Annotated in this window: 47 protein-coding genes and 4 tRNA genes (2 of these 51 cut by a window edge); 28 read left to right on the forward strand and 23 right to left on the reverse strand. The window is 63.3% G+C overall.

What is annotated here, in order from left to right:
* The 4 genes from ASH00_RS10115 to bcp form a co-directional block, all read right to left on the reverse strand.
* Window positions 1-700: the 5' end (the start) of an ABC transporter substrate-binding protein gene (locus ASH00_RS10115; protein WP_200954789.1), read on the reverse strand. The gene continues 1,025 nt to the left of window position 1, outside the view; the window shows 700 of its 1,725 coding nt (coding positions 1-700); it begins with the start codon at window positions 698-700; the stop codon falls past the left edge of the window.
* Between the two features lie 243 nt (window positions 701-943).
* On the reverse strand, window positions 944-1,636 hold the full coding sequence (locus ASH00_RS10120) for a fasciclin domain-containing protein (protein WP_056548173.1): 693 nt from the start codon (window positions 1,634-1,636) through the stop codon (window positions 944-946).
* A 248-nt stretch (window positions 1,637-1,884) separates the two neighbouring features.
* Window positions 1,885-1,966 (reverse strand) — tRNA-Leu (locus ASH00_RS10125).
* Window positions 1,967-2,065: 99 nt separating this feature from the next.
* Window positions 2,066-2,536 carry a thioredoxin-dependent thiol peroxidase gene (bcp, locus tag ASH00_RS10130; protein ID WP_056548174.1) on the reverse strand — a complete coding sequence of 157 codons (471 nt, stop codon included), beginning with the start codon at window positions 2,534-2,536 and terminating at the stop codon, window positions 2,066-2,068.
* 148 nt (window positions 2,537-2,684) lie between these two features.
* Here bcp and ASH00_RS10135 point away from each other — a divergent pair, with 148 nt between their 5' ends.
* The gene (locus ASH00_RS10135; RefSeq protein ID WP_082566045.1) at window positions 2,685-3,179 is read left to right on the forward strand and encodes a MarR family winged helix-turn-helix transcriptional regulator; all 495 of its coding nucleotides are present in this window, start codon (window positions 2,685-2,687) and stop codon (window positions 3,177-3,179) included.
* 74 nt (window positions 3,180-3,253) lie between these two features.
* Here ASH00_RS10135 and ASH00_RS10140 read toward each other — a convergent pair.
* Together ASH00_RS10140 and ASH00_RS10145 are read right to left on the reverse strand one after the other, a co-directional pair.
* Window positions 3,254-3,326: transfer RNA gene (locus ASH00_RS10140), tRNA-Lys, on the reverse strand.
* Window positions 3,327-3,416: 90 nt separating this feature from the next.
* A complete protein-coding gene (locus ASH00_RS10145; protein ID WP_056548175.1) occupies window positions 3,417-4,553 on the reverse strand; it encodes a PQQ-dependent sugar dehydrogenase in 1,137 nt (378 codons plus the stop codon).
* 69 nt (window positions 4,554-4,622) lie between these two features.
* Here ASH00_RS10145 and ASH00_RS10150 point away from each other — a divergent pair, with 69 nt between their 5' ends.
* On the forward strand, window positions 4,623-5,591 hold the full coding sequence (locus ASH00_RS10150) for a 2-hydroxyacid dehydrogenase (RefSeq protein ID WP_056548176.1): 969 nt from the start codon (window positions 4,623-4,625) through the stop codon (window positions 5,589-5,591).
* Window positions 5,592-5,614: 23 nt separating this feature from the next.
* Here the strand turns inward: ASH00_RS10150 and ASH00_RS10155 are convergent, their stop codons facing one another.
* Window positions 5,615-6,091, reverse strand: coding sequence for a hypothetical protein (locus ASH00_RS10155; RefSeq protein WP_056548373.1), 477 nt, complete (start codon window positions 6,089-6,091; stop codon window positions 5,615-5,617).
* A 229-nt stretch (window positions 6,092-6,320) separates the two neighbouring features.
* Here ASH00_RS10155 and ilvD point away from each other — a divergent pair, with 229 nt between their 5' ends.
* From ilvD to serA, 5 genes are all read left to right on the forward strand, one after another.
* Window positions 6,321-8,036 (forward strand): dihydroxy-acid dehydratase, encoded by a 1,716-nt coding sequence (gene ilvD, locus ASH00_RS10160; RefSeq protein WP_056548177.1) that lies wholly within the window; start codon window positions 6,321-6,323, stop codon window positions 8,034-8,036.
* A gap of 346 nt (window positions 8,037-8,382) precedes the next feature.
* Entirely contained in the window at window positions 8,383-10,278 is a 1,896-nt protein-coding gene (locus tag ASH00_RS10165) for an acetolactate synthase large subunit (protein WP_056548178.1), read from the forward strand.
* Between the two features lie 2 nt (window positions 10,279-10,280).
* Entirely contained in the window at window positions 10,281-10,793 is a 513-nt protein-coding gene (gene ilvN, locus ASH00_RS10170; RefSeq protein ID WP_056548179.1) for an acetolactate synthase small subunit, read from the forward strand.
* 87 nt (window positions 10,794-10,880) lie between these two features.
* Entirely contained in the window at window positions 10,881-11,906 is a 1,026-nt protein-coding gene (ilvC, locus tag ASH00_RS10175; protein ID WP_056548180.1) for a ketol-acid reductoisomerase, read from the forward strand.
* A gap of 206 nt (window positions 11,907-12,112) precedes the next feature.
* Window positions 12,113-13,702, forward strand: coding sequence for a phosphoglycerate dehydrogenase (gene serA / locus ASH00_RS10180; RefSeq protein WP_056548181.1), 1,590 nt, complete (start codon window positions 12,113-12,115; stop codon window positions 13,700-13,702).
* On the opposite strand, the gene lepB is transcribed toward serA, so the two are convergent.
* Window positions 13,699-14,136 carry a signal peptidase I gene (gene lepB, locus ASH00_RS10185; protein WP_056548183.1) on the reverse strand — a complete coding sequence of 146 codons (438 nt, stop codon included), beginning with the start codon at window positions 14,134-14,136 and terminating at the stop codon, window positions 13,699-13,701. The two genes, serA and lepB, sit on opposite strands and share 4 nt — an antisense overlap.
* 222 nt (window positions 14,137-14,358) lie before the next feature.
* On the opposite strand from lepB, the gene ASH00_RS10190 reads away from it, so the two are divergent.
* Entirely contained in the window at window positions 14,359-20,067 is a 5,709-nt protein-coding gene (locus ASH00_RS10190; protein ID WP_082566046.1) for a peroxidase family protein, read from the forward strand.
* A 246-nt stretch (window positions 20,068-20,313) separates the two neighbouring features.
* On the opposite strand, the gene ASH00_RS10195 is transcribed toward ASH00_RS10190, so the two are convergent.
* Both ASH00_RS10195 and ASH00_RS10200 read right to left on the reverse strand, forming a co-directional pair.
* The gene (locus tag ASH00_RS10195) at window positions 20,314-21,297 is read right to left on the reverse strand and encodes an AfsR/SARP family transcriptional regulator (RefSeq protein WP_082566055.1); all 984 of its coding nucleotides are present in this window, start codon (window positions 21,295-21,297) and stop codon (window positions 20,314-20,316) included.
* Window positions 21,298-21,485: 188 nt separating this feature from the next.
* Window positions 21,486-22,028, reverse strand: coding sequence for a hypothetical protein (locus ASH00_RS10200; protein WP_056548184.1), 543 nt, complete (start codon window positions 22,026-22,028; stop codon window positions 21,486-21,488).
* 99 nt (window positions 22,029-22,127) lie between these two features.
* Between ASH00_RS10200 and metG the strand changes: the two genes are divergently transcribed.
* A complete protein-coding gene (gene metG / locus ASH00_RS10205) occupies window positions 22,128-23,696 on the forward strand; it encodes a methionine--tRNA ligase (protein ID WP_056548187.1) in 1,569 nt (522 codons plus the stop codon).
* An 11-nt stretch (window positions 23,697-23,707) separates the two neighbouring features.
* Here metG and ASH00_RS10210 read toward each other — a convergent pair whose 3' ends face one another.
* The 6 genes from ASH00_RS10210 to ASH00_RS10235 all read right to left on the reverse strand — a co-directional run bounded on the left by ASH00_RS10210 (window position 23,708) and on the right by ASH00_RS10235 (window position 30,691).
* Window positions 23,708-24,217, reverse strand: coding sequence for a hypothetical protein (locus tag ASH00_RS10210; RefSeq protein WP_056548189.1), 510 nt, complete (start codon window positions 24,215-24,217; stop codon window positions 23,708-23,710).
* Window positions 24,218-24,275: 58 nt separating this feature from the next.
* Window positions 24,276-26,753: an ABC transporter permease gene (locus tag ASH00_RS10215; RefSeq protein ID WP_056548191.1), complete on the reverse strand. Its 2,478-nt coding sequence runs from the start codon at window positions 26,751-26,753 to the stop codon at window positions 24,276-24,278.
* A 2-nt stretch (window positions 26,754-26,755) separates the two neighbouring features.
* Window positions 26,756-27,523, reverse strand: a complete 768-nt coding sequence (locus tag ASH00_RS10220) for an ABC transporter ATP-binding protein (protein WP_056548193.1) — start codon at window positions 27,521-27,523, stop codon at window positions 26,756-26,758.
* 112 nt (window positions 27,524-27,635) lie between these two features.
* On the reverse strand, window positions 27,636-28,328 hold the full coding sequence (locus ASH00_RS10225; RefSeq protein ID WP_056548194.1) for a response regulator: 693 nt from the start codon (window positions 28,326-28,328) through the stop codon (window positions 27,636-27,638).
* A complete protein-coding gene (locus ASH00_RS10230) occupies window positions 28,329-29,528 on the reverse strand; it encodes a sensor histidine kinase (protein WP_056548195.1) in 1,200 nt (399 codons plus the stop codon).
* Window positions 29,529-29,581: 53 nt separating this feature from the next.
* Window positions 29,582-30,691, reverse strand: a complete 1,110-nt coding sequence (locus tag ASH00_RS10235; protein ID WP_056548197.1) for a hypothetical protein — start codon at window positions 30,689-30,691, stop codon at window positions 29,582-29,584.
* A gap of 195 nt (window positions 30,692-30,886) precedes the next feature.
* Here ASH00_RS10235 and ASH00_RS10240 point away from each other — a divergent pair, with 195 nt between their 5' ends.
* The gene (locus tag ASH00_RS10240; protein ID WP_056548199.1) at window positions 30,887-31,942 is read left to right on the forward strand and encodes a 3-isopropylmalate dehydrogenase; all 1,056 of its coding nucleotides are present in this window, start codon (window positions 30,887-30,889) and stop codon (window positions 31,940-31,942) included.
* Window positions 31,943-32,059: 117 nt separating this feature from the next.
* Complete coding sequence (locus ASH00_RS10245; protein ID WP_056548201.1) at window positions 32,060-33,166, forward strand: branched-chain amino acid aminotransferase; 1,107 nt, start codon at window positions 32,060-32,062, stop codon at window positions 33,164-33,166.
* A gap of 60 nt (window positions 33,167-33,226) precedes the next feature.
* On the opposite strand, the gene ASH00_RS10250 is transcribed toward ASH00_RS10245, so the two are convergent.
* From ASH00_RS10250 to ASH00_RS10260, 3 genes are read right to left on the reverse strand one after another with little or no spacing between them, the layout of a single operon-like run.
* The gene (locus ASH00_RS10250) at window positions 33,227-34,780 is read right to left on the reverse strand and encodes a putative bifunctional diguanylate cyclase/phosphodiesterase (protein WP_056548202.1); all 1,554 of its coding nucleotides are present in this window, start codon (window positions 34,778-34,780) and stop codon (window positions 33,227-33,229) included.
* Window positions 34,770-35,153, reverse strand: a complete 384-nt coding sequence (locus ASH00_RS10255) for a DUF7793 family protein (RefSeq protein ID WP_157359082.1) — start codon at window positions 35,151-35,153, stop codon at window positions 34,770-34,772. The genes ASH00_RS10250 and ASH00_RS10255 overlap by 11 nt, the downstream gene beginning before the upstream one ends.
* Before the next feature lie 60 nt (window positions 35,154-35,213).
* Window positions 35,214-37,538 carry a glycosyltransferase family 2 protein gene (locus tag ASH00_RS10260; protein ID WP_157359083.1) on the reverse strand — a complete coding sequence of 775 codons (2,325 nt, stop codon included), beginning with the start codon at window positions 37,536-37,538 and terminating at the stop codon, window positions 35,214-35,216.
* A 237-nt stretch (window positions 37,539-37,775) separates the two neighbouring features.
* On the opposite strand from ASH00_RS10260, the gene ASH00_RS10265 reads away from it, so the two are divergent.
* Window positions 37,776-39,335 carry a chitinase gene (locus ASH00_RS10265; RefSeq protein WP_056548206.1) on the forward strand — a complete coding sequence of 520 codons (1,560 nt, stop codon included), beginning with the start codon at window positions 37,776-37,778 and terminating at the stop codon, window positions 39,333-39,335.
* Between the two features lie 58 nt (window positions 39,336-39,393).
* Here the strand turns inward: ASH00_RS10265 and ASH00_RS10270 are convergent, their stop codons facing one another.
* Window positions 39,394-40,260, reverse strand: coding sequence for a hypothetical protein (locus ASH00_RS10270; RefSeq protein WP_235563259.1), 867 nt, complete (start codon window positions 40,258-40,260; stop codon window positions 39,394-39,396).
* A gap of 415 nt (window positions 40,261-40,675) precedes the next feature.
* On the opposite strand from ASH00_RS10270, the gene ASH00_RS10275 reads away from it, so the two are divergent.
* Window positions 40,676-40,864: a hypothetical protein gene (locus ASH00_RS10275; protein ID WP_056548210.1), complete on the forward strand. Its 189-nt coding sequence runs from the start codon at window positions 40,676-40,678 to the stop codon at window positions 40,862-40,864.
* Window positions 40,865-40,943: 79 nt separating this feature from the next.
* Here ASH00_RS10275 and ASH00_RS10280 read toward each other — a convergent pair whose 3' ends face one another.
* Entirely contained in the window at window positions 40,944-41,972 is a 1,029-nt protein-coding gene (locus ASH00_RS10280; RefSeq protein ID WP_235563260.1) for a hypothetical protein, read from the reverse strand.
* 217 nt (window positions 41,973-42,189) lie between these two features.
* Between ASH00_RS10280 and ASH00_RS16695 the strand changes: the two genes are divergently transcribed.
* The 8 genes from ASH00_RS16695 to ASH00_RS10315 all read left to right on the forward strand — a co-directional run bounded on the left by ASH00_RS16695 (window position 42,190) and on the right by ASH00_RS10315 (window position 49,374).
* On the forward strand, window positions 42,190-42,333 hold the full coding sequence (locus ASH00_RS16695) for a hypothetical protein (protein WP_157359084.1): 144 nt from the start codon (window positions 42,190-42,192) through the stop codon (window positions 42,331-42,333).
* Between the two features lie 96 nt (window positions 42,334-42,429).
* Window positions 42,430-43,203, forward strand: a complete 774-nt coding sequence (locus ASH00_RS10285; RefSeq protein ID WP_056548212.1) for a fumarylacetoacetate hydrolase family protein — start codon at window positions 42,430-42,432, stop codon at window positions 43,201-43,203.
* Between the two features lie 47 nt (window positions 43,204-43,250).
* Window positions 43,251-44,750, forward strand: coding sequence for a glutamate--tRNA ligase (gltX, locus tag ASH00_RS10290; RefSeq protein ID WP_056548214.1), 1,500 nt, complete (start codon window positions 43,251-43,253; stop codon window positions 44,748-44,750).
* Window positions 44,740-45,468 carry an HAD family hydrolase gene (locus ASH00_RS10295; RefSeq protein WP_056548216.1) on the forward strand — a complete coding sequence of 243 codons (729 nt, stop codon included), beginning with the start codon at window positions 44,740-44,742 and terminating at the stop codon, window positions 45,466-45,468. Before gltX ends, ASH00_RS10295 begins: the two co-directional genes overlap by 11 nt.
* A gap of 67 nt (window positions 45,469-45,535) precedes the next feature.
* Window positions 45,536-45,607 (forward strand) — tRNA-Gln (locus ASH00_RS10300).
* Between the two features lie 130 nt (window positions 45,608-45,737).
* Window positions 45,738-45,810, forward strand: a tRNA-Glu gene (locus ASH00_RS10305).
* A 103-nt stretch (window positions 45,811-45,913) separates the two neighbouring features.
* Window positions 45,914-47,719 (forward strand): dynamin family protein, encoded by a 1,806-nt coding sequence (locus ASH00_RS10310; RefSeq protein WP_056548217.1) that lies wholly within the window; start codon window positions 45,914-45,916, stop codon window positions 47,717-47,719.
* Window positions 47,716-49,374 (forward strand): GTPase family protein, encoded by a 1,659-nt coding sequence (locus ASH00_RS10315; RefSeq protein WP_056548218.1) that lies wholly within the window; start codon window positions 47,716-47,718, stop codon window positions 49,372-49,374. Before ASH00_RS10310 ends, ASH00_RS10315 begins: the two co-directional genes overlap by 4 nt.
* A gap of 1 nt (window position 49,375) precedes the next feature.
* On the opposite strand, the gene ASH00_RS10320 is transcribed toward ASH00_RS10315, so the two are convergent.
* Window positions 49,376-49,906, reverse strand: coding sequence for a DUF1697 domain-containing protein (locus tag ASH00_RS10320; RefSeq protein ID WP_056548219.1), 531 nt, complete (start codon window positions 49,904-49,906; stop codon window positions 49,376-49,378).
* Between the two features lie 94 nt (window positions 49,907-50,000).
* The gene (locus ASH00_RS10325) at window positions 50,001-50,720 is read right to left on the reverse strand and encodes an IclR family transcriptional regulator (protein ID WP_056548220.1); all 720 of its coding nucleotides are present in this window, start codon (window positions 50,718-50,720) and stop codon (window positions 50,001-50,003) included.
* Between the two features lie 114 nt (window positions 50,721-50,834).
* Here ASH00_RS10325 and leuC point away from each other — a divergent pair, with 114 nt between their 5' ends.
* From leuC to ASH00_RS10360, 7 genes are all read left to right on the forward strand, one after another.
* Complete coding sequence (gene leuC, locus ASH00_RS10330; RefSeq protein ID WP_056548221.1) at window positions 50,835-52,307, forward strand: 3-isopropylmalate dehydratase large subunit; 1,473 nt, start codon at window positions 50,835-50,837, stop codon at window positions 52,305-52,307.
* A 24-nt stretch (window positions 52,308-52,331) separates the two neighbouring features.
* On the forward strand, window positions 52,332-52,931 hold the full coding sequence (gene leuD, locus ASH00_RS10335; RefSeq protein WP_056548222.1) for a 3-isopropylmalate dehydratase small subunit: 600 nt from the start codon (window positions 52,332-52,334) through the stop codon (window positions 52,929-52,931).
* A gap of 196 nt (window positions 52,932-53,127) precedes the next feature.
* Window positions 53,128-54,471: a UDP-N-acetylglucosamine 1-carboxyvinyltransferase gene (gene murA / locus ASH00_RS10340; protein WP_056548381.1), complete on the forward strand. Its 1,344-nt coding sequence runs from the start codon at window positions 53,128-53,130 to the stop codon at window positions 54,469-54,471.
* Window positions 54,472-54,488: 17 nt separating this feature from the next.
* The gene (locus ASH00_RS10345; protein WP_056548223.1) at window positions 54,489-55,247 is read left to right on the forward strand and encodes a lysophospholipid acyltransferase family protein; all 759 of its coding nucleotides are present in this window, start codon (window positions 54,489-54,491) and stop codon (window positions 55,245-55,247) included.
* Window positions 55,244-56,269 (forward strand): NAD(P)H-dependent glycerol-3-phosphate dehydrogenase, encoded by a 1,026-nt coding sequence (locus ASH00_RS10350; protein ID WP_056548225.1) that lies wholly within the window; start codon window positions 55,244-55,246, stop codon window positions 56,267-56,269. Before ASH00_RS10345 ends, ASH00_RS10350 begins: the two co-directional genes overlap by 4 nt.
* Window positions 56,266-57,399, forward strand: coding sequence for a D-alanine--D-alanine ligase family protein (locus ASH00_RS10355; RefSeq protein ID WP_442854351.1), 1,134 nt, complete (start codon window positions 56,266-56,268; stop codon window positions 57,397-57,399). Before ASH00_RS10350 ends, ASH00_RS10355 begins: the two co-directional genes overlap by 4 nt.
* 18 nt (window positions 57,400-57,417) lie before the next feature.
* On the forward strand, window positions 57,418-57,671 hold the beginning of the coding sequence (locus ASH00_RS10360) for a LacI family DNA-binding transcriptional regulator (RefSeq protein WP_056548227.1). 742 nt of this gene lie beyond the right edge of the window; only the first 254 of its 996 coding nucleotides appear in the window; it begins with the start codon at window positions 57,418-57,420; its stop codon lies off the right edge, out of view.

Genomic DNA, 57,671 nt, shown 5'->3' on the forward strand with positions numbered 1-57,671 from the left:
CATTTCGTTCAACAGTCAGCTGGTTCGCGTTGAGCTCGTCGAGCGCTTTCGGCGAGGCCATTCCGAAGGCAGGCAAAGCAAGGGCGGGAATGAAGGACGTGAGGCGACCGGTCAGCCGGATGAGCACGGTGTGTTCTCCGAGCGGCTGACACGAATCGTAGACGGATTCCTCAGGTTCATCAGAGAAGGCTTTAAACACGGACTTGAACGCGATGGTGGCGTCCAGTACTCGGGTTTCGGGAGGCATGGTGTACCAGCGCTCGAAGTTTGCGCAGACCGCTGCGGCGTTGAACGGTTCGCCATCGTGGAAGACAACGTCCTGGCGCAGATCGAAGGCGTAGGCGCGGCCCTCGTCCCGTTCCTCCCATGACGTGGCCAGGAGCGGCGCCGGTTCTGAGGTCAGCGGGTCGATTCCGACGAGACCTTCCAACATCTGCCGGGTGATTCGGTAGGACTCAGTGTCTGCAACAAGAGCCGGATCAAGGCCGGTAGGCGCCGCGGCAGTGCCGAACGTGAACGTTGCGGTGGTGGTATCGCCAACTGGAGCCGCCGGCTCCGCACTGGTGGCGGCCGCCGTCGTCGTTGTTGGTACCGGCGTGGCTGCAGTGCACGCGGTCAGGCCAAGCACTGCTGCTCCCGCCAGCGCACGCAGGAACGGTCCCGACAGCTTACGACGGCGGTGCGTTGGGCTGGCTGGCATGGTCTCCTCGGGGCGCGCGTGCAATAGGGCACGACTGCGGGCGGAATTTCCAGTTTAGGTCACGAGACTGAATGGAAGCTGATCGCGGTGCATCGTACGACGCCCGACACACAAAAACGGTGGGTATCTGCATCGAACTGCAGATACCCACCGTGTCCCTGATCCAGATTAGAGGAGTCGAATCAAGGAGTCTTTGTCAGACGATTGCTCGCCTGGACTGCCGTGCCTGTTACCCGGGACTGACTACTCGCTCGGGGGCATCAGGATGGAGTCGATCAGGTAGACCGTTGCGTTGGCGGTCTGAACGCCACCGCAGATGACCGCTGCGCCCTCTTCGCCGACGGTGATGGAGTCACCCTCGCCTTCGACCGTCAGTTCGGCACCATTGAGCGTGGTATGTGTTCCGGCAACCTCATCGGGAGCCAGCTGGCCCTCAACGACGTGGTAGGTCAGGATGCCGGAGAGGAGGTCTGCGTCCGTCTGCAGCGCCTCGACGGTTGCTGCATCGAGCGCTTCGAAAGCGTCGTCAACCGGCGCGAAGACGGTCAGCGCTTCAGATCCGTTGAGGGTGTCAACCAGATCGACATCAGGGTTGATGCCACCTGACACAGCGGCGGTCAGCTGAGTAAGCAACGGGTTGTTCGAAGCAGCGGTCGCTACCGGATCCTGAGCCATGCCGGCTACCGAGCCGTCGCCGTCGGGCACCTGCTCCGCGTAACCTTCGCAGCCCGGGCCCACCAGGTTGGCGGCGGGGTCCATGGCCTCTTCGGTCATTTCCTCGGTCATCTCGGGTGCTGAGGATTCAGTCGTGGTTGATTCGGTGGTCTCCGAATCACTGGTGGCTGCTTCATCGCCACCACCACAGGCTGCCAAGCCGAACATGGCTACAGCTGCGACACCGAATACGGAGAGATTCCTGCGCTTGAGAAGTTCCATTTCATTTCTCCTTCATTCATTCCGACCCCCACGGCAAAACGCGATGGTCTAATTTCCGGACGAACACATCGTGTCGATGTCTCACGGGTCATTCGGCTGAGCGATGAAGGTGGATGGGTGAGTGCTGAAAAAAAGTTGTTGACAGCGGCTCGGGCCGTGATTTCGCCTTGGGGCTTAACGAGCCGGGCCCCCAGGCGGGAAGCCTGAGGGCCTGAATGATCGACGCCGATTACGTCTCCAGCTAGTAGTGCGCAAGGGGGGACTCGAACCCCCACGTCCGAAGACACTGGAACCTAAATCCAGCGCGTCTGCCAATTTCGCCACTCGCGCGTGGTCGTGCCGACCGGCCGAAGCCATCCGGCGCACGGTTTATTGTACTGGTTCTTCTCGAGGTGACGGGCGCTGGGTACAGCCCTGAGGGTTTCCGCTTCAGCTGATCCCCAGATCGCGGCGGAGCTTGGCAACGTGACCGGTGGCCCTGACGTTGTACTGCGCCAGGCTGACCTGCCCGGATCCATCGATTACCACCGTGGACCGGATCAGACCTTCATAGGTCTTCCCATAATTCTTCTTCTCGCCCCACGCCCCATACGCCTCTGCCACAGCGTGATCCGGATCGGAAAGCAGCGGGAACGTCAGCGACTCCTTTTCGCTGAAGGAGCGGAGCTTCGTTTCCGAATCGGGGGAAATTCCTACGACTCTGTATCCTGCAGCGCCAAGCGAGGAGAGGTTATCCCGGAAATCGCACGCTTCGGTTGTGCAGCCCGGTGTTGCTGCTGCCGGGTAGAAGTAGACGACGACATTCTGGCCGACGAAGTCGCTGAGGGAAATCGCCGAACCATCCGCGGACGGAAGCGTGAAATCAGGTGCGCGGTCTCCGGTGTGGAGTCGTTCTGACATATTGGTCTCTCTTTTCGGTCTCGATTGTGCATCAGAGGTGCAACTGTCCCGGTTTGCGGCCCGAGCAGTAGCTATCATATGTGGGTGCATTTCAAGGTCACCAAGCGAAGCTACACGGGCTGCGCGGGGCGAAAGGAAGTTTTTACTGATGCCGCATCTCGAGCAATGGTCCACCGGTCGACTACTGACGACGGCCGCTCGGTTGGTGGAGCATGCGTGGAATGAACGGCTGGTCTCCATCGGTGTCACTCATGCCGGCGTAATAGCGCTCGATGTGCTCGAAGCACAGGGTGCCATGACCCAGGCCAATCTCGCCCAACTGGTGCGCGTCCAGGCACAAACCATGGGTAAGACACTGTCCCGCTTGGAACTGCGCGGACACATCTCAAGGACGCGCAGCGATGTCGACCGCCGCAGCCATGCGGTTGCGATTACACCCGCGGGCAGTCGGGTGCTCGGAGAAGCGAAGGATGTTGAACGTACGCTCATAGCCGGCGAGGGGCTCGTCTCGAGTGAACTCAGGTCACACCTCCAGTCCGTCATCCAGGACCTCGGTGCCCCGCGTTGGAACTGGGAAGCCGACGGTGCGCCTGCTGTCGCCCGGCAGACCGGGCTTCCGGAGCCAGCGCTCATTGACGATTAGCGGGCGGCTCGGTTCTGGGGTTAAAGCAGAAATCCTCCCGCCGGGCAGATGCCCAACGGGAGGATTCTTTTCTGTGCACCCCCCGGGACTTGAACCCGGAACCCATTGATTAAGAGTCAATTGCTCTGCCAATTGAGCTAGAGGTGCCTGCGAAATCCGGTCTCACCGCGTTCCGCAACAGCACTAAACTCTACCAGCACTGCGACGGAAAGTTGAAATCGGAGCGCTGCGTGTGAGCTATTGCATCTCCACCCGCAGGATCCGGGATCCACTGGTTTCATTGGTCGCAATGAGCAGGCTGCCGTCAACTCCCGCAAGAGTGTCCCTCAGCCGTCCGTGAGCGCCGTCGAGGAAGCTGGCTGGATTGCCGGCGAAACCTCCGGACACCGGTACACGCCAGAGCCGTTCACCCCGTAGACCGCCGATGTAGGCGACGTCTTCCACGATGGCCATGCCGCTGGGGGAAGCCGTAGCGGTGGACGGCCACACCACCTGAGCGTCCATGAAACCGCGCTGACCCGGCGCCCCGGTGACTGCAGGCCAGCCGTAGTTGCCGCCGGGCTCGATGAGGTTGAGCTCATCATCGCGCTCGGGGCCGAACTCGCTTGCCCAGAGCCGGTCCCCGGAGTCCCAGGCCAGACCCTGCACATTCCGGTGCCCCAGCGAATAGACGGCAGAGCCGAACGGATTATCCGGGGCGGGTTCGCCGTCAGCAGTTACCCGAAGAATTTTCCCGCCGAGGCTCGCCCTGTCCTGTGCGCTTTCGGCGTTGGACGCATCGCCCGTGCCGATGTACAGGTACCCATCGGGGCCGAATTTGATACGGCCTCCGTTGTGGATGTTTGCCTTCGGTATGCCCGTCAGCACTTCTTCCGTGCCCGCAAGGCCATCGTTGCCATACGCCATGCTGATAACACGATTATCGTCGGTGCTCGTGTAGTAGAGGTAAAGGCGGGGGTCAGTCGTGAAGTCCGGCGGCACGGCAACGCCCAATAATCCGCCCTCGCCGTCGGCGTCGATGGCGTCCTGCACTACGCCGATGACATCAACCACGCCGTCGGTAATCCGTTTCACCTCCGCGCTTTCCCGCTCAGTGACGATGAGGCTGCCGTCCGGCAGCAACGCCAATGCCCACGGAACATCCAAGCCTGTTGCCACCTCCGCGGTGACTGCCGGAATGGGCTGCTCGGACACCGACGGCGCCGGTTCCCCGGAGGTGGCACCCAGGGAGGTCGGAGTCTGCCGGACAATCGGGGCGGGCTCAGGTCCGGCATTGCATGAGGTGACTCCGGCGAGCAGGCTGAACACTGCGGCGAGACCCCCGAGTGCCGGGGTCCTTCCGTCATTCCGCTTTACCTGCCGCGCGGGCCGCATGACAGACACGTTACGACGGCGGAAAAGGGCTGTCCATCAGCCCTGCGGTCGTCCGGCTACGCTGATCGCATGACCGCTCCCACCATCCGTACCGTGACAGTGCCTGACCAATACCTTCTGGAGGCACTCAGTCCTGCACCCGCCGGAATCACCCTCGCAGTGTGGGACTTCAAAGGCGAACCCCTTGGGGCTGACCTGCGGGAGGTCGACGTCGCAGTACTGCCCTATATGGCCAGGGGCGATTTCAGCTCACAGCTGCAGTCAGCTCCCGCGCTCAAACTGGTGCAGACCCAATCGACCGGGTATGAGGGCGTGCCGGAAATGGCCGGTGCCGGGGTTGCCGTCTGCAGTGCCGCCGGCGTCCACGCTGCGGCTACAGCCGAAATGGCAATCGGACTCGCCATCACCTCGCTTCGCGGCATCAACGTCGCAGTGTTGAACCAGCGGGAGCGGGTGTGGAAGCCCGAACGATTCCCGGGCCTTGCAGACCGCAGAGTGCTGCTCCTGGGAGTTGGCGGCATCGGAGAAGAAATAGCCAATCGACTCGCTGCCTTCGAAGTCGAGCTCACGAGGGTTGGCAGGACAGCGCGTACCGACCAGCGCGGGCAGGTGCACGGCAGCGATGAACTTCTCGGACTGGCTGCCAACCACGACGTCCTGATTATCATTACGCCGTTGTCGGACTCCACCCGGGGACTGGTGGGAAGGGACGTGCTTGCGGCGTTGCCCGACGGCGCCCTCGTCATCAACGTTGCACGGGGCCCCGTGGTGGATTCGGAGGCACTCACGGCTGAGGTGGTCAGCGGGCGCCTGCATGCCGCAATCGATGTCTTCGATCCTGAGCCCCTCCCCGCGAATCATCCGCTCTGGGGTGCGGACAACGCGATCATCACGCCGCACAACGGCGGGAACACCGGCGCGTTCCTCCCACGCATCGTGCGGCTGCTGCGGCGCCAGCTCGAGGCGTTCGCCGCGGGGCGGGAGCCGGTCAATCTGGTGGTGCCGGGACCATGGCAAGCGGGGCGCGCCGACGTGTGAGGGCTATGCAGGCGTGATGACGGCTATGCAAGCGTGATGAACGTCTGCATGAACAGTTCGAAGTCCGCGTAGTCGTCCGCCTGCTCGAGGTGGAGTTCCTGGTGGCGTGCAGGCTGGAAAGTGACGTCCGGCTGAACCCCGAAGCGGAACGTCCTGCCGGTGTTTGTTGCCACCTCGTAATCGCCATCCGCCAACTGAAAGGCGTGGGCGAGGTTGGTCATGTTCAACTCGACTGGAACGCCCCCGCCGGTCAGGGTCTGCCCGTTGACGGGAGCCACCATGATCTCCGTGGGTTGCCAACGGTATCCGACGACGTAGTACCTCGGTGCGCTGATTCGCGTCCCGTCGGCGTCCCTGCCTTCGCGGCGAGTGTTCACCGCGAAGATGAGGTTGTAATCGCCGTAATTGAGGATTTGGGAGTCGAAGATTCCGCGGAGGATGTTCTTCAGGGCATCGCTTCCGGGCTCGTCCTGTGAAGCGTGCGGCAACTGGGGAATCATTTTCGGCCTGGGTAGGGAAGTGCCCGCGGGACGGCTGGTCGGTATGCGGCCGCCGATGGCCGGCGGCACGTGGTCCGCGCCGACCACCCTACCCGAAATAAGCGGTGTCCATTCGGCCGGCGGGCGCGCTGAACGCCGGCCGCCTGTGACGCAGTACACCCCTCAGATGGGCTTAACAGGTCGGTCACACGCGCAGGGCGCACCTGCTTTCGGGCCTAGACTTTTACCCATGAGCGTGGATAGCGAAGCCAAGGCAACACCGGATATCAAGCCAAGAAGCCGTGCGGTCACTGATGGCATGGAGCGGGCACCTGCCCGAGGCATGCTGCGTGCAGTGGGAATGGGTGATGACGACTTCGCCAAGCCGCAGGTCGGTGTCGCGAGCTCCTGGAATGAAATCACCCCCTGCAATCTCTCCCTGAACCGCTTGGCCCAGGGCGCCAAGGAGGGCGTTCACGCGGCCGGCGGGTTCCCTATGCAGTTCGGAACAATCTCCGTTTCGGACGGCATCTCCATGGGCCACGAAGGAATGCACTTCTCGCTCGTATCCCGCGAGGTCATCGCCGACTCCGTTGAGACAGTGATGGAAGCGGAGCGCATCGACGGGTCGGTGCTTCTGGCGGGCTGTGACAAATCACTGCCCGGCATGCTCATGGCTGCTGCGCGGCTGAATCTCTCAAGCGTCTTCCTGTATGCCGGCTCAATCATGCCGGGCTGGGTGAAGCTGGAAGACGGCACAGAGAAGGAAGTTACCCTGATTGACGCTTTCGAAGCTGTCGGGGCCTGCGCGGCTGGAAAAATGTCGAGGGGTGACGTCGACCGCATCGAGCGCGCAATTTGCCCTGGTGAGGGCGCCTGTGGAGGCATGTACACCGCCAACACAATGGCCTGCATCGGTGAAGCGCTCGGTATGTCACTGCCCGGTTCGGCAGCGCCGCCGTCTGCTGACCGCCGTCGGGATGAATTTGCCCGAAAATCCGGCGAAGCCGTTGTGAACCTGCTGAGACTCGGCATTACAGCGCGGGACATCATGACCAAAAAGGCGTTCGAAAACGCCATTGCTGTCACGATGGCCTTCGGTGGGTCCACCAACGCAGTCCTGCACCTGCTCGCCATCGCACGCGAGGCAGAGGTGGATCTGACGCTCGATGACTTCAACCGCATCGGCGACCGGGTTCCGCACCTGGGTGACCTCAAGCCGTTCGGCCGCTACGTCATGACCGACGTGGACAAGATCGGCGGCGTGCCGGTGATCATGCGCGCCCTTCTGGACGCCGGACTCCTCCACGGAGACGTGCTGACGGTGACGGGCAAGACGCTCGCTGAAAATCTTGAGGCAATCAATCCGCCGGACGTCGACGGCAAGATCCTGCGTGCCCTGGATAACCCCATCCACAAAACCGGTGGCATTACCATCCTGCACGGCTCGATGGCTCCGGAAGGTGCGGTGGTGAAGAGCGCAGGCTTCGACGCGGAGGTGTTCGAAGGTACTGCGCGCGTCTTCGAACGCGAACAGGGGGCCTTGCAGGCTCTCGCTGCGGGGGAGGTGAAGGCGGGGGACGTCGTCGTCATCCGGTATGAGGGCCCCAAAGGCGGACCGGGCATGCGGGAAATGCTGGCCATCACCGGAGCCATCAAGGGCGCGGGACTGGGCAAGGATGTACTCCTGCTGACGGACGGTAGGTTCTCGGGCGGCACCACCGGGCTGTGCATCGGCCACGTGGCTCCCGAGGCAGTGGACGGCGGTCCCATTGCGTTCGTCAAGGACGGGGATCATATCCGCGCCGATATTCCGAACAAGACCTTCGACCTGCTGGTCGATCCCGAGGAACTGGAGCGCCGGAGGATCGGTTGGGAGCCGCTTCCCGCCCGGTACACCAGGGGAGTGCTGGCGAAGTACGCGAAGCTGGTGCATTCAGCCTCCGAGGGCGCCTACACCGGCTAATCTGCGCCGGTTGGAAACCGGAACTGAAGACGACGACGGCGGCTGCGCGCCGGCGTCGTCGTCTTCAGTTAGTGTCCAGTAACTGGAATGGTTGTCCATATAGTGAGACGGCGCCGGGTGTTGTTGACACTGTTGGCGGGGGAGTGAAAACTACAGGTATGCAGCTCGTATCCGTAGTCCTAGTTACCAAGCGCGTGGCCTAAAAGCCCGGCTGGTACGTCTACGTCACGCGCAAACCCCTCGCAGAGCCCACCAGGCTGAGGGGTTTTTTTGTTCCCACCGAACAGATTCGCGCAGTACATTTGCGCAGCGATCAAGCTGTGCTGGATACAAAGGAAGTTCAGAGATGTCCAAGGGATCGCCCATCAGCCCGGCGCTGATGGCAACCAGACAACCCGCTCCGGCGGCACCGGTCCAGCAGCCGGGCAGGGACAACGCGGCTCCTTCCGCGCCCACCAGTCCCGTGCTCGGGCCCAACCGCGTGGTGCCGCCAACCCAGATGACCGGATCCCAGGCGATTGTCCGCGCCCTTGAGGAACTCGGCGTTGATGACATCTTCGGCCTTCCCGGAGGCGCAATTCTTCCGACCTACGACCCGCTGATGGCCTCTACCAAACTTCGGCACATCCTCGTCCGCCATGAGCAGGGCGCCGGGCATGCGGCCCAGGGCTATGCCATGGTGACCGGGCGTCCGGGGGTTTGCATTGCCACGTCCGGGCCTGGGGCCACCAACCTGGTCACCGCAATAGCGGATGCGCATATGGATTCGGTGCCGATGGTGGCCATCACCGGCCAGGTGTCCAGCGCCGTGATCGGATCGGATGCGTTCCAGGAAGCGGATATCGTCGGCATCACCATGCCGATCACCAAGCACTCCTACCTGGTGACCAAATCACAGGACATTCCCCGGGTTCTCGCTGAAGCATTCCACATCGCTTCGACGGGGCGGCCGGGACCGGTGCTCGTGGACATCGCAAAGGACGCCCAGGTCGGCGCGATGTCCTTCTCCTGGCCACCGAAAGTTGACTTGCCCGGCTACCGCACGGTGGTACGGGGTCACGCCAAGCAGGTCCGCGAGGCCGCCCGGCTCATCATGGCCTCGGAACGTCCCGTGTTTTACGTGGGCGGCGGTGTGGTCAAGGCTCATGCGGCAGCAGAATTGCTCGAGCTGGCGGAACTGCTGGGCGCACCGGTTGTCACCACGCTGATGGCCCGCGGGGTTTTCCCCGACTCCCATCCGCAGCACGTCGGCATGCCCGGCATGCATGGCTCGGTGTCCGCGGTCACTGCCCTCCAGCAGTCGGATCTGCTGATTACGCTCGGCGCGCGGTTCGACGACCGCGTAACCGGTGTGCTTTCGAGCTTCGCGCCCGGGGCGAAGGTGATCCATGCAGACATCGATCCTGCCGAAATTTCGAAGAACCGGACGGCCGACGTACCGATTGTCGGCTCGGTGAAAGAGATCATTCCAGAGTTCACCGCGGCACTGCGCGAGCAGTTCGCCGCCTCCGGCGCGCCGGACTACAGTGCCTGGTGGATGGTGCTGAACCGGCTCCGCGAGAGCTACCCCATCGGGTTCACCCAGCCCGAAGACGGGCTCTCCGCCCCGCAGCACGTCATCCAGCGCATCGGTGAGCTCACCGGACCGGAGGGCGTGTATGCGGCAGGCGTTGGACAGCACCAGATGTGGGCAGCCCAATTCATCAACTACGAGCGGCCGCATGCATGGTTGAACTCCGGTGGCCTGGGCACCATGGGTTACGCGGTTCCGGCCGCCATGGGCGCCAAGGTCGGCAACCCTGACCGCGTGGTGTGGGCGATCGACGGTGACGGCTGTTTCCAGATGACCAACCAGGAGCTGGCCACCTGTGTGATCAACAACATTCCGATCAAGGTCGCCGTGATCAACAATTCCTCCTTGGGCATGGTGCGCCAGTGGCAGACCCTGTTCTACGAGGGCCGTTACTCGAACACGGACCTCAACACCGGGCACAACACCGTGAGGGTTCCGGACTTCGTGAAACTTGCCGATGCCTACGGCTGCGCCGGACTGCGTTGTGAGCGGGATGAAGACATTGATGCCACCATCCAGCAGGCACTGGACATCAACGACCGACCCGTTGTGATCGATTTTGTGGTCAGCCGTGACTCTATGGTGTGGCCTATGGTCCCCACCGGCGTCAGCAACGACCTCATCCAGATTGCCCGCAACATGACCCCGGACTGGGAGCAGGAGGACTAACAATGGCCCGTCATACCCTTTCCGTTCTGGTCGAGGACGTCCCCGGCGTTTTGACCCGTGTCGCAAGCCTGTTCGCTCGACGCGCCTTCAACATCAACTCACTGGCCGTCGGTCCTACCGAAGTAACCGGGATGTCCCGGATAACTGTCGTGGTAGAGGCCGAAGGGGACCTGCTTGAGCAGGTCACAAAACAGCTGAACAAGCTCATCAATGTGATCAAGATTGTCGAGCTTGTCCCCGAATCCTCCGTGCAGCGGGACCACATCCTGGTCAAGGTCCGCGCGGATGCCGCAACACGGCTGCAGGTAACCCAGGCAGCAGACTTGTTCCGCGCTTCAGTGGTTGACGTGTCCACCGACTCGCTGATCATCGAAGCCACCGGCACTGCCGAAAAGCTTTCCGCGCTGCTGTCAGTGCTGGAGCCGTTCGGCATCCGCGAAATAGTGCAGTCCGGAACTCTGGCGATCAGCCGCGGCGCCAAATCGATGAGTGACAGGGCGCTCAGGAGCGCCTAGCCAGCAGCGCGAACTTCACGTTCAATACCTCAACCACGCCGGTCCACGTCAGGTGGGCGGCACAATCACATCACAGGAGAAACACAAGTGACCGAGTTGTTCTACGACGACGATGCAGACCTTTCGATCATCCAGGGCCGCACCGTGGCTGTTATCGGGTACGGCAGCCAGGGCCACGCCCATGCGCTGAGCCTCCGCGACTCGGGCGTTGACGTCCGCGTGGGCCTCAAGGAGGGCTCAAAGTCCCGCGCCAAGGCGGAAAGCGAGGGCCTGCGCGTCCTCAATGTCTCCGACGCCGTTGCCGAAGCCGACCTCATCATGGTACTGACGCCGGATCAGGTCCAGCGCCACGTCTACGCTGAGGACATTGCTCCCAACCTGCAGGCAGGTGACGCCCTGTTCTTCGGTCACGGGTTCAACATCCGCTACGGCTACATCCAGCCTCCGGCCGACGTGGATGTTGCCCTCGTTGCGCCGAAGGGCCCGGGCCACATTGTTCGCCGCGAATTCGAAGCGGGACGCGGCGTTCCCGACCTGATCGCCGTTGAGCAGAACCCGTCCGGCAAAGCCCGCGAACTGGCACTGTCCTACGCGAAGGCAATCGGCGGCACCCGCGCCGGCGTCATCGAGACAACCTTCACCGAAGAGACCGAAACCGATCTTTTCGGCGAACAGGCTGTCCTGTGCGGCGGCGCGTCCCAGCTCATCCAGTACGGTTTCGAAACACTCACCGAGGCCGGCTACAAGCCGGAGGTCGCGTACTTCGAGGTACTGCACGAACTCAAGCTGATTGTTGACCTGATGGTGGAGGGCGGCATCGCCAAGCAGCGCTGGAGCGTCTCCGACACAGCAGAATACGGTGACTACGTCTCCGGCCCGCGCGTCATTGACCCGTCGGTGAAGGAAAACATGAAGGAAGTTCTCGCGGATATCCAGAACGGTGCCTTCGCCAAGCGCTTCATCGATGACCAGGACGCCGGTGCGCCCGAATTCGAGAAGCTGCGCAAGCAGGGCGAGGATCACCCGATCGAGGCAACGGGCCGCGAACTGCGCAAGCTGTTCTCGTGGATCAAGACCAACGACGACTACACCGAAGGTTCAGTCGCCCGCTGATCAATGGTGTTGACACCCTGGAGGCGACGGCCGGACCGGCGGAGTATCCCGCCGGTCCGGCCGTCGCCCATTGTGTGGCACTTCTCTCATCTGCTCTCCATAGCGGGTAACAAAGTGGGCTCGCCGGAGCGGCAAACTACACTTGAACGAAATTCCCGAACACACATCTGGAACACTTCTGCCCACCGCACTGCGAAGGATCTCCCGTGGAAAAACCAGTAGTTCTCCTTGCTGAAGAACTCTCGCCGGCAACCGTGGATGCCCTCGGACCGGATTTCGAGATCCGCCAGACCGACGGGGCTGACCGATCCAAGCTGCTCTCCGCTATCGCAGAGGTGGACGCGATCCTGGTGCGTTCAGCAACCCAGGTGGACGCCGAGGCAATCGCCGCCGCCCGCAAGCTGAAGGTCATCGCCCGTGCCGGCGTCGGCCTGGACAACGTTGATATCAAGGCGGCCACGCAAGCGGGTGTGATGGTAGTCAACGCCCCAACCTCCAACATCATCTCGGCGGCCGAACTCACCGTCGGCCATATCCTCAGTCTCGCCAGGCATATTCCGCAGGCCAGCGGCGCTCTGAAGGGCGGCGAGTGGAAGCGGTCCAAGTACTCGGGGATCGAGCTCTACGAGAAGAAGGTCGGCATCATCGGCCTTGGCCGCATCGGTGCACTCGTTGCGGCCCGGCTGCAGGGTTTCGGCACTGACATCCTCGCCTATGATCCCTATGTCACCTCGGCGCGGGCAGCCCAGCTCGGGGTCCAGCTTGTGACACTCGATGAGCTGCTTGCGGAGTCAGACTTCGTGACCATCCACATGCCCAAGACGCCCGAGACCGTCGGCATGCTGGGAGCCTCAGCCTTTCAGAAGATGAAGAGCAGCGCGTACGTGGTGAACGTTGCCCGCGGCGGCCTGGTGGACGAGGAAGCGCTGTACACCGCGCTCAAGGAAGGGCAGATTGCCGGCGCCGGCGTTGACGTGTTCGTCAAGGAACCGAGCACCGATCTCCCGTTCTTCGAGCTGGACAACGTTGTGGTCACCCCGCACCTCGGCGCCTCCACAGCAGAGGCTCAGGAGAAAGCTGGTATCTCCGTTGCCAAATCGGTCCGCCTGGCACTCGCAGGAGAACTCGTGCCCGACGCCGTCAACGTCGCAGGCGGCGTCATTGCGCCGGAAGTACGTCCCGGTATCCCACTGATCGAGAAGCTGGGCCGTATCTTCACCGCACTCACCCACGATTCACTCACTCAGATCGAGGTCGAGGTAGCTGGCGAGATCGCCTCGTTGGACGTCAAGGCGTTGGAACTGGCCGCCCTCAAGGGTGTTTTCACCGACGTCGTCTCCGAGCAGGTTTCCTACGTCAATGCGCCGGTCCTCGCCGAGCAGCGCGGCATCAACACGCGCCTGGTCACCACTGAGTCCTCGGAGGAGTACCGCAATGTGCTGACCATCCGCGGTGCGCTGTCAGACGGGTCCCAGATCTCGGTCGCCGGTACGCTCACTGGCCCCAAGCAGATTCAGAAACTGGTCGGGGTCAACGGTTATGATCTTGAGATCCCGATCAGCGAGCACCTGCTCGTGATCCTGTACCAGGACCGGCCCGGTGTGATCGGCACCCTGGGCCGGGTGCTGGGGGAGCGCGGGATCAATATTGCCGGCATGCAGGTCGCCCGCAGCAAGGAGGGCGGCCAGGCGCTGTCGCTGCTCACCGTGGACAGCTCCGTGCCGCAGGATGCGCTGGAGAGTCTGAAGGACGCAATCGGCGCATCAGTGGCTCGTGAGGTGGATCTGCAGGACTAGTTCGGGAGCGGCCACACCACTGTGGCTTCGATGCTGTCGACGGGGAGCGGACCGAAGTCTCTGGAATCAATGGACGCTGCCCGGTTGTCGCCCATCACGAAGACATGCCCGGGAGGAACCGTGACGGGCCCGAAGTAGGTGCCGTCTATGAGCGCGTGGTCGACAAACGGTTCGGACACCGGGACGCCGTCAATGTAGAGCAACGCATCTTCAATGGCAACGCTCTGCCCGCTGACGGCCACCACGCGCTTGAGCACGGTACCCGCTTCGGAGGGGTTCCGGAACGAGACCAAAGCGCCCTGCACCGGTTCCCCGTGCCGGTAGAGCACTACGATGCTCCCCTCGGGAACGGTGGGTTCCATGCTCGGCGAAGAGACCCAGAGCGGCTCGATCACCCAGAGCCGCAAGCCGACGAGCAGGAGTGCAACGGCCATTAGTCCCGCCAGCGAGCGGTACCGCGGCCAGCGCGCAGACGAAGTTCGTGCGGTGCTCGCCTCATGACCACCCATGCGATCGTCCTCCAACCGGTCATCCGTTAGTCGTTATCCTCCGCTCGGATGGTTGGGGAAACCCTGCACCTTCCAAGGTATTCATAACGCTCGTACGGGACTCTTGCGGCACCGGCGGAAGACCGTCGGTAGGTCTTGGGAGGAATTATGGGAAAGGCGCAACACGCCTCGGAGGAGCACCCGGCTGCACAGATGCGGCCCACAGGCTTTCCGTTTCGACGCACGCTTTCGGCACTCACATCACTGGCTATGCTCACGGGTATCGGCCTGCCACTGGTCGCGGCGCCCGCGCAGGCGGCGCCCGTCGGCCAGGGGTTCACCGTCACGACGTCCGACTTGGCGTTCATTCTGCGCCAGATCAAGATCGCTGAGGCACACGTCCGCAACACCACCAGCGAGACCGGTCCCTGCGGCGCACTGCTCGGTACCGGACCTGATCAGGTGCCCGGCCCGTTGGTTTCCTACGGACTCCGCACGGTGGATGGCTCCTGCAACAACCTCCAGGCAGGTCGCGAAGACTTTGCGGAGTCGAACCGTCTCTTCCCCCGTCTCACCACTCCCGATTACCTTGATGCCGACGATGGCGCCATCATCCGCCAGCCCGGTCCCACGACCTACGACGGCGTAGGCAACGTGGTCGATGCCGACCCCCGCGTCATCAGCAATCTGATTGTGGACCAGACATCTACGAATCCTGCGGCGGTTTCCGCAGCGCAGTACCCGGTACGCACGCAAAGCGGCGCCGACAGCGTGGTGCCCTGCGACGCCGGAGGGCTGCCGGCGGGCTGCGTGCCTGCCGGTGAAACACTCTTCATCCCGAACATCACCACAGACGTCGGCCTCTCGCCCCCGTACAACTCGTTGTTCACAATCTTCGGACAATTCTTCGACCACGGCCTCGACATGGTCAATAAGTCGGGCAGCGCGGTTTTCATCCCGCTGCAGCCGGATGACCCGCTGATTGCGGGGCCCGACGGCGTTACGCCGAGTGCGGACGATCTTCCCGCGCGCCAGCGGTTCATGGTCCTCACCCGCGCCACCAATCAGCCCGGCCCGGATGGGAAGTTGGGTACGGAGGATGATGTCCGCGAAGCGACCAACCGCACCGGCCCACTGGTAGACCAATCACAGACCTACAGCTCGGACCCGTCCCACCAGGTTTTCCTGAGGGAGTACACGGACAACGCCGGCGGCAGGCCGGTCTCCACCGGAGCGCTGCTGGCCTCCGACGACGGCGGCATGGGCACCTGGGCAATGCTGAAGGCCCAGGCGGCCGGTCAGTTGGGTCTTCAGCTCTCCGATATGGACGTGCACAGTGTTCCGATGATCGCCGTTGACCCCTACGGGAAGTTCATCCCGGGTCCCGAGCGCGGACTTCCGCAGTACGTGACCGCAGACGGCATGGTCGAGGGCAACACCGAAGCTCCGGTTGCAGTGCCGGCCAACGCGCTCCGGGTGAACGAATCCTTTCTCGATGACATCGCGCACAATGCTGTCCCGAAGGCGAACTTCCTGCCCGATGCTGACGACACCATCAACCCTCCTGGAGCCCCGAGCACCAGCACCTATGACAACGAGATGCTGAATGCGCACTTCGTCGCCGGTGACGGCCGGGTCAATGAGAATGTCGCGCTGACCATGATCCACCAGGTCTTCCACTCGGAACACAACCGACTACTCGAGGACATCAAGGCAACCCTCACCGCCGATACAACAAGCCGCGGCGTAACAGCTCTGGCGGAGTGGAAGAGCGCTGCCGGAGCGGGCGGCTGGAACGGCGAGCGCCTTTTCCAGGCGGCCCGGTTTGTGACCGAAATGGAGTACCAGCACCTCGCCTTCGAAGAATTTGCCCGCAAGGTACAGCCGCTCCTTGAACCGTTCGCCACCTATCACGACGACGTCGATCCGGCGATCAGCGCCGAGTTTGCACACGCCGTGTACCGCTTCGGTCACTCGATGCTCACCGACACCGTGTCCCGGACGAATGCCGACGGCTCCACAAACGATGTGCCGCTGCTGGACGCTTTCCTGAACCCGCCGATGTACTACGACGGCGGCACCGAACCGCTCTCAGCCAAAGACGCAGCCGGATCCATTGCTATGGGTATGTCAGACCAGGTCGGCAACGAGCTCGACGAGTTTGTTACCGACACTCTGCGGAACAACCTGCTTGGACTTCCGCTGGACCTGGCCGCCATCAATATCGCCCGTGCCCGTGAAACGGGCATCCCTTCGCTGAACAACCTGCGCAAGGAAATCTACAACAAGACCAACGACAGCCAGCTCAAGCCGTACGTAAACTGGATCGATTTCGGCCTGAATCTCAAGCACCCGGAGTCGCTGGTCAACTTTGTGGCCGCGTATGGTCAACACCCGAGCATCACCGTCGCAACCACGTTGAAGGGCAAGCGGGACGCAGCACAGCTGATCGTGAACCCGCCGATCGATGCTGCAGAGGGCACCGTCCCCACAGATGCCGCGGACTTCATGGGCGGCGTAGGTACCTGGGCCGACAAGGAAACCGGCCTGAACCAGATCGATCTCTGGGTCGGTGGACTCGCCGAACGCACCAACCTCTTCGGCGGCCTGCTCGGTTCAACGTTCAACTACGTGTTCGAGCAGCAGATGCTGGACCTGCAGAACGGTGACCGCTTCTACTACCTGGTCCGCACGCCGGGCATGAACCTGTTGGGTCAGCTGGAAGGCAACTCCTTCGCCGAAATGATCATGCGCAACACCAGCGCTACGGCCCTCAAGGCGGATGTGTTCGGTACCTCCGACTGCAAGTTCGAACTTGGCCGGCTGCAGTTCAACGGCACCACGGTGCTGGACGATCCGCGGTCCGAGTGCAACGAGGAAGCCCTGCTGATCCGGATGCCGGACGGCACCATTCGCTACCGCACCACCAACTCGGAGGACCCGGCCGGCATCAACGGCCAGAGCGTCTTCAACGGAACCGCAGTAGCTGACCGCATCTGGGGCGGCGTCGACAATGACACCTTCCTCGGAAACGGCGGCAACGATGTCATCGAAGGCAGCGACGGCGCTGACACCGCCCTCGGTGGTGAGGGTAATGACATCGTGACCGACTCCGCGGGTGATGACGTGCTGAAGGGCGGTCCGGGCAATGATGCACTGGACGCCGGCCCAGGACTGGATCTCGTTCTCGGCGGCAGCGGTAGCGACTTCATCAACGGCGGAGCGAATACCAACGATTCGTTCGGCGGTGAGGGTAACGACTTTCTGATTGCAGGCGGAGGCAACGACCTCTCCCGCGGCGACGCAGGAGACGACTGGCTCCAGGGCGGGGACGGTGCCGACCTCCTCATGGGAGATAGCGGTGCCCCGTTCTTTGACGATCCGAACACACCCGGCAATGACGTCCTGATGGGCCAGAACGGTGATGATGATTATGACGCCGAAGGCGGCGACGACATCATGCTGGCCGACCCGGGCATCGAGCGCAATGCAGGAGCTGCGGGCTTCGACTGGACCTCGCACCAGGTCGACGGCCTGGCGGCGGACACGGACCTGACTCGTAACCTGTTGGGCGTGCCGCTTCCCGTGGACGTGCTGCGGGACCGTTATGCAGAGGTGGAAGGGCTCTCCGGAGCGGCGAAGAATGATGTTCTTCGCGGCGACGACGTTGTTCCCCGGCTGGTCGAGGGCGAAGGAACATCCGGCAAGAACTGGCTGGACGCCGAGGGAGTCGCAAGAATCACCGGTCTGAGCGAACTGCTTCCCGCAGGTGTCACGGATAACGGCGGCATCTGGGGAGAGGGCAACATCATTCTCGGTGGTGCCGGCTCGGATGTGCTCGAGGGCAGGTCCGGCAACGACATCCTCGACGGCGACAAGGAACTGCGCGTCCGGATGAGCGTACGCACTGATCCCGCCGACCCGACTACGGAAATCGGCAGCACTGACAGTATTGAAAAGCCTTACCTGGCTGACAGTTCACGGACCCTGCAGGCCGCTGTTTTCGCCGGTGTTGTTGATCCGGGAGACATCGTCATTGTGCGTGAGATCGTCAACGCAGGGAAAGCCGGTGATGCGGACGCTGCGGTCTTCTCGGACCTGGAGCAGAACTACACAGTGACCACCGTACCGACGGGTGCTGTCCCGGGGGCTCCGGGAAGCGTCACCACGGTGACGCATCTCGGCGATGATCCCGATGCACTTCCCCCGCTGGGTGACGGCGACGGCGTGGATACCCTGCGGAACATCGAGAAGCTCCTGTTCGCGGATTCCCAGGCTCCCGGTGTCCCGGAGATCGCCGCAGGAGTTGCAGGCGACCGCTCTGCCACAGTCGAATGGGGTGCACCGGTTTCCCCGGTCACCACTTACGAGGTACGTGCAGTGGACGCGAACGGTGCACCGGTGGGCGCTCTGCGCCAGGTTCCCGGCAATGAAACCAGCACGGTGATGACCGGGCTGACAAACGGTCAGGCCTATCGCTTCCAGGTCCGGGCATCCAACGAACTGGGAACGAGTGCCTTCTCGCCGCTCTCCGCAGCGGTTGTCCCGGACATTGTGCCCAACGCGCCGACCAACGTGACAGGCGTCGCCGGCAACGGCATCGCCACGCTCTCCTGGAGCGCCCCGGCTGCCAACGCCGGCACCGCGATCACCGGTTATAAGGTGCAGGTGCTCGCCGGCGAAACCCTCGTGCAGACGATTTCGCTCACCGGCACAGCGACGACGACGGAAGTCACCGGCCTCGCAAACGGCACGGCGTACAGCTTCAAGGTCCTTGGAGTGAACGCTCATGGCGCGGGTGCAGCTTCTGCGGCCTCGGCAGCCATCACTCCACGATCAGTCCCCGGAACTCCGGTTCTCGGTGAAGTGACCGCGGCGGATGGATCGGTGACTGTCCGCTGGAGTGCGCCGGATACCGACGGCGGATCCGCGATCACCGGATACGCAGTCCAGGTGGTCGGCGCTGACGGACAGCCCGTGGGAGCGCTGAGGACAGCGGGTGCAACCGCCACGAGCCTCGAGATCACCGGGCTTGCCAATGAAACGGCCTACCGGTTCCAAGTACGGGCAGTCAACGCACTGGGTGCCGGGGAGTTCTCGATCCTGTCAGCCGCAGCTACCCCCACCCGGCCGGAGCTGCGCGAAGACTTCGACGGCGACGGCATTGCCGACCTGGTTGCCCGTGACCCCAACGGGCGGCTGTGGCTGTACCCGGGAGACGGAGCAGGCCGGCTGCAGACCCGGTCGCTGATGGGAACAGGATGGCAGGGGATGCGCAGCATCATTGCCACCCGCGACTTCAGCGGAGATGGAAACGCGGATATCCTCGCCTCGGACTCCACAGGGCGGCTGTGGCTCTACCGCGGAACCGGCGCTGCGGGGCTTGTGAGGGGACTCCAAATCGGTAATGGTTGGGGCGGCTACACACTGACCGCTCCTGGTGACTTCGACGGAGATGACCGGTCTGACCTCGTGGCTCGGGATTCCAACGGCAGGCTGTGGCTGTACCCGGGCAACGGATCAGGCGGCTTCCAGTCACGCAGCCAGGCAGGCAGTGGCTGGAATGGCTTCCAGATTGCGAGTGTCGGTGACTTCAACAGCGACGCCCGCTCAGACATCATCGCAGCCGACAGCACAGGACGCCTGTTCCTGTACCCCGGCAACGGCAGAGGCGGCTTCCAGAGCCGTTCACTGTTCGGCAGCGGCTGGAACGGGTACTCACTGGTGGGGATCGGTGACCTCAACGGGGACTCACGTTCCGATGTCGTGGCTCGCGACTCCGTAGGCAGGCTCTGGCTCTACCCGGGCACAGGAACCGGACGGGTTGGAAGCCGCACGCAGATCGGCAACGGGTGGGGCAACTACCTGATCACCTGATGCGGTAGGGCCACTCCCAGACGAAAGGACCATGGCGGGAATCCCCGCCATGGTCCTTCCTTTCGTGCGGGGGTTCCTGCCAGGACAGTAGCAAAGTGCCCCTGAGCACGGCCGGCGACGGACCGATGCATCCGCGGGTTCACGTGCCATGCAACAGCACACGCCGGCATGCTTTTCCGACACACAAAGAGGGTTCCCACCCGACTGGGCGGAAACCCTCTCTGGATACCTCTAACCGGGACTCTCCTACGCTGCGGACATCGCCCGCACAAGGAAGGAGTTGATGACGACTGTGGCGTCCCGCAGCGACTGCCGGACGTTCTGCGGAGCTGCAGCCACCGGTGCGGTGGTCCTGCTGAGCTGGCCGTGAAGCACAAGCAGAGCGGACAGGACGTCGGACAGTTCGCCTTCGCTCTCTGCAGTGGCCTGCAGCAGGCGGGCATGCGCTGCCTTCAGCCCGGGTCCGGGTGCGCATCCCAGCTCCCGAACCATTGCACGCCGGCACTTCTCGTAGCTCTGCAGGCCCTCGGCGTAGCGTCCTGTGCGCTCGAGGCCGGCAACCCGGGCCAACCATGCACGTTCATTGAGCGGGTCCATGGTGAGGGCCTTCTGGGCCCAGTCGATCGACTCAGAGACTGCACCGGCCACTGAGGCGGTTTCCGCTGCCAGCACCGTTGCCTCAAGGACCCGGGAGCTGTGCAGCTCCCGCTCGTCTTCTGCCCAGGCTGGGAGGAGCTCGTCGCCCAGCAGGGGAGCGGTGGCGAGTGAAAGTGCCTCGTGAAGGAGTTTGAGCGCTGCTTCCGGCGCGCTCTGCTGGGCCTGCCGCAGGAGCTGATCGAAGCGGAAGACGTCCAGGTCCACCATGGTTGCGTCCATCACGTAACCGCCGGTCGTGGTGCGCAGCGGACCCTGCTTGCCGCTGCCGGGCTGGATGTTCCGGCGCAGGACGCTGACGTAGCTTTCAAGGGTCGGAAGGGCTTCAGCAGGTGCGTGTCCTTCCCAAAGGACCTCGATCAGGCGGTCCTTGGAGACCGGTGTGCCGAGGCTCAGGAGGAGGATCTCCAGGATCTGGCGCGGCTTCGGCCCGCCGAGGGTCCGGGCGTTCAACACCGTGTCTCCGCGCCGTATACGGAGCGAGCCGATCAGCTGGACGGTCAGGAAAGCCGGCACGCCTGGTGCGTCCGCGGGGGAACCCGAATGCGCCGGTGAAAATGCGTCTGACTGCAACATGAGCGAGACCTCGTCTTTCGTGCTTGTGATGACGAGATCAAACTTAGGGATCGGAGAAACGGGGATCACGAGTAGGCCCTACCCGAAAAAATGCCCCCGATTCCGAACGATTCGGGGGCACTACTCGAATTTCCCGGCGTAGCGGCAGGGTAGTTACCTGAGTAGCCGCTAAGGCTACTCAGGACCACTCACTGACCGGCCGTGTGGTGGTCAGTTCCGAGCGAAAGCCGCGCCTCGCCGTCGTCACTGAGTACCAGTGCGAGCGCCTTGTTCGGAATTTCGAAGACCAGCGTGGCATTAATCGTCTCGCCCTGTTCCGCGATGTGCTGTGACGGGGATGCCCAGATGACGTGCGGTTCCCCGGTGCCAAGCCCGTCGACGAAGTAGTCGGCGGCGCTGAAGGCGATGCCTTCCGGTTCCAGCGCAGTGAGTTCGAGCAGCACGCGGACGCGATGCGCGCCGTCGGGCACTGCGGTCTCAAGGGCAGCCCCGTTGGACGGAGGCACCCAGTCGTCGGATTCGAGCGGGAGTATTCCGTTGATCCGGGCAATTCCGCCGTCCACAGTGTCCGATGCACCCAGCATCGCGGCAGGTTCCTCCTCAACATTGTTGGTGAGTACCCAGGTTGCGCCGCCAAGCACGCCGATCAGAAGCGCGGCCGGGATGAGCATCCGGTGCCGGGGGCGGGAAGCGCGGTGGGCGACGCGGCGGTCGTCGAGTTGCTGTGCCATGCAAGTAGTGTTCGCCCCCCACCATGGGAAAACCATGATCGCAGGAGCCAGGCAACGCAATGATGCGACAACCCCACGGCGGCAGGGTAACTTTCTAGGGTGAGTTCTGCGCAGAAACCCCCGTTCTACATCACTACAGCCATCACCTATCCCAACGGCGTGCCGCACATCGGGCATGCGTATGAGTATGTCGCCACCGACGCCATCGCGCGTTTCAAGCGGCTGGACGGCTATGACGTCATGTTCCTGACAGGTACTGATGAGCACGGGATGAAAATTGCTCAGACCGCGGAGAAAGAGGGGATCTCGCCGAAGGAGCTGGTGGACCGGAACGCCGCGGTCTACCAGGCTGCCCACGCTGACCTCGCCATCAGCTACGACCGGTTCATCCGGACCACCGATGAGGACCATTACGCGGCCTCGCAGGACATCTGGCGCCGGATGGAAGCGGCCGGAGACATCTACCTCGACAAGTACGCGGGCTGGTACTCGGTGCGTGACGAGGCGTACTACACCGAGGAAGAGACCGAGCTCCGCGAGGACGGCATCCGCTACTCGAAGGACACGGACACCGAGGTGACGTGGACGGAGGAGGAGAGCTACTTCTTCCGCCTATCCGCGTACCAGGACCGTCTACTGGCGCTGTACGCGGAGCAGCCCGAATTCGGCGCACCGCAATCCCGCTTCAACGAGGTCATCAGTTTCGTGAAGCGGGGTCTGGACGACCTCTCGATCAGCCGCACCACCTTCGACTGGGGTGTACCTGTGCCCGGCAATCCCCAGCACGTCATGTACGTCTGGGTGGATGCGCTCACCAACTATCTGACCGGGGTGGGCTACCCGGACACCGAGTCGGAGCAGTTCCGCAGGTTCTGGCCCGCAGACGTGCACGTGATCGGCAAGGATATCTCCCGCTTCCACGCGATCTACTGGCCCGCCTTCCTGATGTCCGCAGGCATTGAGCTGCCCAAGCGGGTCATGATCCACGGTTTCCTGCACAACAAGGGCGTGAAGATGTCCAAGTCCCTGGGCAACGTGATTGCGCCGAAGGACTGGATGGAGCAGTACGGCCGGGACCAGATCCGCTTTTTCCTGCTGCGCGAGGTGCCCTTCGGAGCGGATGGCTCCTACAGCCATGAGGCCATCGTGACCCGGATGAACTCGGACCTCGCGAACAACCTGGGGAACCTTGCGCAGCGGTCCCTGTCCATGGTGGCGAAGAACTGTGACTCGCTGGTGCCTGCGCCGTCGTCGTTGTCTGAGGCGGACCAGCGCATCCTGGCTGCGGCGAACACGCTGCTGGATACCTGCCGGGCCGCATATGACAAGCAGGAGCTGTCCCGCGCGCTCGAGGCGATCTGGGCGGTCCTGGGAGACACGAACGCGTACTTCGCCGAGCAGCAGCCCTGGGTGCTGCGGAAGACTGACCTCGACCGCATGAACACGGTCCTCTACGTGACCCTGGAGATCCTTCGGATCGTATCAATCCTGGTGCAGCCGGTGATGCCGGACGGCGCCGCGAAGCTGCTCACGGTTCTGGGCCAGGGCACCGTGAACGACGACGGCGCCCGCCGCTTCAGCGCGATCGCAACTCCATTGGTGCCCGGCATTGCCCTACCGGCGCCTGCTCCGATTTTCCCGAAGTACGAGGAGCCCGCGGAAGACTAAATCAACGCGGGTCACGCGCGGAAACGCTCGGCGGCCGTGCTCACCATGATGGCTGCAATTTCCCGCTGTTGTCCGCGCGCCCGCTCTGCAAGCTGGGTGAGGCGCTCGCGGTCGTATCCGGTGAAGGACCAGCCGTCGTCCAGCAGCGCCAGGAGGGTCTCCCACAGCGCTTCCTTCCCGCGGACGAGGCTCTGGAGTGCCTCCAGCTCCAGCTGTGCCCCCGGACCGTTCTCCGCATTGCTCACATTGAGGGGATTCAGGCGGGCGGCGGCAGCGCTGAGATGCGCGAAGACCATCTTTGCGGGGTTCGGACGGTGGCCTTGAGAGCGCAGGGAGGTGAGGAGCTCACTGCGTTCGTGGTCAATCTCGTCGGAGAGGCGGGACAGCGTGCGCCCGTGCCGTGTGCCCTCCCAGGTCTGGGCAGCTGCCTGAAAGAGACGCACCCCGCCGGTCGCTCCGAGGAGATGGTCCTCCAAATAGCGAAACAGCCATTGCCGTTCTTCCCGGGTTGGGTTCTTCACCGGTCCTCCTGATTGCTTCACGGCCCGAGTGCACGGACCGTGAAGCAATCCTTGCAGGTCAGCCCTCCACCGCCAATCCCTGGACGGGGGAGAGCCGCGCCGCGCGGCGGGCAGGCAGTACTGATGCCGCCAGTCCCGCAGCGGTAGCGACAACCAGCACGCCTGCCAGCTGCAGCCACGGGAACGACGGCGTCACAACAGCCACCAGGCCCAACGCCGATTGCGCGCCGAGCCAGCCGTAGAGCATTCCGAGTACGATCCCGATCAGCGCTGCCACTCCGGCGATCAGTACGGCTTCCACTGCCAGCATGCCGCGCAGCTGGCCCCGGGTCAGCCCCAGCGCCCGAAGGAGTGCCGATTCGCGCGTGCGCTCAAGCACCGAGAGGGAGAGCGTGTTGGCTACACCGATGAGCGCAATCAATACGGCGACCGCCAGGAGAGCTGTGACGACAAGCAGCAGCACATCGATGATCTGGTTGAAGGTTGCGCGTTCCAGCGCCGCTCCCGAGACGAGATACTCGGACACGCCCAGGGCGTCCACAACGCTCGTCCGAAGCTGCATGATCTCACCCGTTCCCAGGGAGTCGTCCAGCTTCAGCCAGAGAACTCCGCCCGTGTCCGTTGCCTCCAACTGCCCGAGCTGTTTTGCAGTGGCCGGCGTAATGAGGGGAACGATCGTGCGGCTTTCGGCTTCCTTCACGGGAAGAATGCGGGTAGTTGAGGACCCGGCCACTTCGAGTTCGGTCACTGCGGTGCCGTCCGGCATCACCACTTCGCCGTCCTGCGGGTAGGCGGTCTCCGAGCGCAGGACCGCTTCCGCGTCGGCTGCCGAGAGACTGTAGACCGTCTGCCCGCCTGCTTCTTCTGTGGTGCGGCCCACCGGCATGGGTTCCACCACTGCGTCGACGCCCTCCAGCGCCTGCAGGGTACTCACAGCATCCGGGTGTTCTCCGCCTTCAAGCTGCACGGCCAGATCCACCGGGTAGTTCTGCGCCAGGGCGTCATCGAACGCTGTCCGCGATGTCTGTGCTCCGGCCATCATCATGCTGACGAGGGTGACGCCGACAAGCAGGGCCGTTGCGGTCGCCGTCGTTCGCGCCGGATTGCGTACTGCGTTCACCGCAGCGAGCTTCCCGGGGACGCCCAGCGGGGAGGCAAGCCGGCCGACGCCCGTGACGAGTGCCGGGACAAACAGGCCGGCGCAGAGCAGGAATCCGAGATAGGACAGCGCACCTCCGGGCAACGCCAGCAACAGGTTGGCCTGAGCGGCTCCGACCGCGAGCAGAGCGCTGCCTGCCACGACTGCCAGCACACCGATTCCCAGGCGGATCCGGCCGCGTCGGGTGGTGACACCGGCGTGTTCGGCTGGCCGGAGCGCGGCAAGTGGTGCGACGGCGGTGGCTGCCCGTGCCGGCACGAGGGCGGCTGCGATGGTCATGAGGATTCCAACCACCATGCCGCCCACGACAGCCGATGCCGGCACGGCGAGGGTGGCGAATTCACTGCCTGGAACAGTGCGTGCAAGGGACACGAGCACCCACATCACACCTGCGGCGAGCAGTACCCCGAGCGCGGAGGACACCGTGCCGACCACCGCGGCTTCCAGGAGGACCGAGCGGCGGATCTGCCCGCGGCCCGCCCCGATACAGCGCAGCAGCGCGAGTTCCCGCGTGCGCTGGGCGACGAGCACCGAGAACGTGTTGGCGATCACGAGAGCCGTGACGATCACCGCGACAACGGCGAACGCCAGCAGAACGATGGTCAGTTGGTCCTGTCCGCCGGACAGGGCAGCGACGTCCTCGGTCGTCTGTTCGGCTGCGGTGAGCACGCTGGCGTCAGCACCGGCGTCCGCCAACACCTGGCCGACGGCGGGTCCCACCTGTGCCGCCTCGGCTGAATCCGTGAGAGTGAGCTGCAATTGTGTCGTTGCACCCTCCGGAACCAGTTCATCGACCTGGGACGGGACGGCATGGAGCGCGATGGCCCCGGAGAGGAAAGGGTGGGCGGACGGTTCGCTGAACCCGGTGACCGTCAGCCCGGTACCCGACGCTGCGAGGTTCTCCTCGAGGGTGCCCTCGCGAAGAGCCGCGCCCTGCACTGTGTCGCCGACTTCCACACCGAGTTGTTCAGCCGACGCAGCGTCAATCACCACCTGGCCGTCGGATTCGGGCAGGTTGCCTTCCTGCAGGACGAGGCCTTCCAGTACGGGCGGTGCTAGCGCGGAAAGATTCGCCATGTTTGTTGCGGTGCCGGCCCGGAGCACAAAATACCCCTGCTGTTCCGTATGCACCACATCGACTCCGGTTACTGAACGAACAGCGTCGGCCACTGCCGGCGGCAAGGAGCCGTCAGCCGAGGTCACCACGAGGTCGGCTTTGGAGTACTCCGCACCGATGCTGTTCTGAAGAGTTGCAGTAGTGGTGGCGCCGACCATCAGGGTGGCGGCAAGGAAGCCGACACCGAGCATGACAGCGAGCCCGACGGCGATGTAGCGGCGGGCATGCCGCGAAACCTGGGACAGGGCAACAGTCAGCACGGTCAGGCTCCCAGCTGTGAGAGGGCGGAGAGGATGGTGTCGGGGGTGCTTCGTTCCAGTTCCCCCACCAGGGCGCCGTCCTGCATCAGGATGACGCGGTCGGCGTAGGAAGCCGCAACCGGGTCGTGGGTCACCATGATGATGGTTTGTCCCATCTCCTGGCTACTGCGCCGCAGGAGGGCCAGCACCTCCGCTCCCGAACGGGAATCGAGGTTGCCGGTCGGCTCATCTCCGAAGATGACATCCGGGCGGGTGAGCAGCGCGCGTGCCACCGCCACCCGCTGCTGCTGCCCACCGGACAGTTCATGTGGACGGTGGCTGAGCCGGTCGGTCAGACCGAGGATGGTGCCGATCTGCTGCAGCCATTCGCGATCCACCTGCCCGCCGGCCAACGCGACGGGAAGAGTGATGTTCTGTTCCGCAGTAAGGGTGGGGATCAGGTTGAAGGACTGGAACACGAATCCCACGCGATCGCGTCGCAGCCGCGTCAGCCCGGCGTCGTTCAGTCCGGTGATGTCCGTGCCGCCCAGCAGGATCCGGCCGGAATCGGCAGTGTCGAGGCCGGCGAGGCAGTGCATGAGCGTGGACTTCCCGGAGCCTGAAGGGCCCATGATGGCGGTGAATCGTCCGCTCGGAAAACTGACGGAGACATTGCGCAGAGCGTGCACTGTGGTGTTGTCCCGGCCGTAGGACTTGTTGATGGATTCAGCAGCAACCGCTGCAACGGAAACGGAGGACGGCGCGGCAGCCGTCGAAAGATTCGGTGTCATGCCTCCACGCTATGAAATGCGTGGGTTACCGCGGATCGGACGGCGGGAGGTTCTTTCGCCGCGCCGTTCTCCTACTGGAGGATGAGACCGGCGACCGTTCGGGATGAGTGGGTCAGGGCTGTACGACGCCGGCCTCATAGGCCAGCACCACTGCCTGCACACGGTCCCTCGCGCCCAACTTGGCGAGAATGTGTCCCACGTGTGTCTTCACTGTCGCCTCCGAGAGGAACAGATCCGAGGCGATCTCGGTGTTCGACCTGCCCTGCGCAATCAGCGTGAACACTTCGCGCTCGCGGACCGTGAGGCTACCCACCAGGGACTTCGCCCGTTCGTTGGCTCCGGACGGCGCCCTCAGCAGCGGTGCCACGTGCTCCAGCAGCCTTCGCGTGGTTGACGGAGCGATGACGGCATCCCCCCGGTGAACCGTCCGCACCGCCTCGAGCAGCTCTTCGGGCGGCGCGTCCTTCAGCAGGAAGCCGCTGGCCCCGGCCTGGATGGCTGCGAGTGCGTATTCGTCCAGGTCGAACGTGGTCAGGACGATAATACGCGGCCCGGATCCCTGTGCCTGCGCGAGAATGCGCTTGGTTGCCTCAATTCCGTCCATGCCGGGCATACGTACATCCATCAGCACGACGTCGGCTGCCGTGGACGCGAGCACGGAGACCGCCTCGGTGCCGGTGCCTGCCTGGCACACGACGTCGAGATCCGGTTGTGAGTTGATCAGCATCGAAAAACCGCTGCGGACCAGTTGCTGGTCATCGACCAGCCCAACGCGGATGGTCGCGGTGGAGGACGGGGTGCTCATTCAGGCCTCTGTGTAGGGGATCAGTGCATGGACTTCGAAACCGCCGCCGTCACGCGGACCGGTTTCCACAGTCCCATCGTAGAGTTTCAGCCGCTCGGCCATGCCACGGATGCCCTGGCCGGGGTGAGCGTTGTTCCCGTCAAGGAACCCGCCGTCGGATGCTGCGCCGCGCCCGTCGTCGTCGACTGCCACTTCCAGGCCCCTTCCGGTCCAGGACAGCGAAACGGACGCTGATGCGCGCGGGCCGGCGTGCTTGAGGACGTTGGTCAGTGCTTCCTGAATCACCCGGTAGACAGTGAGTTCTGCGCCGGTTGCCAACTGTCGCCGAGGAGTACCCTGCCAGGCCAGCGCGACGTCAAGGCCCGCCTGCCGCACCGTTCCGATCAGATCAGGAACATCGGCAAGGGACGGCAGGGGGCGGGTGGGGGCGTCGTCGTCGTTCCGCAAGACACCGAGCAGCCTGCGCATCTCCCGCAGCGATGCCCTGCCGGTCTCCGCAATGGTGCCCAAAGTAGAGGTAGCGACGGCGGGGTCTGCGGCACCGGCGTAGCGCGCGCCGTCGGCCTGGGCGATCATGACCGAGAGCGAATGGGCAACGATGTCATGCATCTCACGGGCGATGTGACTGCGTTCATCTGCGGCCGCGAGGTCGCGTTCCTGTTGGCGCTCAATTTCCAGCCGGCGGGCGCGGTCCTGCAGCGCCTGCAGCGCGAGCCTGCGGTTCCGGGCAAGGTCACCGAAGGCCCAGCACAACAGCACCACGGCCACGGCGAAGAAGATGTACAGCGCGTACAGGGGAAGAGCAGCAATGCCGGTCTGGTACTGGTTCAGTCCAAACTGCGCAACGCCGGCCACCATCCCGAAGGCTGCAACACCCACACCGCCCAGGCTTGCCCATCGTGGGGCATAGGCAGCGAGCGCGTACACCATGACGAGCACACTGAGCTGGGCCGCAACAGGCGGCTGGTTGATCAGGAGTTGCCCGATGGACACTGCCGCGACCGTCGAAGCAGCCGCGACGGTCCTACTGCGCCGCCAGGCCAGGGGGATGACGAGCGCCGCCGATACCACGAACTCGACGGGTGAGCCCAGGAGCACGTACGGCAGCGCCAGGAGGACGAAGGCCGCTGCCGCCACAAGTCGGTCGACTTTCTCCTGATTCTCCCGTAGCCAGCGGGCTAACCGGTGGTGCGCATCCATAACTTCCAACTCTAGGGCGGCTCACTGCAGTGAACATCGCCCCAGGGGTGGACTTACCGTACGCGCGCCGTAGGAGCAGAGACGCGGGTAGCGGATGCGTAGCCGGCTTTCGAGCCGGTGACCGCCACCGTGAGCGCGCTGTGCCGGTCCGCCTTGAGGACCGTGTAGGTCCTGGCGGTTGCGCCCCGGATCGGGGTGCCGGCGCGGTACCACTGGTAGGTCAGTGCAGTTCCGGTGCTCCAGGAGCCCGGGTTCGCGGTCAGCCTCTGGCCTACTTTTGCTGTGCCCGTGACGGTCGGCGCTGGCGCAAGGGGAATGGCCGGCAGCGTCGGTTCGGCGGCCCGGGGTGTGAAGGAGAAGTCGCGGACCGTGACCTGCTCGGACCGGACCTGGTTCGGATACCCGCCCCCGCCTCCGGTGACCCACAGGTTGAAGTGGACCGCTTCCCGTGCGGGAACGGGAACGGTGGCACCCTCCAGGACAGTGCGTTTGAGCAGGGTGCCGGAGTAGCCCTCGCCGGCGAACGTCTCATAAGTCAGCCTGCCGGGTTCCCAGACCAGCCGGTGAGTGAGCACTGGGTCCGGCGTGACATCGAAATTCACAACGGTGCTGCCGGTTCCGGCCGGCTTGGTGGCGTCGAACCAGTAACCATGGCCCTGCCGAACCGGACGCGACTCGCCCCAGGCCGCGCCGCCGCCCCACGCGGACGCTTCGCAGACGTCGATTTCGTTGTGACCCGGTGCGGAATCGGGGTCATAGGTGAACATGCACCCCCACACCACTTCCTTCTGTAGCGTCTGCAGGTTCCGCTCGACCACTGCGCTGTATGTGCCGTAGCCGAAGCCGCGACGGGTGGACTGGAACTCTGCTGCGACGGGTGCATTTCCCGACGGATTGGTGAGCGCGAGGCTGACTTTCCCGTTCACGTCCGGCCCACTGACATTGGCTGGATCGAAACTGCCGTTGTAGTGCGGTCCTCCGGTCCATGAACGCTTGAGCCAGTTATAGCCCTCCCACGTGAAATCACCGGCTGGACCGGGATCTGTGGTCATCGTCGAATTGTCGGCTGCGGAAGCGCCCGGTACAGCACTCACGGCCAGAACGACGACGACGGCGGCCGCTGCCGCTGTGAGCGGGCGAGTGCGGGGGTAATAAACTTTCATGAGACTCCTGGAAGGCTGCAGACTCGCTGCGCGGTGACAGCGCCAGGATCGATTATCCGGATGAACCTGACGGTTTTCCGCAGAGATGGCGCCTGCCGAAGCGCAACGTTGGCTCAGGTTTTCCTTCCCGGCAGGATGTCTCACTATCCGGGACTGGATTGTCCGTGATGCGGGATGGTTGCCTAGGCTGATCCCATGACTTCATCCAGCATCAATGTGGCAGTAATTCCCGGTGACGGCATCGGACCGGAGGTCATTACCGAAGCGGTCAAAGTGCTGCGCGCAGCAACGGCTGCTGCGGATGCGGAACTGACCCTGACGGATTACAAGCTCGGTGCCGAGCACTGGCTGACTACGGGGGAGACCCTCTCGGAGGAGGTACTGGACCGCCTGCGCTCCCACGACGCCATCCTTTTCGGGGCCGTTGGTGCCGCCCCGGGAGATACCCGCATCCCTTCGGGCCTCATCGAGCGCGAAATGCTGCTCAAGCTCCGTTTCAGCCTCGACCACTACGTCAACCTCCGTCCCTCACGCCTCTACCCCGGGGTACCAAGCCCCCTTGCCGATCCCGGGGAGATCGACTTCGTGGTTGTGCGGGAGGGAACCGAAGGACCGTACGTAGGCAACGGCGGAGCCCTGCGCACGGGTACTCCCCATGAGATAGCCACTGAGGTCTCCGTAAATACCGCACACGGCGTTGAACGCGTGGTCCGTGACGCCTTCCGCAGGGCGAGCGAGAGGCCCCGCAAGCACCTCACCCTGGTGCACAAGCACAATGTGCTGGTGCACGCGGGCCATCTGTGGAAGCGCACCGTGGAGGCCGTGGCAGGCGAATTTCCGCAGGTTACCCACGATTACCTGCACGTCGATGCAGCCATGATCTTCCTGGTGACGGACCCCTCGCGTTTTGACGTCATTGTGACCGACAACCTCTTCGGGGACATCATCACGGATCTGGCGGCAGCCGTCACCGGCGGTATCGGACTCGCCGCGTCCGGCAACATCAATATGGACCGCACGGCGCCCTCGATGTTCGAGCCGGTGCACGGTTCGGCGCCGGACATCGCGGGGCAGCAGAAAGCAGACCCGACTGCAGCGATCCTTTCGGCAGCGCTGCTGCTGCGCCACCTCGGTTTCAGTGAGCAGGCAGAGCGGATCGAGGGCGCGGTGGAGAACGACGTCGCCACCCGGTCCGGCGCTCCGCGCACTACCGCTGAAATCGGCGATGCGATTGCGGCTGCAGTGTCCTAAGCTGGTTAGGAACCATTAACTCAAGTGATCGTGTGTGCGTATCCCGTTCGGGATCACCGCCAGGCATGATCGTGTCTTTCGTAGCGCTTACGGAGGGCAGGTAACCGTGGAGGAACCATGACAGCTACGCAGCTGGAATTCGCCCAGTACCCGTCGGCCAGCCCGAGGGCGGAGGCGGACCGGGAAGCGATTCTTGCAAACCCCGGGTTCGGTAACCATTTCACCGACCACACCGCGGTGGTGGATTTCGCTGTCGACACGGCAGGCGTCGGCGGGTGGAGGAATGCGCGGCTGGAGGCGTATGGGCCTATCGCCATGGACCCGGCAGCGGCCGTGCTGCATTACGGGCAGGAGATCTTCGAAGGCATGAAGGCGTACCGTCACGCTGACGGTTCCATTTGGACCTTCCGGCCGGAGGCCAACGCGGCGCGGCTCAACCGTTCCGCTGCCCGGCTTGCACTCCCGCAGTTGCCCGAAGACGTGTTCCTGGAGTCCCTCCGCCAGTTGGTTGCCGCTGATCAGGAATGGGTGCCCACCCGCGAGGGCGAGAGCCTCTACCTACGTCCGTTCATGATTGCCACCGAAGCGTTCCTCGGTGTTCGTCCGGCCCGTGAGGTCTCCTACCGGGTGATCGCCTCGCCCGCGGCGAACTACTTCGGCGGGGAACTGGCTCCTGTGTCAATCTGGGTCTCTCGCGAATACGCAAGGGCAGGACGCGGCGGCACGGGCGCGGCCAAGTGCGGCGGCAACTACGCGGCCTCTCTCGCAGCACAGCTGGAGGCGGAGGCGCACGGCTGCAAGCAGGTGCTCTTCCTTGACCAGTTCAACAACAATGCCGTCGAGGAACTCGGTGGCATGAACGTCTTCTTCGTCTTCAAGAACGGCACTCTGGTCACGCCCGCGTTGAGCGGCACCATCCTTGAAGGTATTACCCGTTCCTCGATCATTCAGCTGGCAAAGGACCGTGGCCTGGAGGTGCAGGAGCGCACTATCACGCTGGATGAGTGGCGCGACGGCGTGGGCAACGGTGATATCGCGGAGGTATTCGCGTGCGGCACCGCAGCAGTCATCACACCGATCGGCGAGCTGAAGGACGGCGACGAGGTCATCAGCGCGCCGAATCCTTCGGCAGGTGAGGTCACCATGAGCATCCGTGAACAGCTTCTGGGCATCCAGACCGGCAAGGTCGAGGACCCGCACGGCTGGATGACCCGCCTCGTGTAGCGGCTCCGGAACAGCATCAAGCCCGGCTTTCCCTGAGGAAGGCCGGGCGTCGGTGTTTCTTCAGCTCTGCACGGCCGGGCCGAGCGGGAGTGCGTTTCCTGAGCGCAGCAGCTCCGTGACCGCGGGCTCGGGAAGCGGCCTGCTGAAGTAGAAGCCCTGTCCGCTGATTTCTCCGAGGGATCTCAGGAAATCGGCCTGTTCCTGGGTTTCGATGCCCTCGAATACTGCCCCGAGGCCGGCAGCCCGGATGAGCTGGAAGACCGCTGCCACGAAGTCGGGCTGCCAGGAGCCCGTCGCGGGTTCCCGAAGGATGGATCGGTCCACCTTCACCATGTCGACCGGCAGATTGCGCAGGTAGCTGATCGAGGAGTAGCCCGTGCCGAAATCATCAATTTCAATGCACACGCCAAGCTGTTTGAGGCTCAGCAGCGAATAGGTTTCCACCTCGCCGCCGCTCACCAGAGCGGACTCGGTGATCTCAATGACAAGCGAGGGCGGCGGCACAGACATCCGTTTGAGAAGTCCGCGGACGAAGTCGACCATATCGAGCTGGCGCAGTTCGATTGCCGAGATATTGACGCGCACCTGGAAATTCTCGGGTACCAGGAGCGCCGCGCGCCAGATTGCATACTGTTGAAGGGCTGTCGCCATGACCCATCGGTCAACTTCGGAAATGGCGCCGATCTCCTCGGCAAGGGGAATGAACGAATCGGGAGGAATCATCCCGCGGGTCGGGTGGTTCCAGCGCACCAGGACTTCCACTCCATTGACCGAACCATCGCACAGATTCACGATCGGCTGGTAGTGCACGCACAGCTGGTCCGTCCCAATGGCATCGCGCAGTTCGGATGCCATCAGCGTCCGGAGCTGCCGGTCGTAAAGCATGACCGGCTCGAAGGTCTTGATGATGCTGCGCCCCTCGTTTTTCGCCGCGTACATAGCTGTATCGGCTTCATACAGGAGGGACTCGGCGGTGTGCTCCGGGGTAGCGAGGCGCAGGCCTATGCTGGCGCGTGGATGCACACTGAACTCGTCCACGTCGATGCTCTTCGCGAGAACTTCCAGCGTACGGTTGGCAACTCCGAGCGCAATCTCCATGGTTGATTGCGTCACGAGGATCGCGAACTCGTCCCCGCCCAGGCGGGCCACAGTGTCGGTTGCCCGTACAACTCCACGGAGGCGCTCCGCCACTTCGCGCAGAACGTCGTCGCCGGCGTCGTGCCCGAAGCGGTCGTTGACATTCTTGAACGAATCAAGGTCCAGGAGCAGCAGCGCGGGAGGAGGATCGCCGTCGGCTTGGCCTGAGAGGGACTGCTCAATTTTCTCGACGAGATCCACCCGGTTGGACAACCCGGTCAGCGCGTCTGTCATTGCCATCCGCTTCATGTCCAGATGTGCCTGGTGCAGCATTGCCGTGCGGTTTTCCACGCGCTTCTCGAACTGTCGGTAGACCAGTTCGAGTTCTTCAGCCAGAAGATTCACGCCGGTGATGACGGCGTCGACATCATCACGCACGGGGGAGGGCGTCATCCTGCTGCTGAGGTCTCCCCGGGAGAGCCGCACAATGCCGTCGACCAGCATCGCCAGGCGGGGGTCCCCGCCGTCAGCGGTCATCCGCACGCTCCAACAGCCAGGCAACGGCCGTATCCTCGTCCCCGAAGTAGCGGGTGGGGCACGGGGGAGGCTCGCCTCCCAGGAGGAAATTCGCGAGTACCCGGTCCACCGCGCTCGTTCCCACCACTGCAATAGCTGATGCTGAGCGGGAGCGGCTCAGAACGGCGCGTGCCCCGCGGCTGATCGACGCCACACCGGTGATGTCAAGAAGGATCGGTTTCAGGCCGCCGCCGGCTTCTGCACGGGCACGCTGCGCAAAAGCCTCAGCTATCTCTTCGGAGATGTGCTCGGCCTGCGGCAGAACCAGGCGGATGACGGATACCGGAGCCGGGGTGTCCGATACCTCGGTAGGTATCAGCCAGAGTGCATTCATGCCGAGCGTCACTTTCCTTGCTGGAGCGCCGGGGTACGGCGCTGCATCCGGTTCTTGAAACTACCGTACAGAAATACGACGGCGGCGGTCATTGCCCTGACGCATGTCGCGGTTCAGGCGTCGGTCGCCGTGGTAGAGGATCGCTTCCCAATCGGCCTCTTCGGGTGCCTTGTCGATGACGGGTGACGGCTGCTGCCGTGGCTCCCGAGGCGCGACATGGAGCCAGTTCAGCACGCCCAGCACCATGTCCACGGCAGAGTTTTTCAGGCCGATGTAGGCACGGATGGCGTAGAAGGCCAGAAACGCGTTGAGCAGCGCAAAGGCCGCGTTGCCCCAATTTTCACTGACGACATCCCGCCAGACTGTGAAGAGGGAGTACGCGACAATCAGGAAAGGTACAACGACATAGAGCGCCGGCGCAGCTGTCCTGTCTTTGACCTTGGGTGTGCGGACGAAAGGGATCTTCTCGCCGGTGAACGCCTGTTGAACGGATTTCAGGACGCCGGCCAGGTTCACGGGCAGGAGCACGATATTGAATCCGTAGATCCTGAAAATATCGCTGAAGCGGTGCCCGCAGTCCCGGAGGTCACTGCCCATTGCCAGGAAATACGGAAGCGCAGTGATAAACACCAGCGGACTGAGTAAGCGGCTGTCGTAGGGGTAGCCGAGCAGGAACAGCAGACCGAAACTGGCCCAGGCGATGGAGGCCATGTAGTTCACCCGCAGCAGGATCTCCCGCGCGAGGATCCGTTCCCGGCGGTGTTTGCGCTCCCGCATCTGATTCCACAGCTTGGGAAGGATCAGCAGCCCGCCGTTGGCCCACCGGCGCCGCTGCACCACGAGTGAACCGAAGTCCGGCGGTGTGGCGCTGTAGCTGAGCCGCTCGGGGTAATTCACCAGGGTCCAGCCGTGAGTTCCGAGGTCAACACTCGACTCCGTGTCTTCGATGACTGTGCGGTCCTGGATGTAGGTTTTGATATCGAATCCGCCAACGCTCTCCACCTCGACAATGTCTTCGATCGCGCGCTTGCGGATGACTGCGTTGGCGCCGACCCAGAAGGTGGCGCCGTAGTAGGTCATGCCCTGGTGAAGGATGTGCTGGATGTCGGTCGTGGCGCCGGCAACGCGCTCAATACGAGTAGGCGCACCGCGGAACGAGGAGTAGGGAGTCTGCGTGACAGCCACCCGTTCATTACCGGGTGACTCCAGCAGGTGAACCAGGCGGAGACAGTAATCGCGCAGCAGGAGGGAATCGGCGTCGAGCGTGAGCAGGTAAGTCGAGTCTGGGATCTCCAGGTCATCGACGTGGTGTTCTGTGGCAGGACGAAGCACAACGCCGTTGGCCGCCTTCTCCTTGTGCCAACGCCCGCCCATGAGGGAAATGTAGGCGTTGAGGTTCATTGCCTTGTTCGCCTCGTGTGAGAGGGAGGCGTAGAGCTTGCGCTCGAACGTGTTCATGGAAGCGGTGAAGATGCGTGCCAGGCGCACGTAGAGCTCCACCATTCGGTCCGGGTCCGGCGCAGCGTGCTGGGCGTCGGCAGCGGTCAGAGCGAGAACGGTCAGGCGCAATTCACGCGCCAGGCCCATCAGCACCAGGTCAACGAAGAATTCATCGACATGATCCCCGACGGTCTCATTCTCAGCCATCGTTTCCAGCCACACCGCGGCTGCCTCGTATTCGGCGATTAGGCGCGGCAGTTCATCGCTGGCCGGCGCGTCCGACGCCAGGCGCTCCTGGTATGCGGACAGTGCGCTCGTGAAGCGCATGGAGGGCTCGAGGAGCCGGCCTTCGATCTCGGCAGCGAGTGCACGCGTGGCCTCAAGCCGGGCCAGAACGCCCGGGTCTGTTGGAAACGGCGGGTCATCGAGCAGCAGCGTGACCCGCAGGTTGGGGAACTCCTGAAGCGCCGCGGACCAGAGCGTTGCGCGGACCACCTCGGGCTCTTCAGCGTAGGACGGCACCAGGACCGTGATGCTCTCGTCGTAGCGGGCGAAGTGCCGGTCGAGTTCACCGCGCGGGACGCGGCGGTGGTCGCGGAAACGGTACAGCGCTCCCTGCCGGGCCAGCAGGTACATCAGTGCGGAGAATGTCAGGAAGGTGACCACCACGAGGTAGAAAACCGCTTCGAGCTGGAATCGGAAGCTGGCCGACGGGTTCTCTGCGAGCTCCCTCAGGATCGTCGAGACGACATACGCAACCCATCCGAGGATTGTGACCACGATCGCCAACCGGCCCAGCGCGACCTTCCGGCGCGAGGGTGCCGGATGGACAATCGAAAGGGGTTCGGACCGCTTCTCCGATCCCCACTGACGCCGCCGCGATACCGTGCCGGACGTCGAAGACGCACCGACAGGAGATTCCGGCACAGAGACTTGCTGGTTCATCCGCCCCCCAAATAATCTGATGGACATTCCTTGCGGAGAGTCCTGTGAGTGTCGCTGCGGCAGGTGACGGGCCCGACGTTCAGCAGTGTCCATCCCGGTCCGGCTGAGGTGACGGCTCAGCGGCATCGGTGTGCGGGATGTGACGGACGAAACAGTACACCATTTTGATTCAGTGCTCTTCCACCGTTACGATACGCTCACCGTTCCCGTCCGAACGGTCTTGTATCTGGGGGACCCATGTCCAAACGTTTTCCCGGCCGCCGGCTTTCGCCTGTGCGCCTCACCGTCCTGGTTGCCATCGTCGGCACGCTGGTAGCGTCCACTGTTGTGGGTTGGAACCGGCTCGAGGATGTGCGCGCTGCCGCCAACGGCGGGTCGTGGTTCGCCGGGTATGTGGATGCCACCGCAACGCCTTTCTATCCTTTCGAGCAGCCCGCTTCGGAGCAGGGCAAGAGCGTCGTGTTGTCGTTCATTGTTGCTGATCCTGCCGAGGACTGCCGCCCATCGTGGGGTGCTGCGTACTCGCTGGACGAGGCGCAGTCGGCGCTGGATCTCGACCGTCGAATTGCGCGGCTGATCCAGGATGGCGGCGAGGTTGCTGTGTCGTTCGGCGGGCTGATCAACAATGAGCTGGCCCGGACCTGTACGGACGTCCGCCAACTCACAAGCGCTTACCGTTCCGTCGTTGAACGGTACAATCTGACAACAATCGACCTCGACATCGAGGGCGAGGACCTGGCCGATTCCGAAGCTGCGGCACGCCGGACAGAAGCGGTGGCCGCGTTGCAGGAGGAACGGCGCGCGGATGGCAAGCCACTCAACGTCTGGCTGACGCTGCCTGTGGCCCCGTCGGGTTTGACCCTTCAGGGCACCAACGCGGTCACAACCATGCTTGAGGGCGGCGTGGATCTCGCGGGCGTGAATATCATGACCATGGATTACGGCGGAAGCAGGGAACCTGGGGTTTCCCAGCTGGACGCTTCAGTCGCGGCTGCTCGGGCAACTCACGCCCAACTCGGAATCCTTTATGACAGGGCGGGCACCAGCCTCGGTCCGCAGACGCTGTGGAAGAAGATCGGGCTGACGCCCATGATCGGTCAAAATGATGTCCCGGCAGAGGTGTTCGACCTGGAAGCAGCTGCCGCTTTCAACGCCTTCGCCCTGGAAACGGGCGTTGGGCGGATGTCAATGTGGTCGCTCAACCGTGATGCCACCTGCAGCGACAACTATGGCAACGCGAAGATCGTGTCGGACAGCTGCAGCGGCATTGAGCAGGACGGCACGCTGTTCGCGGACGTTCTGGGCGCAGGATTCGAGGGGCGCGCGGCGACCCTGAATTCGGCACCCACCACAGACGAGCCCACACCCGAGCTGGTCGTTGATGATCCGGAGACCAGCCCGTACCCGATCTGGTCAGAGGAAGCGACCTACGTGCTGGATGACCGCGTCGTGTGGCGCGGCAAAGTGTACTCAGCGAAGTACTGGACCTCGGGTGACCTGCCGGATAACCCGGTGCTGCAGGCTGCCGAGACTCCGTGGACGCTTATCGGTCCGGTACTGCCCGGAGAAAAGCCGGTCCCTGTCGTGACTGCTCCGGCAGGAACTTACCCCGGCTGGGATGCCGAGAAGACGTATGAGAAGGGCGATCGGATCCTGTTCGACGGCCATGTCTTCGAAGCGAAGTGGTGGAATCGGAGCGACAGCCCGGAGGCAGCGCTACAGACCTCCGATGCGTCCCCGTGGCGTAAGTTCTCCAATGATGAGGTTCAGGAAGTGCTCGAGGAACTAAAGCCTTGATTGGACGTTGGCGGGGAGAAGCCTTGACTGGACGTTGGCGGGGAGAACGTCCTGGGGCCTAGGCTTCGGCCCGTCGGTGGACCTCGTCGATCAGCTTCCCGACCTGCGCCTCGCGGTCGGGGGCACCTGATTGCCTGAACAGTTCCTGGCTCTTTTCGAGCTGGAACAGCCCTTCCAGCGCATCGCCGGACCGCGCGAGCGCCTGCCCTAACAGCAGGTACGCTTCCGCGGCCGTCTGGCTGGCAATAAGGGAAGACGCGTTGCAGATAGGTCTCAATCGTTCTACGGCAGCATCGTACTGTGCAGTAAGGAACAGCCAGTGTGCACGGGTGAGGGACAGCTCAAGCTTGTCCCGCTCGCTTCCGCCCACAATGGAGGCAGCCAGCTCAGCCCTTTCGATACACTCAAGCGTCTCAGGCTCCACAACGCCGCCGGCCAGGCGAAGCGCGGCGGAAGCGCGATTGAACCGGGCCCACAGGTCAAGGTCGTTCGAGGGTGAAAGATTACTGGCCGCGCGCCGGTGGTAATCAGTTCCTGTAGCTGCATCCCGCCGAAGATAGGCCACATTCCCGATGACCCAGTAGGCCTTGCCGGCAGTTTGTGAGTTGACGTCGGGTGTGATGAGTTCAGCCAGCCGGAGGCACTCTTCCCATGCATCATCAAGCTGGTCGCTCTCGGCGAGGGCTGCAATGAGTGCGTGCTGGGCAGTGATGCGCAGGTCCGGCGAGTCAGCGGCAGAGGCGGCCAGCGCGACTGCGCGTCTTGCTTCGCCGGCAGCCGCCGCAAGGTCACCCTGGCCCTGTAACGTCCCGGCTAGGAATGTCGATACCCTCGCTGACAGATCTTGATAACGCTGGGTAAGGACGTCATCTCGGAGCGATTCAGCCAGCCTTTGGGCGTCATGAAAAGCGCCCGTCTTCTTCATGCACTCTGCCTGAAGAAAGGTCATGTTCCACCAGGCGTTGTCATCACTGTTGCTCCGCGCGACCGATGCAGCCTCCTGTGCAGTGGTTAGTGCTGCAGCATATTCGCGCTGATTCCAAGCATCACGAGCACGTAATTCCAGGAAGACGTGTTCCCCGGGCTGCTGGGTTTGATTCATGGCCTCGTTCCAACGCTGTCCTCAGATGGATCCCCGGCCTTCATTCTGTCAGAACTATGAGCCGATTCCGCTGGTGTATCCCGTCGAATTCACGAGAGTTCGAATTTGAAGGGTAAAACTGCGGAAAAGATGAGGCAAAAAGGTCTGGACCGCTGTATTTGAATCCATATACTGGGGATGCTGTGCAACGCAGAAGGCACATCGTTCTTCTGTGTCCATCAAGTGACAAGGAATAAGTATGAAAAAGGTCTCCGCAACTCTGTTGCTGACTGCGTTGCTTCTGGTTGGGGGCGGCACGGCTGCTCAAGCTGCTAAGGTCGGCAACTGGCCTGACGGCACGACCACCACAAAGGTCGGCAACTGGCCTGACGGCACGACCACCACAAAGGTCGGCAACTGGCCGGACGGCACATACCAGGCTGTTTAGTCATCGTTGATCTAAAGGCCGTGGAGAGCAAGCTGATTAGCCGATCTCCACGGCCTTTTGCATGCCTACAGGAGTAACTTCAGCTGCGAATGCCGGCCACAATGTCGCGGACGTGCGCGGCCCTGTCCGGTGCACCGGCGTCGTCGAAGCACTGTTCACTGGTTTCGAAGTGAGCGAAAGCCTCGAGCTCCTCCCCGCGGGCCGACAGCGCCTGGGCTAGCAGGAGGTTTGCTTCCCCCTCGGTCTGCCGGGAGAGCGCCGAACCCTCAGCGCAGATTGGCCGCAGGCGTTCGACTGCGGCGTTGAGTTGGCCCGTGAGGAAGAGCCAGTGAGCCCTGGTGAGGGAAAGCTGGAGCTGGTCCCGCTCGGTGCCGCCGACAATTGAGCTGGCGATCTCCGCCCGCTCAATGCACTCAAGCGTTTCCGCATCGACGACGCCGGCTGCCAGGCGCCGGGAAGCGGATGCCCGGTTGAATCGAGCCCATAGGTCAAGATCATTGTTTGGCGTGAGCTGTTCCGCTGCGAGCCCGTGGAACCGGATGCCGTCGGCCACCTGGTGGCGCATGAATGCCACATTTCCAATGACCCAATAGGCCTTCCCCGCGGTCTGGGTGTGGATAGCCGGCGTGATGTGGGTTGAGAGGTCCAGACACGTGCTCCAGGCTTCATCCAACCGGTCACTTTCGGCAAGCGCAGCGATCAGAGCGTGATGGGCCTCTATTTGAAGCTCTGGGGAGTCCGCAATCGTTGATGCACTTTTCACCGCGGTTGTAGCGCTATCCACGGCCTCGTCGAGATGTCCCAGGCCCTGCTGGCATACAGCCGCGAGAGTATGGACGCGGGCCTTCAGTGCGTCCGATTCCAAGGTAAGAGGGCTGATTCCGAGCGTCTCCGCGAGCTGGAGCGACTCTTCCAGCGAGCCTTCCTCGCGCAAGCACTCGGCCTGAAGGAAGGTCATGTTCCACCAGGAATGATGATTCTCGGCGTGCGCCGTCAATTCGACCGCGGCCGCTGCAAGGATCCGCGCCGCCCGGTAATCGCGCTGGCTCCACGCTTCACGGGCACGCAGCTCGTACATCACGAGTTCGCCTGACTGCTGTGCTGCCACATTTCCCCCTTGTTCAAAGGCTGCGTCGGACAGGCAGGGTATTCCCGGCGCACTCGACGTGACTGTCCTTGAGTTTATGCGGAAAGTTCCGGTTGAGACAGAGTCGGGCAAAGCTAAAGAGATCGACTCATTGGGGGTGTTGCATATCACAGATGCTTCGTATACTGAACTTGTCTGGTGTCGGTGACGCTGCACTCCTACCGTTAAGGAATCCGTTATGAAACGACTCTCCGCAGTTCTCCTGCTTACAGCGGCCCTGGCAGTGGGAGGGGGGTCTGCGGCTGTAGCCAAGGACAGCGCGCCCACACAGAGGACGGGTGTTGTCACGTATGGCACGCTCATTGATGACTGGCCTCACTAATCACCGCTGAAGTTTGACACTGGGACCGTTCAGGGGGCCAATGTTCTTTGAACGGTTTCTAGCGTTTACTGACCAGGTCTGTACTAGCCTGTGTTTATGCGTATCGCCCGATTTGTGCTCAATGATGATCCAGCGTTCGGCCTTGTTGAGGGCCTCGTTGGCGAAGAAGAGGTAGCCGTCATCAGCGGCGACCCGTTCTACGGAGGGGTGCAGCCGACGGGCGTTCGCCACAAACTGGAGGATGTCCGGCTGCTGGCGCCGGTGATTCCGCGCAGTAAGGTCATCGGTATCGGCCGCAACTATGCTGACCATGCCGCCGAGCTGGGGAACGAGGTGCCGCCGGCGCCGCTGATGTTCCTCAAGCCCAATACATCGGTTGTGGGTCCCGGAGATCCTGTCGTGCTTCCATCCTTCTCTGACGAGATTTCCTACGAGTCCGAACTCGCCGTCATCATCGGCCGGATCTGCAAGGACGTGCCCATAGAGCGGGTGGATGACGTCGTGTTCGGGTATACCTGCGCCAATGACCTCACGGCCCGGGATATCCAGAAGACTGACAACCAGTGGGCCCGGGCGAAGGGGTTTGACACTTCCTGCCCGATCGGGCCTTGGATCGAAACGGAGCTTGATACCGAGAACCTTGCCGTCCGCGGATGGCTCGACGGAGAACTGATGCAGGACGGCACCACCAGCCAGATGATCTGGGGTGTGAAAGAGCTGGTTTCCTACGTCTCCCAGGCCTTCACTCTCCTGCCCGGCGACATCATTCTTACCGGAACCCCTGCCGGTGTGGGCCTGATCAACGAGGGGCAGAGGTTTGACGTGGAGATCGAGGGGATCGGCAGGCTGTCCAACCCGGTGCGCCGCTGACAGGACTGCCCCGTGGCCAACAGGCAGGACAGTAGACTGAGCCCATCATGACTACTGCTGATCTCCCCACTGTCACGCCCGAAACTCCCGTACGGGTTCGCTTCTGCCCATCGCCTACCGGAGTCCCGCATGTCGGTTTGATCCGGACCGCCCTGTTCAACTGGGCATATGCGAGACATACCGGCGGAAAGATGATCTTCCGCATCGAGGACACGGACGCCGCGCGTGACAGCGAAGAGAGCTACGAGCAGCTCCTCGATGCGCTGAAGTGGCTGGGGATCGACTGGGATGAGGGCGTGGAGGTCGGAGGACCGCACGCTCCCTACCGCCAGTCGCAGCGAAGCGGGATCTACCAGGATGTCATCTCGCGGCTCGTCGCTGCCGGGCATCTGTACAAGTCCTATTCCACACCGGACGAGGTCGAGGAGCGGCACAGGTCCGCCGGCCGGGATGTGAAGCTAGGGTACGACAATTTTGACCGCAATCTTTCAGCCGATCAGAAGGCGTCCTACGAAGCGGAAGGTCGTCCTGCCGTTCTGCGTTTACGCATGCCGGACGAGGACATCACCTTCACCGACCTTGTGCGCGGAGACATCACGTTCGCAGCCGGGAGCGTGCCGGACTTTGCAGTAGTGCGGGCAAACGGCGCACCTCTCTATACGCTGGTGAACCCGGTCGATGACGCGCTGATGGGCATTACCCATGTGCTGCGCGGTGAGGACCTCCTTTCCTCGACGCCCCGCCAGGTTGCGCTGTACCGGGCCCTCATCGATATCGGCGTGGCCCGGTATATGCCGCTCTTCGGTCACCTGCCCTATGTCATGGGCCAGGGCAACAAAAAGCTGTCCAAGCGTGACCCCGAGTCGAACCTCTTCCTGCACCGGGAGCGCGGGTTCATCCGGGAAGGACTCCTTAACTACCTCTCATTGCTCGGCTGGTCCCTTAGCGCTGACGAGGATATCTTCACCGTGGACCAACTCGTTGAGAAGTTCGACATCCATGATGTCCTCGCCAACCCGGCACGCTTTGATGTCAAGAAGGCCGAAGCCATCAACGGTTCACACGTGCGTCTGCTGGACCCTGAGGACTTCCGAATGCGGCTGGTTCCATACCTGCAGTCGGCAGGTCTGGTCGGTCAGACTCTCAGCCCCGGCGAGCTGTCCATTCTCACTGAGGCAGCGCCGCTCATCCAGGAAAGGATCACCCTTTTGGGGGAGGCACCTGAGATGCTCGGCTTCCTGTTCCATCCGGACGGCGAGGTGGAGGTTGCTGCCGATGCCCGCAAAGGCCTGCCCGCCAACTACGAAGAGGTTCTCGATGCCGCGCTCGGAGCGCTCGAACCCATCGGGGACTGGACCGCTGACTCCATCCAGGCGGCTCTGCGCGCTGCCCTCGTCGACGAGCTTGGGCTCAAACCCAGGCTCGCCTTCGGGCCGGTGCGGACTGCGGTGTCGGGACGCAAAATCTCACCGCCGCTGTTCGAATCCATGGTGATTCTCGGCAAGGAATCGTCGCTCGCCCGAATAAGGACTCTGCGTGGTCAGTGAGCTAACCGCGCATTCCGTTCAGGGCGTCCTCTTCGATATCGATGACACCCTGGTGGACCTTGAGACTGCGATGGGGCGCACGCTGCACCACATCGGGGCTGAAACTCTGGCGCATCTCACCGAGGCCGAGTGGGCGGAATACAAGTCGTTGTACACCCGGGATCCGCACGGCTACTACGACCAGTTCCTGGCCGGAGAACTGAGCTTCACGGAGCAACGGATCCACCGCGCTCGGCACGCCCAGGCCGAGTTCCTCAGTGAACCGCTTGAAGGCGCTTCAGCGGCACGGTGGAACAAAGCATACGAGGCAACACTGCCGCTCCACTTCGAACCGTATGAGGACGTCGTTCCCGTCCTCGATGAGCTGGACCGGCTGGGAATCCCGTACGGTGCGGTCAGTAACAACGTTCACGATTACCAGCGTGCAAAGCTGGACAAAGCTGGCTTGCATCGGGTCGCCGCGCTCGTCGGAATCGACGCCGTCGGGGTCGCAAAGCCCAATGCAGCGATCTATCTCGAGGGTGCGCGGCTGCTCGGAACCGATCCTGCAAACACCCTTTATGTTGGGGACAACCCTGTTGTCGATGCACAGGGAGCGGATGCGGCGGGGCTCATCGGGATCTGGCTGGACCGTCGCAGTCGGCAAGACGAGGGCTTCAGCGGCCACCGGATCACCAGCCTGACCGACGTTTTGCGCATCGTGCAGGAGATCCGGTAAAGTTGTTTCTCGGCGCGGAGGGGTTGACCTGCTGCGAAGCAGGGTAAGCATCACCCGAAAGTGCCATTGGGGTATGGTGTAATTGGCAACACACTGGTTTCTGGTACCAACATTCTAGGTTCGAGTCCTGGTACCCCAGCGCTGTAAAAGCACAAATTGAGCGGGCAGATGCCTCGGCGGAACGGTCTGCTTCAATTTGGTTTCACAGCATCGGATGTGAAAGAATCATCTAGCTCGTTTGGCGGGAGACCGGCAAACAACTCAGTACTGGCCCCATCGTATAGCGGCCTAGTACGCTGCCCTCTCACGGCGGTAACGCGGGTTCGAATCCCGCTGGGGTCACATAAGGGTTCCGCCTCAACCATTCCGGTTGAGGCGGATTCCCATTTAAGCGGCCGATTCCTCAAATCCCGGACAACACGTGCAGAACTGGCATGATGGGACCATGAATGCCTCGCTGCCGGACGCTGATGCTGCGGGGCTTGCCGATCTGCTGGGCAGTGTCCGCGAAACGCTCAGCCGTCTCACCTTCCCCCTGGACACTCCCGGGGCTACTGCCGCCAAGCTTCAAACGCGCACCGCGGCCGAGCAGCTCGACGACTACATCCTGCCCCGCATCAAGAGCCTGGACGCACCGCTCCTGGCGGTCGTGGGCGGCTCCACCGGAGCGGGCAAATCAACACTGGTGAACGCTCTCGTGGGACATCCGGTGACCCGCTCCGGACCGATCAGGCCAACTACCCGCCAACCGATCCTGCTGCATCACCCGGCGGAAGGGCACTGGTTCGCCGATGACCGCGTGCTGCCCTCGCTCACCAGACAGCGCGCCGTCGTCGTCACTGAGGAAGCGGAAACCGTGCCGGCGTCCCAGATCCCTTCAACGCACGACGCCGGCAGCGCGGCCCAACTGCTGCTGCAACCGGACACGATGATCCCCCTCGGGCTTGCCCTGCTGGATGCACCGGATATCGATTCCATCGCAGACGAAAACCGCCGCCTCGCCTCACAGCTGTTGGCGGCGGCTGATCTGTGGCTGTTCGTCACTACAGCGAACCGCTATGCCGACGCCGTCCCCTGGAAGCTGCTGAGGGAAGCGGCGCAGCGTGACATTCTGCTCGCCATTGTTCTTGACCGGGTTCCGCACGGCGTGGAGGAGGAGGTGCGCGCTGATCTGCACACTCTGCTAGCCGCCGAGCAGCTGGGGCATGCTCCTATCTTCGTGGTTCCCGAAGAACAGCTTGACCCGCTCGGCATGCTCCCGCCGGAGAGCGTGGAGCCGCTGCAGCGCTGGCTGCGTGCTATTTCGGCTGACGCGGAGGGTCGGCGGGAAATTGCCCGGCGCACTTTGGAGGGTGCGCTGAGGGCGCTCGGGCACCGTGTGGAGAACGTTGCCGATGCCGTCGACGATCAGGCGGAAACCGCTGCGCGGCTCGGGGAAGCGGCGCGTGAGTCATACGCCGCAGCGCTCGACGCCGTCCTTGAGTCGACCAAGGACGGCACCCTGCTTCGCGGTGAGGTGCTTGCCCGGTGGCAGGACTTCGTCGGTACCGGAGAGTTCATGCGCGGTCTGGAATCCACGGTTGGGCGCGTCCGGGACCGGATCGGCGGATTCCTTACCGGCAAACCCCCGCGTGCGGTAACCGTCGAGGATGCAATTGAAAGCGGACTGCAGACCGTGATCGTCGAGGAAGCGGCGAAGGCTGCCGACCGCACCCAGCGGCAATGGCGAGCCGAACCCGCAGGGCGCGGGCTGCTGGATCCTGGAACCCCCGTTATGTCACCTGATTTCACCGACACCGTCGCCCGCGAAATCCGTGCGTGGCAGAAAGATCTGTTGGACCTGGTGCGTTCCGAGGGTGCAGATAAGCGTTTCGCCGCCAGGATGCTCTCCTTCGGGGTCAACGGTGTTGCAGTGGCGCTCATGATCGTTGTATTCGCATCCACTGCCGGCCTCACGGGAGGTGAGGTCCTCATTGCAGGCGGCTCCGCCGTCGTCGGGCAGAAGCTGCTGGAGGCCATCTTCGGCGAAGAAGCGGTACGGCGGCTTACACGGACGGCGCGCATGCAGCTGCAGCAACGATGCGAGAAGCTGCTCGCAGAAGAGCGGAAGCGCTTCACCGACACGCTGCACGTACTGGCTGGGGAACCAACTTCGCAGGACCTCCGCGCACTGGCTGTGAATCTGACGCAGCGGCGCTCAGTGGCTGAGGATCTGCGGAACGACGGCGCCCTGCCGGAGGGTGGGCAGTGAGCCGGCACCGCGGAGAGGGATCATCCTCGCGACTGCAGGTTCGCCTCGAGTCGCTCAACGCAGCCCGGGAGCTGGCTGAGGGGCGGGTTGATGCGGATCAGCTCGGCGCCGTCTACGGGGTGTTGGACCGGGCGAGCTCGCGCAGGTCCCTGTCCTCAGCACACACTGTGGTGGGTATTTTCGGACCGACAGGCAGCGGCAAGTCTTCGCTGCTGAACGCGCTCACCGGAACTGATCTGGCGCGGGTTGCCGCACGCCGCCCAACGACCGCCGAACCTCTTGCAGTGATCTGGAACGAGGATGGAAGCGAGGATCTGCTCGACTGGCTGCAGGTGCCCAACCGCCACGTCATGCCGGACGGCGCGCAACTGCTCGCGGTTTCCGGCGACCGCAGACGTGGCAGCAGCGACGGCGGCGTTGACGGCGGGTTGATCCTGCTCGACCTGCCGGACTTCGATTCGACGGAGCTAGGGCACCGCGTGATTGTGGAGCGTCTTGCAGCGCAGGTGGATGTCCTGCTGTGGATCACCGATCCGCAGAAATACGCGGACGCCGCCCTGCACCGGGAGTTTCTGGAACCGCTGGCAACCCACGAGTCCGTCATCCTGGTTGCGTTGAATCAGTCTGACAGGCTCTCGGAATCCGACCTCACGCAGGTAACCGGATCGCTGAAACAGATTCTGGCCGCTGAAGGCCATGGCTCCGCCGTAGTCCACACAGTCTCCGCACTCACCGGAACAGGCTTGGGTGGTCTCGCCGAAGAGATCAGAACCATCGTGCGCCGGAAGGAGGCCGCGACCGGTCGGTTGTCAGCGGACGTCGACGTCGCCGTTGAATCGCTGCAGAAGTTCAGCGGCCCAGAACTTCCGCCGCCGTCGAAAGCGGCGCGTGCTGCGCTCTCGGACCGCCTCGCGGCGGCCACAGGTGCTGATGCGGTGATCGACGCCGTCGTCCGTTCCTACCGCCGGGACGCCCACGCTGTCACGGGGTGGCCGGTAACGCGCTGGCTCGGCAGACTCCGCTCGGATCCGCTGCGGCGACTCAACCTCCGGCGTGGTGACGTGCAGGACTTCGTCGGCCGGACGTCCCTCCCGGAACCCGGCCCGGCGCAGCGGGCGTCCGTTGACCAGGCGTTGAGAACGTTCGGCGACGAGCTCTCAGCCGGCGCGGTGGAACCGTGGCGGACAGCCATTCGCGACGCAGCGAAGAGCTCTGAACCGGAGCTTCTGGAGCATCTGGATGAGGCTGTTGCCCGCACTGATTTCGCCTCCGGTTCACGGGCCTGGTGGTGGCCGGTGGCCGGGGTGCTGCAATGGCTCTTCCTGGCCGCGATGGTGGTGGGAGTCGGTTGGCTGGCGCTGCTGGCAGCGCTGGCATTCCTGCAGTTTCCTGTTCCGGAATCACCGACCGTAGAGGGGATTCCCGTTCCGACGCTGCTGGCCGTAGGGGGAGTGGCAGCAGGCATAGCGATCGGCATTCTGTGTGCCGGGCTCGCTCGCCTCGGAGCCCGGAGGCGGGGAAAGCGCGTACGACGGCGGCTGGTCGCCTCGATCAGCGAGACCACAGAGACGGTGGCGGTTGGGCCGGCGGCGGCGGAGATCGAACGCTACAACGGCTTCGTCCGCGCTGTGGCTGCAGCGGGTTCACGACGGTAAGTCAGCCCTGCAGGGCGGCGAGCACCTTCTGCAGCGTGCGCAGGTTTCGCGTGGTCGTTGCCCTTTTAAAGGCAGCCCGGTTTGTAAAGGCGTTGAGCGGACTGTCCAGTGTTTCGCCCTTCGGCGCCTGCCAGGCAGCGGCGATGGTCCCGAGGGGCTGGACCGGTTCATTGATCGAGAAAGCGAACTCGACCATCCCGGTCAGCACGGCGGGGTCGGAGAAGAGCGTGAGGTAAGTGTGCGTGTCTGGATCGTCCGCAGGAAAGGGACAGTCCTCAACTATGTTTCCCACGGTGGCGGCGTCCAGCACAACCACCCAGGCTTCATACCCGAAGCGCTGCCGCAGCAATTGTTCGCTTTGGAATTTCAGCTCATCCGCTGTGAGGTCGCTGCTGCAGACGACGTTCCCGGACGCCAGCAAGGTTCTCACACCGGAGACAGGGAGCCCCTCAAAGGTTGCCCGGAGGTCTGCTGACTTGATGGTGACGCCGCCTACGTTGACGCCGCGCAGAAAGACCGCATATCTGGTCATGAGGCCAGCCTAGCGCTCCAGGTTCCAGGAAATTTCGGACAGCTGCGGCGACGTGGCCAGCATCCGAAGTCGCCATGGATCCGCAAGAGTTCCGTTATTCCGCGGACTTGCCGATTGCGTTGGTCAGCTGGAGTGCGGCGGTCACAACAACCTCGGCATGGATCCTGCCGGGCTGGCGAGTGAGGCGTTCAATGGGTCCGGAGATCGACACGGCGGCGATGACGCGCCCGGAAGGGCCGCGCACCGGGGCCGAAACCGAGGCGACCCCGGCCTCACGTTCGCCGAGGCTCTGAGCCCAGCCCCGCCGTCGTACTCCTGCCAGCACGGTGGGCGTGAACCGTGCGTTTTGGAGGCCCTGGAGAAGGCGGTCGTGATCTTCCCAGGCGAGGAGGCACTGGGCGGCTGATCCGGCTCTCATCGATAGTTGGGTACCTACCGGAATGGTGTCGCGCAGGCCGATCGGGCGTTCGGCAGAGGCGACGCAGACCCGTGCGTCTCCCTGGCGCCGGAAGAGCTGGGCGCTCTCGCCGGTTGCATCGCGCAACTGGAGGAGGACGGGACCGGCGGAGGCAATCAGCCGATCCTCTCCTGCGGCGGAGGCTAGCTCCACAAGGCGGCTACCCAGCACAAACCTGCCCTGGATATCCCTGCTGACCAGTCGGTGGTGAACCAGCGCGAGGGCGAGCCGGTGAACTGTCGGACGTGCCAGGCCGGTGGACGTAACCAGTTGGGCGAGCGTAGTTGGGCCGGCTTCCAACGCGTCCAGAACAAGAGCCGCTTTATCAATGACGCCGACACCACTAGAATTGTCCATAGACTGATATTGCAGTCTCATTATCTGAGACGCAAGTGTTCGGAGTGGCGCGTATGGACACGCTCCTGCTTCAGTTATTGAAAGATCTGATCAAGGCACGCGGAGGAACCGGCCATGGGCAAGACGCTCGCAGAAAAAGTCTGGGAATCGCATATTGTGCGCAAGGGTGAGGTTGTCAATGGACAGGCCGAGCCGGACCTGCTGTACATTGACCTGCACCTCGTCCATGAGGTCACCTCACCGCAGGCGTTCGAGGGCCTCCGCTTGGCCGGCCGAAAGCTGCGCCGGCCGGATCTGACAATTGCCACCGAGGACCACAACACTCCGACGATCGACATTGACAAGCCGATCGCGGACGTGACGAGCCGCACGCAAATAGAGACCCTGCGCGCCAACTGCAAGGAGTTCGGTGTCCGGCTGCACTCGCTGGGAGACGCGCAGCAGGGCATCGTCCACATCATCGGTCCGCAGCTCGGCCTCACCCAGCCCGGGCTCACCGTGGTGTGTGGAGACTCGCATACCTCCACACACGGCGCCTTCGGAGCGCTGGCCATGGGCATTGGAACCTCCGAGGTCGAGCACGTCATGGCCACCCAGTCCCTTTCCCTGAACCCGTTCAAGACCATGGCGATCAACGTCGAGGGGACGCTCAAGCCGGGCGTTACGTCCAAGGACATTATCCTGGCTGTCATCGCCAAGATCGGAACCGGCGGCGGGCAGGGTTATGTCCTGGAGTACCGGGGCTCCGCTATCCGTGCCCTGTCCATGGACGCCCGCATGACCATCTGCAACATGTCGATTGAGGCCGGAGCCCGGGCCGGCATGGTTGCACCGGATGACACCACCTTCAAGTACCTCAAGGGTCGTCCCCACGCACCGCAGGGTGAGGACTGGGACGCCGCCGTCGAGAACTGGCGCACGCTTCGGACCGACGATGACGCGGTGTTCGACGCGGAGGTCTTCCTGGACGCGGATGAGCTCGAACCATTCGTCACGTGGGGAACCAACCCCGGTCAGGGCGTCTCGCTCAGCCAGGCTGTCCCGTCTCCGGATGACTTCGCCGACGAAAATGAGAAGGCGGCCTGCAGCCGGGCGCTGGAGTACATGGCCCTTGAAGCCGGAACGCCAATGAAGGACATCCGGGTGGACACCGTCTTCCTGGGTTCGTGCACCAACAGCCGCGTTGAGGACCTGCGGCTGGCAGCGGACATCATTCGTGGACGGCAGAAAGATCCGGACGTCCGCATGATGGTGGTGCCCGGTTCCGCCCGCGTGCGCCTTGAGGCTGAGGCAGAGGGACTGGATAAGGTTTTCAAGGAATTCGGTGCGGAATGGCGCTTCGCCGGGTGCTCGATGTGCCTGGGCATGAACCCGGACCAGCTGGCGCCGGGGGAGAGGTGCGCGTCGACATCGAACCGCAACTTCGAAGGCCGTCAGGGCAAGGGCGGGCGGACGCACCTGGTTTCTCCCGTCGTCGCAGCAGCCACTGCCGTGCGCGGAACGCTGAGTTCGCCTTCCGATCTGGACCCCGTACCGCCCGCCGCTGCGGACCAGGCCGGAAACAGCTCCACCATCCACGCTGCCTGAGACCGGGGGCAAGAGGAGAAGACCATGGAAAAGATCACTACACACACCGGGATCGGCGTTCCCCTGCGGCAGAGCAACGTGGACACCGACCAAATCATCCCGGCCGTCTACCTGAAGCGGATCACCCGAACCGGGTTCGAAGACGCGCTGTTCGCCGCATGGCGGAAGGACGAGAACTTCATCCTCAACCGGGAGCCGTTCAACCACGGTTCGGTGCTGGTTGCAGGACCTGACTTCGGTACCGGGTCCTCCCGGGAGCACGCCGTCTGGGCGTTGAAGGATTTCGGTTTCAGGGCTGTGCTCGCGTCGCGGTTCGCCGACATCTTCCGCGGTAACTCCGGCAAGCAGGGGCTCGTAGCCGCTCAGGTGGCCCAGGACGACATCGAGCTGATCTGGAAAGAGCTCGAGAACCATCCGGGCACCGAGATTACAGTCGACCTCGAGGCACGTCTGGTTACCTGCGGGGCGATCATCGCCGGGTTCCAGATCGATGACTACACACGCTGGCGTCTCCTGGAAGGGCTCGATGATATCGGACTGACGCTGCGCCATGAAGAGGCCATCACCGCTTATGAAGCCGTGCGCCCGAGCTTCAAGCCCACAACCCTGCCTGCCAGAACCTGATCTGGTTCACCGGTGCAAGGAAAATCACTTCCGGCACCGGAATTTCGGGCTGAGCCGGACTGTTTGCACTCCCTGAAGGGACCAACACGGTCCCGCTGGCAAGCCGTCGGTATTTCAGTCTGGTAACAGTAGCTCCTATGCTTAGCAGGAGTCTTATCTGCTGTTGGGGCTTACACGTTGAAGGAAATAGGTGTTCATGGGTAGCGTTCTGACAATCCGTGGTGGTGTCCCTCTCGCAGGCAAGGTGACCGTGCGCGGTGCCAAGAATCTGGTACCGAAAGCGATGGTCGCTGCGCTTCTGGGGAACTCTCCGTCGGTTCTCAGGAACGTCCCTGAGATCAAGGACGTCGAGGTCGTCACCAGCCTTTTGAAGCTGCATGGCGTCGAGGTGAGCAAGGATCCGGTCACCGGAGACCTCACCATGGATCCCGCCAACGCCAAAATGGCAGCCTCGAAGGACATCGACGCGCACGCCGGTGATTCCCGCATTCCCATCCTCTTTTGTGGTCCGCTCATGCACAGCATCGGCGAGGCCTTCATCCCGGACCTCGGCGGATGCAAAATCGGCGACCGCCCCATTGACTACCATCTGCAGGTGTTACGGAATTTCGGCGCCGTCGTCGACAAGCGTCCCGGCGGAATCTCAATCTCCGCACCCAAGGGCCTCCACGGAGCAAAGCTCGAGCTGCCGTACCCGAGTGTCGGTGCCACCGAGCAGGTGCTGCTGACCGCCACCCGCGCAGAGGGCATCACCGAACTCAAGGGCGCGGCCGTTGAGCCGGAGATCATGGATCTCATCGCAGTGCTGCAGAAGATGGGCGCCATCATCACCGTGCAGACGGACCGGACAATCCGGATCGAGGGAGTGGCCGAGTTGGGCGGCTTCAACCACAAGGCCATCTCCGATCGCAACGAGACGGCGTCGTGGGCTTCTGCTGCTCTGGTAACGCGCGGCGACATCTATGTTGAAGGCGCCCGCCAGCTGGACCTCACCGCCTTCCTGAACACATACCGCAAAATCGGCGGTGCCTTCGATGTGAATGACGACGGCATCCGTTTCTACCACCCGGGCGGTAAGCTCTCGCCTCTGGTTCTGGAGACGGACGTCCACCCCGGTTTCATGACTGATTGGCAGCAACCGCTGGTGGTTGCGCTCACGCAGGCAGAGGGCGTGTCGATTGTGCACGAGACCGTGTATGAGAACCGCTTCGGCTTCACTGACGCCCTGGTGCGCATGGGCGCCAACATTCAGGTGCACCGCGAATGCCTCGGCAGCGTCCCCTGCCGATTCGGCCAGCGGAACTTCCTGCATTCAGCCGTCATCTCCGGGCCTGTGCAACTGCACGGAACCGATATCGACGTGCCGGATCTCCGCGGCGGATTCAGCCACCTCATCGCCGCATTGGCGGCGAACGGAACTTCCCGCGTCACCGGTATCGAGCTCATCAACCGCGGTTACGAGCGGTTCCAGGACAAGCTTGAAGGACTCGGCGCTGATTTTGACGTCGCCGAAACGGCAGACGCGGGAATCGGCCGCTGAACGCGGCCGCACACAGCATGACCGAACCCGCTTCGTCCCGCGCAACGTTCGCGGTTCTTGCCGCCATTCTCCGGCCCCTCATGAATGCAATGATGGCCAAGGAATGGAAAGGCGCCGAGAACCTTCCACGCGACACCGGCTTCATCGTGTGCCCCAACCACGTCACGGAGATCGATCCGATCGTGATCGGGCATTTCCTCTACAACAACAAGGTGCTGCCGCACTTCCTCGCGAAAGCATCGCTGTTCAAGGTTCCTGTATTCGGCGCCGCGTTGCGTGCCACACTGCAGGTGCCGGTGGAACGGACGACGGCGGGAGCCAACCACTCGCTCGATGTCGCCAGAGAGGCGATCGACGGCGGCGGAGGAATCATCATCTACCCCGAAGGGACGCTGACGCGGGATCCTGACATGTGGCCCATGAAGGGCCGCACCGGCGCTGCGCGCCTGGCCCTTCAGACGGGTGCGCCGGTTGTTCCCATTGCACACTGGGGCGCGCAGGAGGTTTTTCCGCGCTACGCGAAGCGCCTCTACCTGTTTCCGCGCAAGAAGTCCCGAGTCCTCGTGGGAAAGCCTGTGGACCTCTCTGAGTTCCACGGCGGCCCCATTACCCGTACCACGCTGGATGCGGCGACTACCCGCATCATGGATGCGCTAACCGAGCTCGTTGCCGAGCTGCGCGGCGAAACACCGCCGGCCCAGCGGTGGGACCCTGCGTCAAAGAACCAGAAGCAGACGGGTCGAAACTTCGGGTCGCCTGCGGGTGAGGCTCAGTGACCCGTCGGCCTCCCGCCGTCGTTGCCGTTCTGGGTTCCGGTAGCTGGGGGACCACGTTCGCGAAGGTGTTGGCTGACGCCGGTGAGAGTTCGGACACACGGGTGCGCCTGTGGGCGCGTCGCGGGGAGATCGCCGACGAAATCAACACCCACCACACGAACAGCCGCTACCTTGCCGACACGGTATTACCTGACAACATCAGCTGCTCGACTGATGTTGCTGCCGTCCTTGACGGCGTGGAGCTCGTGGTCATTGCGGTGCCGGCTCAGTCCCTTCGCTCGCAGCTTTCAGCCTGGAAGCCGTTGATCTCACCGGATGCAGTGGTCGTTTCGCTGATGAAGGGCCTGGAAGTCGGCACCGACGCGCGCATGAGCCAGGTTCTTGCCGAGGAACTCGGCCTTCCCGAGGACCGCATCGCTGTTGTTTCCGGTCCCAATCTGGCCATGGAGATCGCCCGCTGTGAGCCGACCGCCTCTGTGGTGGCGTGCCCGAATGCCGAAGTGGCCACGTGGATTGCCGCAGCCTGCACGGCAACGTATTTCCGGCCGTATACCAACACCGATGTGGTCGGGGTGGAAATCGGCGGCATCGTGAAGAACGTCATCGCGCTGGCGGTCGGCATTTGCGAGGGCAAGCAGATGGGGGATAACACCAAGGCCTCGGTCATCACGCGTGGTCTCACCGAGACAACGCGGCTCGCCGTTGCGCTGGGTGGGGAACCGGAGACAATGTCCGGGCTTGCCGGTATGGGAGACCTCATCGCCACGTGTTCATCCGCGCTCTCACGTAACCACACGGCTGGCAGGCTGCTGGGCCAGGGGCTCAGCCTTGATGAAGTAACAGCGCACATGAACCAGACGGCCGAGGGCATCAAATCCGCACAGGCGGTGCTTGATCTCGCGCACCAACTCAAGGTCTATATGCCCATTACGGATAGTGTTGTTGCGGTACTTCAGGGCAACCTGTCCGTACATGACCTCGGCCCGCGACTGCTGGCCCGCGAACTGAAATCCGAAGGCTGATTGTGACCCCATCTGCGAAGCCCCGCGTCCTTGTGCTCTTCGGCGGGCGCTCGAGTGAACATGCAGTGAGCTGCGTGACTGCCGCAGGCGTGCTGGAAGCGATTGACCGCAGCAAGTATGAAGTCGTTCCGGTGGGTATTGCGAAGAACGGTCAGTGGTCATTGGTGTCCCTGGATCCGTCCCAATGGTCGCTGCGCTCGACAGTGCTTCCGGAGGTTCCGGTATCGCCGGAGTCCGTGGTGCTGGCAACAGCTTCCGACGGCGGTGCAGCACAGGAACTCGTGGCAACCGCAATGGAACGGATGCCACGCAGCCTTGGCGCAGTGGATGTCGTGCTGCCGCTGCTGCACGGCCCCTTCGGCGAGGATGGCACGCTCCAGGGAATGCTCGAGATGGCCGACATCCGTTACGTCGGCGCAGGCGTTCTGGCGTCCGCCGTGGGGATGGACAAGCATTATATGAAGGTCGTGTTCGCGTCCGCGGGACTTAGCGTCGGTCCGTACGAGGTGCTCACCGACCGGGAATGGTCACGCAACCGTTCAGGATGCCTTGAACGTGCCGGGAGGCTCGGATTCCCGGTCTTCGTCAAGCCGGCCCGCGCGGGTTCGTCGATGGGCATCTCGCGGGCGGCCTCTCCGGCGGAACTTGAGGCAGCCGTGGAAACCGCGCGCCAGTTCGACCCGAAGGTGATCGTCGAGGCCGGGATCACTGGCCGGGAGATAGAGGTCGCGGTCCTGCAGGGCCGGGGCCTGGATGAGCCGCGCACCAGCCTGCCTGGGGAGGTTGCAGTCCAGCCCGGGGAGCACGAGTGGTATGACTTCGAGGCAAAATACGTTGACGGTGCCGCAGCGGAGCTGAGCTGCCCGGCTGACCTCCCGCCGAATGTCACGGATCGTGTTCGGGCGCTGGCTGCCCATGCATTCGACGCACTTGGCGCCGAGGGGCTTTCCCGGGTTGACTTCTTCTACACTCCTGCCGGCGAGCTCATCATCAACGAGATCAACACGATGCCCGGCTTCACGCCGATCAGCATGTACCCGCAAATGTGGGCAAAGTCGGGGCTGACCTACACCGAGCTGATCGACGAACTCATCGAGCTGGCGCTCGAACGAAAGACGGGCCTGCGCTAGGCGCAGCCGGGCCAGTTCATGGACGAGCCAAGGCGGCCTACCCTCCGTGATATCGCGCTCGCGGCGGGTCTTTCCAAAGCAGCCACGTCCTACGCGCTGCGGGGGATTCGTGGCTCTGAGAAAACCATTGCCCGGGTACAGGGCATCGCCCAGGACATGGGTTGGACTGCGGATCCGGTAGCCCGCGCCCTCGCGGGAGGCCGCAGCGGAAATGTGTCAATCATCGGATCGCTGGGGGACCTCTGGCGTCAGGGCCTTGCGGTGATGCTGTC

Origin of the sequence: Arthrobacter sp. Soil782, from assembly GCF_001428435.1 — a bacterium.
Lineage (GTDB): Bacteria > Actinomycetota > Actinomycetes > Actinomycetales > Micrococcaceae > Arthrobacter_D > Arthrobacter_D parietis.

Excerpts from the sequence above, each read along its gene's own strand:
- ASH00_RS10120 (WP_056548173.1), bottom strand. The coding sequence starts at position 1,636 with ATGGAACTTCTCAAGCGCAGGAATCTCTCCGTATTCGGTGTCGCAGCT.
- bcp (WP_056548174.1), bottom strand. The coding sequence starts at position 2,536 with ATGTCAGAACGACTCCACACCGGAGACCGCGCACCTGATTTCACGCTT.
- ASH00_RS10135 (WP_082566045.1), top strand. The coding sequence starts at position 2,685 with ATGCCGCATCTCGAGCAATGGTCCACCGGTCGACTACTGACGACGGCC.
- ASH00_RS10145 (WP_056548175.1), bottom strand. The coding sequence starts at position 4,553 with ATGCGGCCCGCGCGGCAGGTAAAGCGGAATGACGGAAGGACCCCGGCA.
- ASH00_RS10150 (WP_056548176.1), top strand. The coding sequence starts at position 4,623 with ATGACCGCTCCCACCATCCGTACCGTGACAGTGCCTGACCAATACCTT.
- ASH00_RS10155 (WP_056548373.1), bottom strand. The coding sequence starts at position 6,091 with ATGATTCCCCAGTTGCCGCACGCTTCACAGGACGAGCCCGGAAGCGAT.
- ilvD (WP_056548177.1), top strand. The coding sequence starts at position 6,321 with ATGAGCGTGGATAGCGAAGCCAAGGCAACACCGGATATCAAGCCAAGA.
- ASH00_RS10165 (WP_056548178.1), top strand. The coding sequence starts at position 8,383 with ATGTCCAAGGGATCGCCCATCAGCCCGGCGCTGATGGCAACCAGACAA.
- ilvN (WP_056548179.1), top strand. The coding sequence starts at position 10,281 with ATGGCCCGTCATACCCTTTCCGTTCTGGTCGAGGACGTCCCCGGCGTT.
- lepB (WP_056548183.1), bottom strand. The coding sequence starts at position 14,136 with ATGGCCGTTGCACTCCTGCTCGTCGGCTTGCGGCTCTGGGTGATCGAG.
- ASH00_RS10190 (WP_082566046.1), top strand. The coding sequence starts at position 14,359 with ATGGGAAAGGCGCAACACGCCTCGGAGGAGCACCCGGCTGCACAGATG.
- ASH00_RS10195 (WP_082566055.1), bottom strand. The coding sequence starts at position 21,297 with ATGTTGCAGTCAGACGCATTTTCACCGGCGCATTCGGGTTCCCCCGCG.
- ASH00_RS10200 (WP_056548184.1), bottom strand. The coding sequence starts at position 22,028 with ATGGCACAGCAACTCGACGACCGCCGCGTCGCCCACCGCGCTTCCCGC.
- ASH00_RS10220 (WP_056548193.1), bottom strand. The coding sequence starts at position 27,523 with ATGACACCGAATCTTTCGACGGCTGCCGCGCCGTCCTCCGTTTCCGTT.
- ASH00_RS10225 (WP_056548194.1), bottom strand. The coding sequence starts at position 28,328 with ATGAGCACCCCGTCCTCCACCGCGACCATCCGCGTTGGGCTGGTCGAT.
- ASH00_RS10230 (WP_056548195.1), bottom strand. The coding sequence starts at position 29,528 with ATGGATGCGCACCACCGGTTAGCCCGCTGGCTACGGGAGAATCAGGAG.
- ASH00_RS10235 (WP_056548197.1), bottom strand. The coding sequence starts at position 30,691 with ATGAAAGTTTATTACCCCCGCACTCGCCCGCTCACAGCGGCAGCGGCC.
- ASH00_RS10240 (WP_056548199.1), top strand. The coding sequence starts at position 30,887 with ATGACTTCATCCAGCATCAATGTGGCAGTAATTCCCGGTGACGGCATC.
- ASH00_RS10245 (WP_056548201.1), top strand. The coding sequence starts at position 32,060 with ATGACAGCTACGCAGCTGGAATTCGCCCAGTACCCGTCGGCCAGCCCG.
- ASH00_RS10250 (WP_056548202.1), bottom strand. The coding sequence starts at position 34,780 with ATGACCGCTGACGGCGGGGACCCCCGCCTGGCGATGCTGGTCGACGGC.
- ASH00_RS10255 (WP_157359082.1), bottom strand. The coding sequence starts at position 35,153 with ATGAATGCACTCTGGCTGATACCTACCGAGGTATCGGACACCCCGGCT.
- ASH00_RS10260 (WP_157359083.1), bottom strand. The coding sequence starts at position 37,538 with ATGAACCAGCAAGTCTCTGTGCCGGAATCTCCTGTCGGTGCGTCTTCG.
- ASH00_RS10265 (WP_056548206.1), top strand. The coding sequence starts at position 37,776 with ATGTCCAAACGTTTTCCCGGCCGCCGGCTTTCGCCTGTGCGCCTCACC.
- ASH00_RS10270 (WP_235563259.1), bottom strand. The coding sequence starts at position 40,260 with ATGAAGAAGACGGGCGCTTTTCATGACGCCCAAAGGCTGGCTGAATCG.
- ASH00_RS10275 (WP_056548210.1), top strand. The coding sequence starts at position 40,676 with ATGAAAAAGGTCTCCGCAACTCTGTTGCTGACTGCGTTGCTTCTGGTT.
- ASH00_RS16695 (WP_157359084.1), top strand. The coding sequence starts at position 42,190 with ATGAAACGACTCTCCGCAGTTCTCCTGCTTACAGCGGCCCTGGCAGTG.
- ASH00_RS10285 (WP_056548212.1), top strand. The coding sequence starts at position 42,430 with ATGCGTATCGCCCGATTTGTGCTCAATGATGATCCAGCGTTCGGCCTT.
- gltX (WP_056548214.1), top strand. The coding sequence starts at position 43,251 with ATGACTACTGCTGATCTCCCCACTGTCACGCCCGAAACTCCCGTACGG.
- ASH00_RS10310 (WP_056548217.1), top strand. The coding sequence starts at position 45,914 with ATGAATGCCTCGCTGCCGGACGCTGATGCTGCGGGGCTTGCCGATCTG.
- ASH00_RS10320 (WP_056548219.1), bottom strand. The coding sequence starts at position 49,906 with ATGACCAGATATGCGGTCTTTCTGCGCGGCGTCAACGTAGGCGGCGTC.
- ASH00_RS10325 (WP_056548220.1), bottom strand. The coding sequence starts at position 50,720 with ATGGACAATTCTAGTGGTGTCGGCGTCATTGATAAAGCGGCTCTTGTT.
- leuC (WP_056548221.1), top strand. The coding sequence starts at position 50,835 with ATGGGCAAGACGCTCGCAGAAAAAGTCTGGGAATCGCATATTGTGCGC.
- leuD (WP_056548222.1), top strand. The coding sequence starts at position 52,332 with ATGGAAAAGATCACTACACACACCGGGATCGGCGTTCCCCTGCGGCAG.
- murA (WP_056548381.1), top strand. The coding sequence starts at position 53,128 with ATGGGTAGCGTTCTGACAATCCGTGGTGGTGTCCCTCTCGCAGGCAAG.
- ASH00_RS10345 (WP_056548223.1), top strand. The coding sequence starts at position 54,489 with ATGACCGAACCCGCTTCGTCCCGCGCAACGTTCGCGGTTCTTGCCGCC.